Origin of the sequence: Cytobacillus sp. FSL K6-0265 (genome assembly GCF_038003465.1) — a bacterium.
Lineage (GTDB): Bacteria > Bacillota > Bacilli > Bacillales > Cytobacillaceae > Cytobacillus > Cytobacillus stercorigallinarum.
The window spans coordinates 3,802,392-3,860,062 of record NZ_JBBOPE010000001.1; the positions used below are offsets into that span (position 1 = coordinate 3,802,392).

General features: G+C 38.1%; 55 protein-coding genes (2 of these 55 cut by a window edge). 5 read left to right on the forward strand and 50 right to left on the reverse strand.

Features of this window, described 5'->3' with window-relative positions; translation table 11 throughout:
• Positions 1 to 717 carry the 5' portion of an SDR family oxidoreductase gene (locus MHH73_RS19335; RefSeq protein ID WP_341068785.1) on the reverse strand. It extends 66 nt beyond the left edge of the window, so 717 of the gene's 783 nt are visible here — the first part of the coding sequence; the start codon lies at positions 715 to 717; the stop codon falls past the left edge of the window.
• Positions 718 to 874: 157 nt separating this feature from the next.
• On the opposite strand from MHH73_RS19335, the gene MHH73_RS19340 reads away from it, so the two are divergent.
• The gene (locus MHH73_RS19340) at positions 875 to 1,498 is read left to right on the forward strand and encodes a TetR/AcrR family transcriptional regulator (RefSeq protein ID WP_341068787.1); all 624 of its coding nucleotides are present in this window, start codon (positions 875 to 877) and stop codon (positions 1,496 to 1,498) included.
• Positions 1,499 to 1,517: 19 nt separating this feature from the next.
• On the opposite strand, the gene MHH73_RS19345 is transcribed toward MHH73_RS19340, so the two are convergent.
• From MHH73_RS19345 to uvrB, 5 genes are all read right to left on the reverse strand, one after another.
• On the reverse strand, positions 1,518 to 1,862 hold the full coding sequence (locus MHH73_RS19345) for a phage holin family protein (protein ID WP_191812911.1): 345 nt from the start codon (positions 1,860 to 1,862) through the stop codon (positions 1,518 to 1,520).
• Positions 1,863 to 1,880: 18 nt separating this feature from the next.
• Entirely contained in the window at positions 1,881 to 2,990 is a 1,110-nt protein-coding gene (locus MHH73_RS19350) for a DUF4097 family beta strand repeat-containing protein (protein ID WP_191812913.1), read from the reverse strand.
• A 442-nt stretch (positions 2,991 to 3,432) separates the two neighbouring features.
• Positions 3,433 to 3,777 carry a hypothetical protein gene (locus tag MHH73_RS19355; RefSeq protein WP_095371868.1) on the reverse strand — a complete coding sequence of 115 codons (345 nt, stop codon included), beginning with the start codon at positions 3,775 to 3,777 and terminating at the stop codon, positions 3,433 to 3,435.
• Positions 3,778 to 3,923: 146 nt separating this feature from the next.
• Positions 3,924 to 6,803: an excinuclease ABC subunit UvrA gene (uvrA, locus tag MHH73_RS19360; protein WP_341068790.1), complete on the reverse strand. Its 2,880-nt coding sequence runs from the start codon at positions 6,801 to 6,803 to the stop codon at positions 3,924 to 3,926.
• Between the two features lie 9 nt (positions 6,804 to 6,812).
• Positions 6,813 to 8,792 (reverse strand): excinuclease ABC subunit UvrB, encoded by a 1,980-nt coding sequence (gene uvrB / locus MHH73_RS19365; protein WP_341068792.1) that lies wholly within the window; start codon positions 8,790 to 8,792, stop codon positions 6,813 to 6,815.
• Positions 8,793 to 9,056: 264 nt separating this feature from the next.
• On the opposite strand from uvrB, the gene MHH73_RS19370 reads away from it, so the two are divergent.
• Positions 9,057 to 9,461 (forward strand): hypothetical protein, encoded by a 405-nt coding sequence (locus MHH73_RS19370; protein WP_191812919.1) that lies wholly within the window; start codon positions 9,057 to 9,059, stop codon positions 9,459 to 9,461.
• A 273-nt stretch (positions 9,462 to 9,734) separates the two neighbouring features.
• Here MHH73_RS19370 and MHH73_RS19375 read toward each other — a convergent pair whose 3' ends face one another.
• From MHH73_RS19375 to MHH73_RS19460, 18 genes are all read right to left on the reverse strand, one after another.
• Positions 9,735 to 10,859 (reverse strand): AI-2E family transporter, encoded by a 1,125-nt coding sequence (locus MHH73_RS19375; RefSeq protein ID WP_341068793.1) that lies wholly within the window; start codon positions 10,857 to 10,859, stop codon positions 9,735 to 9,737.
• A 771-nt stretch (positions 10,860 to 11,630) separates the two neighbouring features.
• Positions 11,631 to 12,239, reverse strand: coding sequence for an NAD(P)H:quinone oxidoreductase (wrbA, locus tag MHH73_RS19380; RefSeq protein WP_191812923.1), 609 nt, complete (start codon positions 12,237 to 12,239; stop codon positions 11,631 to 11,633).
• A 73-nt stretch (positions 12,240 to 12,312) separates the two neighbouring features.
• Positions 12,313 to 12,915 carry an NADPH-dependent FMN reductase gene (locus MHH73_RS19385; RefSeq protein ID WP_191812926.1) on the reverse strand — a complete coding sequence of 201 codons (603 nt, stop codon included), beginning with the start codon at positions 12,913 to 12,915 and terminating at the stop codon, positions 12,313 to 12,315.
• Between the two features lie 18 nt (positions 12,916 to 12,933).
• On the reverse strand, positions 12,934 to 13,539 hold the full coding sequence (locus MHH73_RS19390) for an alpha/beta hydrolase (RefSeq protein ID WP_341068795.1): 606 nt from the start codon (positions 13,537 to 13,539) through the stop codon (positions 12,934 to 12,936).
• A gap of 14 nt (positions 13,540 to 13,553) precedes the next feature.
• Entirely contained in the window at positions 13,554 to 14,150 is a 597-nt protein-coding gene (locus MHH73_RS19395; RefSeq protein WP_341068797.1) for a flavin reductase family protein, read from the reverse strand.
• 21 nt (positions 14,151 to 14,171) lie between these two features.
• Entirely contained in the window at positions 14,172 to 15,113 is a 942-nt protein-coding gene (locus tag MHH73_RS19400) for a ring-cleaving dioxygenase (RefSeq protein ID WP_341068799.1), read from the reverse strand.
• 42 nt (positions 15,114 to 15,155) lie between these two features.
• Complete coding sequence (locus MHH73_RS19405; RefSeq protein ID WP_341068800.1) at positions 15,156 to 15,590, reverse strand: MarR family winged helix-turn-helix transcriptional regulator; 435 nt, start codon at positions 15,588 to 15,590, stop codon at positions 15,156 to 15,158.
• Positions 15,591 to 15,876: 286 nt separating this feature from the next.
• Positions 15,877 to 16,848, reverse strand: a complete 972-nt coding sequence (locus MHH73_RS19410; protein ID WP_341068801.1) for a hypothetical protein — start codon at positions 16,846 to 16,848, stop codon at positions 15,877 to 15,879.
• Positions 16,849 to 17,116: 268 nt separating this feature from the next.
• Positions 17,117 to 18,319, reverse strand: a complete 1,203-nt coding sequence (locus MHH73_RS19415; protein ID WP_404826082.1) for a PDZ domain-containing protein — start codon at positions 18,317 to 18,319, stop codon at positions 17,117 to 17,119.
• A 448-nt stretch (positions 18,320 to 18,767) separates the two neighbouring features.
• Entirely contained in the window at positions 18,768 to 20,204 is a 1,437-nt protein-coding gene (locus MHH73_RS19420) for a S41 family peptidase (RefSeq protein ID WP_191812940.1), read from the reverse strand.
• A gap of 262 nt (positions 20,205 to 20,466) precedes the next feature.
• Entirely contained in the window at positions 20,467 to 21,852 is a 1,386-nt protein-coding gene (locus MHH73_RS19425) for a murein hydrolase activator EnvC family protein (protein WP_191812942.1), read from the reverse strand.
• Between the two features lie 89 nt (positions 21,853 to 21,941).
• Positions 21,942 to 22,835: a permease-like cell division protein FtsX gene (gene ftsX / locus MHH73_RS19430; protein ID WP_191812944.1), complete on the reverse strand. Its 894-nt coding sequence runs from the start codon at positions 22,833 to 22,835 to the stop codon at positions 21,942 to 21,944.
• A complete protein-coding gene (ftsE, locus tag MHH73_RS19435; protein WP_191812946.1) occupies positions 22,825 to 23,511 on the reverse strand; it encodes a cell division ATP-binding protein FtsE in 687 nt (228 codons plus the stop codon). The genes ftsX and ftsE overlap by 11 nt, the downstream gene beginning before the upstream one ends.
• A gap of 523 nt (positions 23,512 to 24,034) precedes the next feature.
• Positions 24,035 to 24,388, reverse strand: coding sequence for a cytochrome c551 (gene cccB, locus MHH73_RS19440; protein ID WP_191812948.1), 354 nt, complete (start codon positions 24,386 to 24,388; stop codon positions 24,035 to 24,037).
• Between the two features lie 56 nt (positions 24,389 to 24,444).
• On the reverse strand, positions 24,445 to 25,320 hold the full coding sequence (locus MHH73_RS19445; protein ID WP_191812950.1) for a YitT family protein: 876 nt from the start codon (positions 25,318 to 25,320) through the stop codon (positions 24,445 to 24,447).
• Positions 25,321 to 25,860: 540 nt separating this feature from the next.
• Positions 25,861 to 26,971, reverse strand: a protein-coding gene (gene prfB / locus MHH73_RS19450) for a peptide chain release factor 2 (RefSeq protein ID WP_191812952.1) whose coding sequence is annotated in 2 segments (ribosomal slippage) — positions 25,861 to 26,898 and positions 26,900 to 26,971 — 1,110 coding nt in all. Because the reading frame shifts where the segments join, the coding sequence is not laid out codon by codon here.
• A gap of 130 nt (positions 26,972 to 27,101) precedes the next feature.
• Positions 27,102 to 29,627, reverse strand: coding sequence for a preprotein translocase subunit SecA (secA, locus tag MHH73_RS19455; protein WP_191812954.1), 2,526 nt, complete (start codon positions 29,625 to 29,627; stop codon positions 27,102 to 27,104).
• A 409-nt stretch (positions 29,628 to 30,036) separates the two neighbouring features.
• Positions 30,037 to 31,104, reverse strand: coding sequence for a YecA family protein (locus MHH73_RS19460; RefSeq protein WP_191812956.1), 1,068 nt, complete (start codon positions 31,102 to 31,104; stop codon positions 30,037 to 30,039).
• A gap of 341 nt (positions 31,105 to 31,445) precedes the next feature.
• Here MHH73_RS19460 and MHH73_RS19465 point away from each other — a divergent pair, with 341 nt between their 5' ends.
• Positions 31,446 to 31,751, forward strand: a complete 306-nt coding sequence (locus tag MHH73_RS19465; RefSeq protein ID WP_191812958.1) for a YkvA family protein — start codon at positions 31,446 to 31,448, stop codon at positions 31,749 to 31,751.
• 427 nt (positions 31,752 to 32,178) lie between these two features.
• Entirely contained in the window at positions 32,179 to 32,604 is a 426-nt protein-coding gene (locus MHH73_RS19470) for a VOC family protein (RefSeq protein ID WP_191812960.1), read from the forward strand.
• Positions 32,605 to 32,819: 215 nt separating this feature from the next.
• Here the strand turns inward: MHH73_RS19470 and MHH73_RS19475 are convergent, their stop codons facing one another.
• Genes MHH73_RS19475 through MHH73_RS19505 form a run of 7 tightly spaced genes read right to left on the reverse strand, consistent with a single transcriptional unit; the run spans position 32,820 to position 39,669 of the window.
• Positions 32,820 to 33,887, reverse strand: coding sequence for an ABC transporter ATP-binding protein (locus tag MHH73_RS19475; protein WP_341068811.1), 1,068 nt, complete (start codon positions 33,885 to 33,887; stop codon positions 32,820 to 32,822).
• A 20-nt stretch (positions 33,888 to 33,907) separates the two neighbouring features.
• Positions 33,908 to 34,723 (reverse strand): carbohydrate ABC transporter permease, encoded by an 816-nt coding sequence (locus MHH73_RS19480; RefSeq protein WP_341068813.1) that lies wholly within the window; start codon positions 34,721 to 34,723, stop codon positions 33,908 to 33,910.
• Between the two features lie 13 nt (positions 34,724 to 34,736).
• Entirely contained in the window at positions 34,737 to 35,699 is a 963-nt protein-coding gene (locus MHH73_RS19485; RefSeq protein WP_341068816.1) for a carbohydrate ABC transporter permease, read from the reverse strand.
• Positions 35,700 to 35,723: 24 nt separating this feature from the next.
• Positions 35,724 to 37,049 carry an ABC transporter substrate-binding protein gene (locus MHH73_RS19490; RefSeq protein WP_191812969.1) on the reverse strand — a complete coding sequence of 442 codons (1,326 nt, stop codon included), beginning with the start codon at positions 37,047 to 37,049 and terminating at the stop codon, positions 35,724 to 35,726.
• Positions 37,050 to 37,065: 16 nt separating this feature from the next.
• On the reverse strand, positions 37,066 to 37,890 hold the full coding sequence (locus MHH73_RS19495) for a metallophosphoesterase family protein (RefSeq protein ID WP_191812971.1): 825 nt from the start codon (positions 37,888 to 37,890) through the stop codon (positions 37,066 to 37,068).
• A gap of 22 nt (positions 37,891 to 37,912) precedes the next feature.
• Positions 37,913 to 38,698: a tyrosine-protein phosphatase gene (locus tag MHH73_RS19500; RefSeq protein ID WP_341068821.1), complete on the reverse strand. Its 786-nt coding sequence runs from the start codon at positions 38,696 to 38,698 to the stop codon at positions 37,913 to 37,915.
• Complete coding sequence (locus MHH73_RS19505; RefSeq protein ID WP_191812986.1) at positions 38,695 to 39,669, reverse strand: metallophosphoesterase family protein; 975 nt, start codon at positions 39,667 to 39,669, stop codon at positions 38,695 to 38,697. The genes MHH73_RS19500 and MHH73_RS19505 overlap by 4 nt, the downstream gene beginning before the upstream one ends.
• A 214-nt stretch (positions 39,670 to 39,883) precedes the next feature.
• Between MHH73_RS19505 and MHH73_RS19510 the strand changes: the two genes are divergently transcribed.
• Positions 39,884 to 40,531, forward strand: coding sequence for a GntR family transcriptional regulator (locus MHH73_RS19510; RefSeq protein WP_191812988.1), 648 nt, complete (start codon positions 39,884 to 39,886; stop codon positions 40,529 to 40,531).
• Between the two features lie 104 nt (positions 40,532 to 40,635).
• On the opposite strand, the gene hpf is transcribed toward MHH73_RS19510, so the two are convergent.
• From hpf to MHH73_RS19605, 19 genes are all read right to left on the reverse strand, one after another.
• Complete coding sequence (hpf, locus tag MHH73_RS19515) at positions 40,636 to 41,184, reverse strand: ribosome hibernation-promoting factor, HPF/YfiA family (protein ID WP_191812990.1); 549 nt, start codon at positions 41,182 to 41,184, stop codon at positions 40,636 to 40,638.
• Positions 41,185 to 41,324: 140 nt separating this feature from the next.
• Positions 41,325 to 41,702 (reverse strand): hypothetical protein, encoded by a 378-nt coding sequence (locus tag MHH73_RS19520; RefSeq protein WP_341068827.1) that lies wholly within the window; start codon positions 41,700 to 41,702, stop codon positions 41,325 to 41,327.
• A 9-nt stretch (positions 41,703 to 41,711) separates the two neighbouring features.
• The gene (locus MHH73_RS19525) at positions 41,712 to 42,065 is read right to left on the reverse strand and encodes a hypothetical protein (protein ID WP_191812994.1); all 354 of its coding nucleotides are present in this window, start codon (positions 42,063 to 42,065) and stop codon (positions 41,712 to 41,714) included.
• Positions 42,062 to 42,460: a flagellar export chaperone FliS gene (gene fliS / locus MHH73_RS19530; protein ID WP_191812996.1), complete on the reverse strand. Its 399-nt coding sequence runs from the start codon at positions 42,458 to 42,460 to the stop codon at positions 42,062 to 42,064. The genes MHH73_RS19525 and fliS overlap by 4 nt, the downstream gene beginning before the upstream one ends.
• Before the next feature lie 11 nt (positions 42,461 to 42,471).
• A complete protein-coding gene (gene fliD / locus MHH73_RS19535; protein WP_341068830.1) occupies positions 42,472 to 44,577 on the reverse strand; it encodes a flagellar filament capping protein FliD in 2,106 nt (701 codons plus the stop codon).
• Positions 44,578 to 44,702: 125 nt separating this feature from the next.
• On the reverse strand, positions 44,703 to 45,053 hold the full coding sequence (flaG, locus tag MHH73_RS19540; protein WP_225230516.1) for a flagellar protein FlaG: 351 nt from the start codon (positions 45,051 to 45,053) through the stop codon (positions 44,703 to 44,705).
• Between the two features lie 206 nt (positions 45,054 to 45,259).
• Positions 45,260 to 46,204 (reverse strand): flagellin Hag, encoded by a 945-nt coding sequence (gene hag, locus MHH73_RS19545; RefSeq protein WP_191813001.1) that lies wholly within the window; start codon positions 46,202 to 46,204, stop codon positions 45,260 to 45,262.
• A gap of 194 nt (positions 46,205 to 46,398) precedes the next feature.
• Positions 46,399 to 46,626: a carbon storage regulator CsrA gene (gene csrA / locus MHH73_RS19550; protein WP_191813003.1), complete on the reverse strand. Its 228-nt coding sequence runs from the start codon at positions 46,624 to 46,626 to the stop codon at positions 46,399 to 46,401.
• On the reverse strand, positions 46,614 to 47,066 hold the full coding sequence (gene fliW, locus MHH73_RS19555) for a flagellar assembly protein FliW (RefSeq protein WP_191813005.1): 453 nt from the start codon (positions 47,064 to 47,066) through the stop codon (positions 46,614 to 46,616). Before fliW ends, csrA begins: the two co-directional genes overlap by 13 nt.
• 12 nt (positions 47,067 to 47,078) lie before the next feature.
• Complete coding sequence (locus MHH73_RS19560; protein ID WP_191813007.1) at positions 47,079 to 47,657, reverse strand: DUF6470 family protein; 579 nt, start codon at positions 47,655 to 47,657, stop codon at positions 47,079 to 47,081.
• Between the two features lie 64 nt (positions 47,658 to 47,721).
• Positions 47,722 to 48,774: a flagellar hook-associated protein FlgL gene (flgL, locus tag MHH73_RS19565; RefSeq protein ID WP_191813009.1), complete on the reverse strand. Its 1,053-nt coding sequence runs from the start codon at positions 48,772 to 48,774 to the stop codon at positions 47,722 to 47,724.
• A 14-nt stretch (positions 48,775 to 48,788) separates the two neighbouring features.
• Positions 48,789 to 50,648, reverse strand: a complete 1,860-nt coding sequence (flgK, locus tag MHH73_RS19570; protein WP_341068836.1) for a flagellar hook-associated protein FlgK — start codon at positions 50,646 to 50,648, stop codon at positions 48,789 to 48,791.
• A 24-nt stretch (positions 50,649 to 50,672) separates the two neighbouring features.
• Complete coding sequence (locus MHH73_RS19575) at positions 50,673 to 51,155, reverse strand: flagellar protein FlgN (protein WP_341068838.1); 483 nt, start codon at positions 51,153 to 51,155, stop codon at positions 50,673 to 50,675.
• A 12-nt stretch (positions 51,156 to 51,167) separates the two neighbouring features.
• Positions 51,168 to 51,443, reverse strand: coding sequence for a flagellar biosynthesis anti-sigma factor FlgM (flgM, locus tag MHH73_RS19580; RefSeq protein ID WP_095371825.1), 276 nt, complete (start codon positions 51,441 to 51,443; stop codon positions 51,168 to 51,170).
• A 144-nt stretch (positions 51,444 to 51,587) separates the two neighbouring features.
• A complete protein-coding gene (locus MHH73_RS19585) occupies positions 51,588 to 51,995 on the reverse strand; it encodes a TIGR03826 family flagellar region protein (RefSeq protein ID WP_341068839.1) in 408 nt (135 codons plus the stop codon).
• Between the two features lie 58 nt (positions 51,996 to 52,053).
• Positions 52,054 to 52,737 carry a ComF family protein gene (locus tag MHH73_RS19590; protein WP_341068842.1) on the reverse strand — a complete coding sequence of 228 codons (684 nt, stop codon included), beginning with the start codon at positions 52,735 to 52,737 and terminating at the stop codon, positions 52,054 to 52,056.
• Complete coding sequence (locus MHH73_RS19595; RefSeq protein ID WP_341068845.1) at positions 52,730 to 54,217, reverse strand: DEAD/DEAH box helicase; 1,488 nt, start codon at positions 54,215 to 54,217, stop codon at positions 52,730 to 52,732. Before MHH73_RS19595 ends, MHH73_RS19590 begins: the two co-directional genes overlap by 8 nt.
• A gap of 83 nt (positions 54,218 to 54,300) precedes the next feature.
• Positions 54,301 to 55,140, reverse strand: a complete 840-nt coding sequence (locus tag MHH73_RS19600; RefSeq protein ID WP_341068847.1) for a DegV family protein — start codon at positions 55,138 to 55,140, stop codon at positions 54,301 to 54,303.
• 1,892 nt (positions 55,141 to 57,032) lie between these two features.
• Positions 57,033 to 57,671, reverse strand: the 3' portion of a protein-coding gene (locus MHH73_RS19605) for a response regulator (protein WP_191813164.1). It continues 45 nt past the right edge of the window; only the last 639 of its 684 coding nucleotides appear in the window; its start codon lies off the right edge, out of view — the gene reads right to left on this strand; it ends in the stop codon at positions 57,033 to 57,035.

Sequence of the window (57,671 nt, forward strand, 5' to 3'; positions counted from 1 at the left end):
TGATAATAAGAATGCGACAAGGTATCCGACTTCCTCTGGTTTACCAAAGCGTTTCATTGGATTGACGCTAACAAATTCTTTTCCAGCTTCTTCCCAATTATCTCCGCCCATTTGTTTTAATGATCCTTCAACCATTGGCGTCAAAATCGCACCAGGAGCGATCGCTTTAATACTAACACCAAATTGGCCATATTCGATTCCAGAGTTTCTTGTTAAGCCTACTACACCATGTTTACTTGCAGCATATCCTGATTGATTACCAACTCCACGGATTCCCCCAACAGATGCGGTATTAACAATTGAACCTTGACCTTGTTCTTTCATTACTTTTAACACATGCTTCATACCATAGAATACACCGTTTAAGTTAATATCAACTACACGTTGGAATTCTTCGATACCGAAGTCTTCTGTTAAGTTTTGTTTCCCTTCGATACCTGCATTATTAAAGAAGCCATCGATTTTACCGAATTTCTCAACAGTAAACGCCACGTATTTTTTTACATCTTCTTCATTCGCTACGTTCGCTTCGATTGTTTCTATTTCTGCTTGAGGTGCAACTTCAAGTAATTCTTGTTTACTTTCCTCTAAGCCTTTTGCATTTAGATCCACTAAAACAAGTTTACCGCCTTCTACCGCTACTTGTTTTGCTGCCGCTCTACCAAGTCCAGATCCCCCACCTGTAATAATAACGACTTTATCTTCAAAACGATTCATATAAAACTACCCCTTTCACATGCGTTGTGGTACTATTTTCACAACTTCTCTTTTAGTGTAAACGGATTCATATTTAGCAACAATCAGTAATTCTTTTGAATCTGTCGATAGAATCTACACATTACTATAATGTGTTTATTTTAGGAGGAAAAATACATTGGTTGAGTATAAAAATATTATTTCTAAGCAAAGTGAGCGCACTAAACTATCTTTCAAAAAAGCTTTCATTGACCTTATCCATGAAAAAGGTTATAGCCATGTAACAGTGACGGACATTATTAAACGCGCCGATTATAATCGCACGACGTTTTATCTTCATTTTCAAGATAAGCAATGCCTAGCGCAAGAATTACAAAGGGAAATGTTCGAACAAGTAAAAGAAAAAAGCATGAATAAATATGAAAAAGGCAAAGCCATCAGTATTACCGAGATGGACCCAAAATCATTTGAACTAACACACTTCATATACTCAGAGCAAGCTTATTTCAATCTCTTATTAAAAAACGATACCATCCCTGGATTGCACCGAGATCTACCGAAAGCAATTTATGAAGTATTGGAAGAGAGCTTTATCTTATCAGCAATTAATCAACTAGATATTAACTACTCAGTCCATAAACTCTATATGGCTCACGGTACGGCTGGACTAATTGTCAATTGGATTGAAAATGGTTATGATGTCAGCCCTGATGACATGAGTCTACGCTTGATTCAAATATTACATTCATTTGCTAAAGAGTTTTCAATTGCAACTAAAAGTAAAAACACACCTCCCATTTAAAAAGGTGGTGTGTTTTTGCTTAATCCCAGAGAACCTTTTGTATAATCAAATTTGCTACAGACATAATAATTGCCACCAGAATAGCTGTGCCAAAGCCGGCAATCTCAAATGTATCTCCCATTAATCCACTCGTAATCATCAAGGTTACTGCATTGATAACAAATAAGAATAACCCTAACGAAATGACCGTAATTGGCAATGTCAGTAAAATAAATATCGGTCTAACAATTATATTGAGAATGGATAGAATAAAACTAGCTAATAATGCAGAGCCAAAACCTGATAAATAAAAAGAATCTCCTATAAAGCCTGATAAAGCAATAAATAATACAGCATTAATGACAATACCAATTAACCATTTCATACATAAGACACCTTTCCATTACAAAACTGAGCTAGATTTTTTTACTGTGACAGACCCTGTTTTTGTATCCGCATTTAATCTTAGACCGCCTTGAGGCTCTTTGATTGAGCGGAAACGAAGAACCTTCTGAATCACATCACTTTTTTCCTCTAATATCTCAATTCCCTCAATATGAATATCAAAACTTCCTAAATTCGTTTTTAGTTCTCCACTTACTTCTAATGGTGGAAGCGTTACTTCTACATTTCCTGTTGTTGCTTTTGCTTCAATCGATTCGCAACGTGAACCCTCAACAGCGCAAGCCACATTCCCATTAAATGAGTGTGCATTCACTCTCTCATAATCTCCATCTACATGAACAGCACCGTTTATCGTCTCTGCTTCAATTATATCCACCGTGCCATTTTCAACATGAATTTTCCCATGAACGGTTTCTAACTCTGCATGCTTACCATGTAATTGTTTTGCTGTAATTTTACCGTTTGCCGTTTTCGCCTTAAAGTTTTTCGCATGTAGCTTTTCACTTTCAATCGGTCCATTGAAGGTACGAAGTTTTAATTTATTATACTCCTTCTCAGGTACATATAGTACCGCATCTAACTTTATCCACTTTTGTTGCGTAGAGAACTTCAGCTTATCATCTGAAATGGTAAATACAGTATCCTCCAAGAACTTTTTTCGAGCCTCATCTTGAGATTCTGCACGATACACTTTTACTTCACACTCTGCCCTTACATCAGTCTGTGACCACGGTACAACTTTGATGGCTCCGTTAGCAATATCTACTTCAATTTCATTAAAGGCACCGTCAGATTGATGGAAAATATGTGATAAACTATGTGACTGTCCGAAGTTGAAGTCTAAATCGACATCTTTAATCTTTTTAAATGCAGAGTCGACAAAATCAATGATCTTATCTTTTGCTGAATTAAATTTATAATTAAAGGGTTCTTCTTTTTTCTCTTCTTCAAATTTGACCGCTGTAGATAATTCTTTAATAATTTCTTCTTGCTTTTGCTCGGCCGTATCTTCGGCTTTTTCTAGTTTCTCTAATAAAGTTAAAGCTTCTTCAACCGATAATTTTCCATCCTCCACCATTTTTAAAATGCGTTTTCTTTCTTCCTTCATTCTATTCCCTCCATAAGGTTCATTTTGTCTATGCCCTATTATCCTTTTTATCTTAGGCTAAATAAGTATTAATATCTAATAAGTATGCTTAGGACAATCTCCAGCATGATTAGTATTGAAAAATGAAAGTTGGTTATATTTCATTTTTACCCCCAATCAGCGAAAATTACGCTTATACTTCGATTTTTCTATACTCAATTGTACGATAGTAAGGGGCAAAAGTTTCACTTAAATAAAAAAACCAGTCTCAAGTCTGACTGGGATTTATGTCATGAGGTCTAGATATGAAGGTTCGTTTCCTGAGGTATCGGTAAAATGAAGAGTTGAAGTCGTTAAGTTAATAACTCCGTATGATCATCGTTCCTAACAAATTAGCGAAATCCAAACAGGTCCTGTCTATTTATGACCTAGGACCTGCTTTAACCTATGTAACTATAATGATTTATTGATAGGCCGCCAAGTCAGTTGTGCGAGGAGATTCCTTACGCTTAACCTCATCAATCTTGTTAACAAACATTTGAAATACTTTTCTTTTTTCTTCTAAATCTTTTGCATGTTCTTTTAAATCATTATACTTCTCTTCAAACGGACGGTGATAACGTTCTCTTATACTTTCAATAATCTCATCATTGACAGTAGATTGAATGACTTGTTTAGTAATTCCATATTTATAGGAGTAAAGTTTTAGCTCAAGCTTAATTTGATCATATTCCTCATTAATTTGACTAAGCACTTCAGAGATATCTTCTTTCCATTCCTCTAATGATTTAGCTAAATAATCTTCCATAACTGTATAGTCACCCTCTCCCCATATAATACTATGATTATAACGAAGGATAGTTACATCCCTTTTGCTATAGAGTTACAAAACTTTATCTTTTTTAATAGGAAATACCACGAGCCGATAGACCCGTGGTATTTCTTATTAAAACATTAAGCATTAGTTACACTTGCTTCTTTATCCTCAATTTGCACTTTCATTCTTTTGCGATCACGTTCAAGAATCGGTTTTAAATATTTCCCTGTATAAGACTCGGCTGTTTCTGCAATCACTTCAGGGGTACCTGTAGCTAGGATTGTTCCCCCTTTGAGTCCACCTTCAGGACCTAAATCAATTAAATGGTCAGCAGCTTTAATTACATCTAAATTATGTTCAATCACGAGTACAGTATCTCCATTTTCAACAAGACGCTGTAACACATTAAGTAAACGAGCAATATCATCGACATGCAAGCCCGTTGTCGGTTCGTCTAAAATGTAAAATGATTTACCATTAGAACGACGATGTAGCTCAGAAGCAAGCTTTACCCTTTGCGCTTCCCCACCTGATAAGGTTGTCGCTGGTTGGCCCAATTTAACATAACTCAATCCGACATCATAGATTGTTTGCAACTTACGACGAATTTTAGGGATATTTTCAAAGAAAGTAAGTGCATCTTCCACGGTCATTTCTAAGATCTCTGCAATGCTCTTCCCTTTATATTTTACTTCTAACGTCTCTCGATTATATCGTTTTCCATGGCAGACTTCACATGGCACATATACATCAGGAAGAAAATGCATTTCAATTTTAATGATTCCATCTCCACGACAGGCTTCACATCGGCCACCTTTGACGTTAAAACTAAAGCGCCCTTTTTTATAGCCTCTTACTTTCGCTTCATTTGTAGAGGCATACACATCACGAATGTCATCGAATACGCCTGTATAGGTAGCTGGATTAGAACGTGGCGTTCTTCCAATAGGTGATTGATCAATATCAATAACTTTGTCTAATTGATCAATTCCTTTCACTTCCTTATGTGCACCAGGCTTACTTTTCGCTCGATGTAGTTTTTGCGCTAAGCTTTTATGGAGAATCTCATTGATTAACGTACTCTTCCCTGAGCCTGAGACACCGGTTACAGCCGTGAATGTACCAAGAGGGAACTTGACGTTCACATTCTTCAAGTTATTCTCTTTAGCTCCTTTGATCTCAATAAAACGACCGTCACCTTTTCTTCTTTCTATCGGCAGAGGGATAAATTTTTTCCCTGATAAATATTGACCGGTTAAAGAGTAATCATCTTTCATAACTTCTTCTGGTGTACCTTTGGAAACAATTTCACCACCGTGCACCCCTGCACCTGGACCCACATCAATTAAATAATCCGCTGCAAGCATCGTATCTTCATCATGCTCGACCACAATTAACGTATTACCGATATCACGCATGTTCTTTAATGTTTCGATTAAGCGGTCATTATCCCTTTGATGCAATCCAATAGAAGGTTCATCAAGAATATACAACACTCCAGTCAGCCGTGAACCAATTTGGGTGGCTAAACGAATACGTTGAGCTTCCCCACCTGAGAGAGTACCAGCAGCCCGACTGAGCGTTAAATAATCCAAGCCAACATTAATAAGAAATCCAAGACGTTCTTTAATTTCTCTCATGATCAAAGTAGCGATTTTCATTTCTTTTTCTGATAAGTGCAATTGGCCAAAAAAGTCATAAGCTTCCTCAACAGATAAATCTGTAAGTTTCCCAACATGATGACCATCAATCAAGACTGCCAAGCTTTCTTTCTTAAGACGGTAGCCTTTACAAGTAGGACATTTATGTTCCCCCATGTACTTCTCCATCTGTTCACGGATATAATCAGAGCTCGTCTCCTTATATCTTCTCTTGATATTATTCATAACACCTTCAAAGACAATATGGGATTCACGCACTTGACCATAATCATTTTCATATTTAAAATAAATTTTTTCTCTACCCGAACCATAAAGGATCTTATCTAGTTGTTCATCTGGAATAGCTGATACGGAGATATCCATATCAATGCCATAGTGCGTACATACTGCTTCCAAAAGTTGGGGGTAGTATTGTGAGCTATTCGGTTCCCAAGGTGCAATCGCATGCTGCTTCAACGTGAGATCTTTATTAGGGATTACTAAATCTGGATCTACTTCTAGCTTTACCCCTAAGCCGTCACAATCGGGACAGGCACCGAAAGGACTATTAAACGAAAACATTCTCGGCTCAAGTTCTCCAATTGAAAAACCACAAATAGGACAAGCATGGTTTTCGCTAAATAATAATTCCTCTTCCCCAATCACATCAACTATGACTTTTCCTTCGCCCATTTTCAGTGCTGTTTCGAGCGAGTCAGCTAATCTGGCTTCCACGCCCTCCTTCACGACAATTCTGTCAATGACGACTTCAATAGAATGTTTTTTATTTTTCTCAAGCTCGATTTCTTCTCCTAAATCGAGCATTTCGCCATCAACCCGAACACGAACAAACCCTTGTTTCTTTACCTCTTCCAATACCTTTACATGTGTTCCTTTTCTACCAGACACAACAGGTCCGAGTACTTGCAAGCGTGTTCTTTCCGGATATTCCATAATACGATCTACCATTTGTTCAACGGTTTGAGAAGAAATTTCAATATTATGGTTAGGGCAGGTTGGGTGTCCTACTCTCGCAAATAACAGACGCAAATAATCATAGATTTCTGTCACAGTTCCTACCGTTGATCGTGGGTTTTTACTTGTTGTCTTTTGGTCGATAGAAATCGCAGGGGATAAACCTTCAATCGTATCCACATCGGGCTTATCCATTTGTCCTAAGAACTGTCTTGCATAGGCAGAGAGGGATTCAACATAACGGCGCTGTCCTTCTGCATAAATCGTATCAAAAGCTAAGGATGATTTTCCCGATCCTGATAACCCCGTTAGAACAACAAGTTTATCCCTTGGGATTGAAACATCGATATTTTTTAAATTATGTGCCCTCGCACCTTTAACAATCAATTTCTCCATTGCCATTTCCGTTCATCATCCTTCCGCCTTCAGTTCAAGAATTAGATCACGAAGCTCTGCCGCACGTTCGAAATTTAAATCCTTCGCTGCAGTCTTCATCTCTTTCTCCATATCCGCTATTAATTTTTGACGTTCTTTTTTATTTAATTGACTTAATTTATCAGCACTATTATACTCTTCTGGCGTTTCCGCAGCTTGTGTCGCTCTAATCACATCACGAATTTCTTTTTGTATTGTCTGTGGCGTGATACCATGTTCTGTGTTGTAGTCTTCTTGGATGCTACGACGGCGTTCCGTTTCGCTTATAGCCTTTGTCATCGAGTCTGTCATTCGGTCCGCATACATGATTACTTGACCATTCGCATTACGAGCAGCCCGCCCAATCGTTTGAATCAGTGAACGCTCTGAACGTAAAAATCCTTCTTTGTCGGCATCAAGTATCGCTACGAGTGATACTTCCGGAATATCAAGCCCTTCTCGCAATAAATTAATACCTATTAACACATCATAGGTACCCATACGAAGCTCCCTAATAATCTCAATTCGCTCAAGGGTTTTTACTTCGGAATGTAGGTATTGAACCTTCATGCCAATTTCCTTTAAATAATCCGTTAAATCCTCAGACATTTTTTTCGTTAAAGTTGTTATGAGTACACGTTCATTTTTCTCAATTCTGTCATTAATTTCACCAATTAAATCATCAATTTGACCCTCTATCGGTCGGACATCAATAATCGGATCTAACAGTCCTGTAGGTCTAATGATTTGTTCAATCATTTCAGGCGTGTGTTCTAATTCATATGGGCCTGGAGTTGCAGATACATATACAATCTGGTTAATATGATCTTCAAACTCAGAAAAAGTAAGAGGACGGTTATCCATTGCCGAAGGAAGACGAAAACCATGTTCTACTAACACATTCTTACGAGCTTGGTCACCATTATACATCCCTCTTATTTGCGGCAATGTCACATGAGATTCATCAATAACAAGTAAGAAGTCCTTTGGAAAGTAGTCAAGTAAAGTATAGGGAGTCGAACCAGCCGGACGAAGAGTTAAATGGCGGGAGTAGTTTTCAATCCCTGAACAAAAACCCATCTCTCTCATCATTTCTAGATCATATCGTGTTCTTTGTTCTAAACGTTGCGCTTGTAATAAATGTCCTTCTTCATGTAAGTTAGCCAGTCTTTCTTCTAATTCTTTTTCAATATTTTCGACGGCTACACGCATTTTTTCTTCTCGCGTAACGAAGTGAGATGCCGGGAATATGGCTACATGATCACGGTCACCTAAAATTTCACCGGTCAAAGCATCAACTTCACGAATCCGATCAATTTCATCTCCAAAAAACTCCACACGTAAACAATGCTCATCTTTCGAAGCAGGGAATATCTCTACAACATCACCACGTACACGAAATGTCCCACGTATAAAGTTCATATCATTGCGCTCGTATTGTATGTCGACTAGTTTCCTTAATAATTGATTGCGCTCAATTTCCAATCCCGTTCTCAAGCTTAAAACAAGTTCTCTATATTCCTCCGGGGATCCTAAACCATAGATACAAGAAACACTAGCGATGATGATTACATCGTTTCTTTCAAATAATGAGGAGGTAGCTGAATGGCGGAGCTTATCAATTTCATCATTAATACTTGCATCTTTCTCAATAAATGTATCAGTGGATGGAACATATGCTTCCGGTTGATAATAGTCATAGTAACTAACAAAATACTCCACCGCATTATTAGGAAAGAACTCTTTAAATTCACTATATAATTGTCCTGCTAACGTCTTATTATGAGCAATCACTAAAGTGGGTTTATTCACTTCTTTAATTACATTAGAAACCGTGAACGTTTTCCCAGTTCCAGTTGCACCTAGTAATGTTTGATGCTTTTTCCCTTCTTGAATCCCATTTACAAGCTCTTTAATCGCTGCAGGTTGATCACCCTGTGGGGAATATTTTGAAACTAACTCAAATGTTTGTTCCACATCAGAAACCTCCTCTATGTAAAAAGTAAAGCATGTTTAATCATTATTACATTCCGATTTTCTATATCCTCATTCTACCACAAATTCTCTTATCTAAACCACAAAAAAGCGAACAAATATTCGATTATCGTTCGACAAAGAGATTGAAAGATGGCTAGGATGAAAATAAAAGGGTACGAAGGTAAAAAGAACTTTCATTATTTTGAAACTTTACCCTATATAAAATCGTCTTTTGTTATATGGTGAAATTGACGAGGTGATTATTTGTTTGGCTTTATTTTTATATTTGCATGGCTAACCGTTTTTATTTATGCCCTAAAAACCATTAAAGATTATATAAACAGTAATGATGAGGAAAAAGCGTATGAAAAAGACTTCGTCATTAAAATAGTTGGAGCCGTATGCCTATCAGGGCTTTTTGTTATAGCAGAGATACTTCGCCTTGCAAACTTAGGCTTCGCTGAGATGAAGTGGCTGTTTCTCTCTACATTTCTACTAGTATTGATTGTCATTTACGCCTTTTTCACCTACAGAATACTCTTTTCTAAAAACACCTTTGACCGTAACAAAGAAGATTATACATTTAGTTATAAATATCGAAAATGGCTTATCCCTATTTATTTTCTATTCCCCATTGGTGTAATTAGTATTGTAATTTGGGTTAGCTAACTGCGATTTTCTTCTACATAAACGAGCAATCATATTAGTTTTAAGTCCGTATTAAGGTGTATTTAGTAAATATGAACATATAATTTAACGAACTGTACTTATTCAAAAGTTATAAGAGCAAATCATGTCTGTCCTCTTAAACCCTCCTACTAATTCAACAACGTCCTCAACAATCAATTTATGTACCTTTCTTCTTATAAAACTAAACACTTTGCCCTAAAAAGTAAGTAGAACCCCAATACACGCTGATGGGGTTCTACTTACTTTACTTATTTATATGTCTGCTGGATGCGGACCCTTTTGAGCTTCCATCTCTTTCGCCATTTTCCTTGCTTTTATAAATTGGACACCGCTTAATACAATGGTTTTACCTACGGCATATGTTGGTACAGCAAGTAACATACCTAATATACCAGCTAAGTTTCCTGCTACCAATAAGAGAATAATGATTGTTGCTGGATGGGTATTTAATGTTTTTCCTAAAATTAAAGGAGAAATTAAATTACCTTCTAATTGTTGAGCAGCGACAATGACTAATAATGCTAAAATCGCCATCGTAGGTGATTCAAATAGACCAACAATAACCGCCGGTGCACCACCAATAAATGGTCCAACATATGGAATAATATTCGTTACTGAAATAATTAATGCCAATACAATTGCGTATGGTAGGTCAATGATTAAGAAACCGATAAAAGAGGCCGTCCCGACGAATAATGCGACAGTAATCTGACCTTGGATATAAGAAGAAAGTGTTTTACCTGTTTCTTTTAAAGTATCAATTGCTTCGGCACGATAGCTTTTTGGAACGAATTTCCCTAGTGCAGGGGGGAACTTCTCCCCGTCTTTTAGCATAAAGAACAATAGGAATGGTACGGTAATAATCGTTATGGCAATATTTGCTACTAATCCGACTAAATCGCTGAGGCCATTCGTTATCCTTTGCGGAAGTTGATTGGCGTAATCAATTAAATAACCCATTATTTCTTCTTGTGTTACATAATCTTGATTCATTAACCAGCGAAAACCCTCAGATTGCGAGAAGTTGTTAAAGAACTGCTCTGTTTGTTTAACATAAGTAGGTAGTTGATTTAATAAACCAGCCAATTGGGCTGAAATTTTCGGTACAAAAATACTAAAGACAAGTACGAGCAACCCAGCAACGATTGCAAATAATAAGATGATCGATAATATCTTAGGTATTTTTGCTTTTTGAATTAAATGCACAAATGGATTTAAAATGAAGAATAAAAACCCTGAGATAATAATAGGGAAGAACAACGTGGAAAAAAAGATTCCAATCGGTTCAAATAAAAAAGAGATTTTTGAAGCTACTAAAATGACGGACAAAATAATTAGAATTTGAAGAGACCAGTACTGGAATTTCTTCTTGTTCACATTCTCACCTTTTCCCAAAAATAAATTTTTCTCTATAGACTACACTTTCATTTGTAGTTCCCTTTTTCACAAAAAGGAAAACCACTAGAACTTTATTTGTATGTATTATTGTAATGCATCCCCCACAAAATGTCGCCTCATAAGGATATTTTCCGTGAATATTTTTCGACAAATATTTCCTTTTGGTTATTTTAACCAACATCAATCACTTATATAATCTGCCACGTGTTAAGGAAATCTCATTATCCATTCAGACCACCGCATCAGCATTAGATAGGATTATCCACGTCCTACTGGGATTATTTTCTTCTGATTAATTAGTCAATCGTTGTAACGATTCGTCCCAAAGGCTTCTTTTCGGGGGAGTTGGAGTGATTTTAGAATTAGGGTATTTAGAACCTGGCGATGGACACGCAAACTTTTTTGTTCCGCTATCTTTGCTACTTTTTCCTGTGATGCACGCGCAAACTTAATTTGCTCCGCTATCTTCTAGCTTTTTGGCTGTGTTGTATGTGCAAACCTCTTTTGCTCAGCTATCTTCCTGCTTTTTCGCTGTGTTGCACGTGCAAACTTAATTTGCTCCGCTATCTTTGTCGTTTTTTACTGTGATGCACAATCCACTTTTGCTCAGTCTATTTTGCAGGTTTCCCCCAGCACTCTACTCCTGAGTTAGACGCAAAACCGCTTGGTATTCTGTTAAGATCGATATTTTTCTCAATATCTAAAAAAGGCATTTTAGGAGTCTCCCTAAAATACCTTTGTAAATCATGGTTATTGTTGACCTTTTTGAATCCATTCAGCAACAGTTGCAGTACGTTTAGCTTGATGTTTAACTGCTGCTTCATTATCTTCAACGATCTTGCCATCTTGTCCTTGGGTTGAACTTGCGCCGTAAGGATTTCCTCCACCAGCAAAAATGCTTGGGTCAGTGAAGCCTGGTGCGGCAACAATTGCTCCCCAATGGAACATGGTTGTATAGAATGAAAGAAGGGTTGCTTCTTGACCACCGTGAGGATTAGAAGCAGAGCTCATTGCACTCACTACTTTATTCGCAAGTTTGCCTTGTGCCCAAAGTCCACCAGCAGTATCAATAAAAGCTTGCACTTGTGAAGCAATGTTACCAAAACGAGTTGGGAAACTAAAAACAATCGCGTCTGCCCATTCAAGGTCGGCAAGTGTAACTTCTGGTACATCTTTCGTAGCATCCGCATTGGCACGCCATGCAGGATTAGAATCGATGGCTGCCTCAGGCGCTGTTTCAGGAATCTTTAACAATTTCACTTCAGCGCCGGCTTCTTTTGCCCCTTGTTCTGCCCACTGTGCCATTTGGTAGTTCGTACCTGTTGAACTATAATAAATCACTGCTAATTTAATACTCATCTGAATAGAATCCTCCTTGATATCTCATATACATCTATATTGTTTCTATTCCTTCCAACACTATGCATTAAACTTATCTTAATGTTTTTAATGCACCGCTCCATGCTAGCACTTGATCAAGCATCATTTTCATATTTGCTTGGTGCAAGTCCTGAGGCTTAAATTCATTACCATTTACGAAATCAGTAAAAAGTGAAAGTGTTGGATGTGTGCGCACATCTGCGACTTGTAACTCGCCTAAAATGCCACGAAGATGTTCCGCCGCACGAGCACCACCAGTAGATCCATAACTAACAATACCCGCTGCTTTATTCGCCCATTGATCGCGAGCAAAGTCGATCGCATTTTTTAAAGCACCACTAATACTATGGTTGTATTCCTGTACAATAAACACAAAGCCATCCATACTATCTAGCTTATCTCCCCATGCTGCAATACCAGGCTCTGTGCCATCTGTTGTACCAAGGAACGGTAGTTGAAAGTCAGCAATATCAATAATTTCGTAATTTGCATCCCCACGTGCATCAGCTATTTCTTTCACCCATTGGCCTACTTGTGGGCTTACGCGACCTTCTCTTGTGCTTCCTAAAATAATACCGATATTTAATTTTTCCATTTTCATTTCCTCCTCAGGATGTTGTTTATTTTTCTTGAATAATTTATTTAAAAAGCTCATGTTGCCTCTCCCCATTTCTTAGATGCTGGCTTTATACCATTGTGCTGCTTCTTCAACTTCTTTGAATGAAAGCTGATGCCCCATATGTTCCCAATGAAGGTGGACATCGGCTCCCGCATTTTCTAATAAACGCTTTAACTCTTCGGATTCTTCTGGTGAACAAATTGGATCATTCGTCCCTGCGCCAATGAATACTTTTTTGCCTGTTAAATCAGGCAATTCTATCCCTCTTCTCGGTACCATTGGATGATGCAAGATTGCTGCTTTCACAGCGTCTTTATAATGGAACATCATGCTGGCCGCAATATTAGCACCATTTGAATATCCTAATGCAACGATCTTCTGACGGTCAAAACCATATTTTTCAGCTGCTTCATCTAAAAATTGATAAAGCTCTTTCGTACGGAAGATTAAGTCCTCCTCATCAAAAACCCCTTCTGCTAACCTTCTAAAAAAGCGTGGCATCCCATTTTCAAGAACATTACCTCGGACACTTAGCACGGATGCACCCTCGTCAATTTTGCCAGCTAACGGGAGAAGGTCAAGCTCATTTCCTCCTGTTCCATGAAGTAATAATAGGGTTTGTTTTGATGCGTCACTACCCTTTTCAAAAATATGTTTCATGTATATCCCCTCCATTATTTCGGTCGAACAATTGTAAATACTTCTCCTACTTTCGCATAATCGTTTCCAGCCAAGCGACTGATTGCCCCTAATTTTTCAGCGTTGATTTTGCCTGCTTCATAAATTTCATCATTAAAATGGAAGTAGACAACTTTACCGATAAGTAGGTCAGCATTCCCTTCAAGTTCTATATGATGAGCAAGCTGACATTCCATCCTCACTTTTGCTTTCACGATTCCTGGTACATTAACAACTGTACTCGAAGTTGTCTCTAATCCATTTAGCTCTAATTCATCCACATCTGGTGAGAGAGTAGCCGCTGTTTCATTAATTTGCGTAACATTCGACTCATCAACAAGATGGACGACAAACTCCTTCGTATCACTTACATTTTTAGCAGTATCTTTCATCTCACCTGCTCTTCTTGCTACAGAAACAGCAATCATCGGCGGATTAGAAGATACGATATTAAAGAAACTGAACGGTGCACCATTCATTACACCAGCAGTTGATTGTGAAGTGACAAAGGCAATCGGTCTCGGAATAATACTTCCGATCAATAACTTGTAATTCTCCCTCTCGGTTTGCGTGGTCGGATCAATACTTACCATTGCTTTCATCCTCCTTTTCAATCACACTTCTCTCACATCAATCGGAATTAATCTTCTCTGTAATTGTCCACGATATTTTTCATATTGCTCTGGAAGCATTAATTCTGTTCCCATCGTTTCCTGACTTTCATCATGAGCAAAGCCTGGCGGATCAGTTGCAATTTCAAAAAGAATATCGCCATATTCTCTGAAGTAAATCGCGTTAAAGTAATTTCTGTCTTGCACCGGTGTGACGCCATAACCAAAGCTTTCAATATATTTTTTCCAATCTAATTGGTCAGCATCATCTGCTGCACGCCATGCAATGTGGTGGACTGTTCCGACACCCATTCTTCCTTTTCCTGAGCTTGTTAACTTCACATCAACAATATTGCCAATATCGCTTTTTGATTGATATCTGACGAATGCTCCTTCTTCAGCCACTTTTGTTAAACCCATTGTTTCAAGTAGCTCACCTGTTTTCCCACCATTGCTAGAATAAAGAACGGCCCCGGCGAAACCTTTAATCGCCACTTCTTTAGAAATTCCATTAAATGTCCAAGTATTCTCTTCCCCAGCTTCTCTTTCAACAAGCTCTAAATGTAAGCCATGTGGGTCATCGAAGCTTAGTACTTGTTCACCAAAGCGCATTTGTTTTTCAAAAGAAATGCCTCTACTCGTTAAACGTTCCTCCCAAAAAGGAAGTGCGCCAGATGGAACAGCATAAGCAGTAATACCCACTTGCCCGTCACCAATGATGCCATGATAAGCATCTGCCCAAGGGAAGAAAGTAATAATTGTACCTGGTTTACCTCCCTCATCACCGAAATAAAGGTGATACGTTCCCGGGTCATCAAAGTTAACTGTTTTTTTAACAAGACGTAAACCTAAAATTCCAGCATAAAAATCTACATTTTCCTGTGGATGGCCGACAATCGCTGTAATGTGATGAATCCCCATTGTTTGTTTTTCCATTTTGAACATCCTTTCACGTCTCTAACCTTCAAGTATCTCGAAATTGAGATATTAGGTGTGAGTTAATTTATTTTGTGTTATTTTATGAAGAATATCAATTACTAATTGTTGTTCTTCTTGGGTTGTTTGTTGAAATAAGGTTGAAATCTCTTCTTTTAAGAATGGACTGATCACATCCATTAATTCCTTACCTGCATTTGTTATCGTTACAAAAACAACCCGTCGATCCTCTTTGCAATCACTTCTAGATAAATAACCCTTTTCTTGCAGGCGGTCAATCACATAAGTCATACTGCCGCTCGTTAACCAAACACTTTTACTAATTTGCTGTACGGATTGTCGCCCCTTTTGATGCAGGACTTGAAGTACAGAATACTCTGTTAAGGTGAGCTTATATTTGTTTAACCAGTCTTTCATCTGATCTTGCATATATCTGTTAGTTTGCATTAAGCAAGCGAATGAATCTAATGTCGTCTTATGAACCATTTTCATCGCCTCACTTTTTATCTTTAATTTAATTATCTTGAATATGAGATAATAATATCTCGAATTCAAACTAATGTCAATCCTATTTTGAACTTTTTTATTTTCTCGTTCATTTAAGGGCCGCATGTTTTTCATCACGTTCAGGGGCTTCAGTAGATTGTAACCCTTTTAATTAGAAGAGATAGAGGGTGTATTTAATTTAATGGTGGGAGTTATTTAGCTCACTTTGTGTTGCATATATTTGGCTTGTTATCTTTATTTGTATTGTTTATTTCGTTTACGTTGCTTATTTTTTGGATGTTTGCTCTGTTTGCTTCGGTTCTTTTGTTACGTTGCTCATCTTTACGAGGCTTGCTCTATTTGCTTTGCTTTCTCCATTTACGTCGCTCATCTTTCTAAGACTTGCTCTATTTGCTTTGCTTTCTTCTTTTACGTTGCTCATTTTCCCGAGGCTTGCTCTGTTTGCTTTGCTTTCTTCTTTTACGTTGCTCATTTTTACGAGGCTCGATCTGTTTGCTTTACTTTCTCCTTTTGCGTTGCTCATTTTTACGAGGCTCGATCTGTTTGCTTTGCTTTCTTCTTTTGCGTTGCTCATTTTCCCGAGGCTTGCTCTGTTTGCTTTGCTTTCTTCTTTTACGTTGCTCATCTTTCCAAGGCTTGCTCTATTTGCTTTGCTTTCTCCTTTTGCGTTGCTCATTCTTCCGAGGCTCGATCTGTTTGCTTTGCTTTCTCCTTTTACGTTGCTAATCTTTCCGATACTTGATCTATTTGCCTTGTTTTCTCTTTTTCCGTTGCTCATTTTTCCAAGGCTTGCTCTGTTTGCTTTGTTTTCTCTTGTTAAGTTGCTCATCTTTCTAAGACTTGCTCTATTTGCTTTACTTTCTCTTTTTACGTTGCTCATTTTTCCGAGGCTCGATCTGTTTGCTTTGGTTTCTTCTTTTGCATTGCTCATTTTCACGAGACTTGCTCTGTTTGCTTTGCTTTCTCTTATTACGTTGCTCATTTTCCCGAGGCTTGCTCTATTTGCTCTGCTTTCTCCTTTTACGTTGCTCATTTTTACGAGGCTTGCTCTATTTGCTTTGCTTTCTCCTTTTGCGTTGCTCATTTTTCCGAGACTTGCTCTATTTGCTTTGCTTTCTCCTTTTGCGTTGCTCATTCTTCCGAGGCTCGATCTGTTTGCTTTGCTTTCTCCTTTTACGTTGCTCACCTTTCCGAGGCTCGATCTGTTTGCTTTGCTTTCTCCTTTTACGTTGCTCACCTTTCCGAGGCTCAACCTATTTGCTTTGTTTTCTCCCTTTACCGGTCGATCATACTCAAGACGCTTGCTTTATCATCTATGATTAACTATATCTGCAATAATGGATCCACTTCAAAATTATAAACGGTCTAATTATTTCATACTCATCGCGCCCCAATATTGCCGTTCAGTAATTCAAAATTAGTCCCACTCGTACTCATGATAAAGGACATATGCTTTTCTCAACCTTAAAAAACCGATTGCCCCATAGAGACAACCGGTAAAGATGTTAAACTGCTTGGTGATTTTTCTTAAATTCGTCTTTAATAAAGAGAATTCCTAATTCATGATGATCTGTTTTATAAAGTGCTCTTTGGACAAAGCGATTTTCATTATTGATATCAATGACTTCAAGTTTGCAATGAGCTGCATTTTTTTGCAATGCTTGATAAAATCCCTTTTCATCATTCACTTGCAAACCATTCACTTTAAGAACGGTCTCTCCTACTTTTAATCCCATTTTGTCTGCTGGAGAATGAGGAACAACACCAATGATCATTAGGCCTTCATTCTTTTTAGCAAAGTAAAACGCTGCCTTTGCATCCACAGAGCGTTGGCGATAATTTAACCACTCTCTCCCTACGATTGCTAGTACCGGTATCGCTAAGCTTACTATTGGATAAACAAATGCACCACTGGCAATAAAGAGCAACAACGCACCAAAGAAAATGACTTTTTTCCCATAAGCCGCGACGGCTATAGCTGGAAATTTGCTTTGGATTTGTTGTTGAAAACCAATAGCGAAAGGAACAGCTACTAAAGCATACGATTGATCTCCAATTGAAAATAATGGCCACCATGTTGCATCCAAACTAAGGGCATCACCAGGTATTAATAAAAACAGTGGTAAAAGCCACATTCTTTTTGCTTCATGCATGCCCACAATCTGACCACGGCGACTCTTCATAAGTCTTGGTGACGTCCCTTTTGGACCATTGATTGTGATCATTATTCCTTCAGCAACTACAAGTAAGGCAATGATTATTGCGACAGCTGGCAAAAAATACACTGCGCCCTCCACTTGTGATGAGATGAAAGCAGGCAGCGGCCAGTTCTGTTCTAATGCAAAGAAAGTCAGAATAAAACCAATGCTTACCGTATAAGCAGGTGTAGCCCATCTTGCTTTTGGAGTCAGCATCAAGATGATTGTTGCAGCGGTTGCAAAAACAAGTAACTCAACAGGAACAGTTAAACCAGCTATTACGATAATTAGTGAAAGAGAAACACCGAGAATGAGTCCTAAAGGCAATAATTGCTTCAGCTCAAAATAGGCATTTTCAGCACGGACTAAAAAATGCTGTCTTTCCCTGTTGACTCGTTGTATACCGTAATAAGCAGCTGCTAGAAATACTAAATAAAAGACCGGGTTTAGAAATAACCTTCCTAACCCCTTCAATAACTCTATTGCCCAAGCCTCAGCCAAGCTTCCCACCAACCTCTACCATTAATCTAATCTATTAATCTGACTATATTCTACCAAATATCCCTCTAAAAACATAGCCAACCCATTGTCTTCTTCCTTTTTGTAACAAACCATTTCCAAAATACAAGTGAGAAAACCTCTAGTGCTTCTATTTAATTTTTTTGAAGTAGGGGGAAATTCTAAAGGCAAGGAGAAAGATTTCTCGCCTGGCATTTGGTTCTGCGTTTATTTCCGGGTTGTGATTTGAATGATGTGTAACCATTTTTGCATAGCTTCATTATCAATTTCCCTTGTGACGTGCAAAACCGTTTTTCGAAAGCGAAGATATCTTTATGGCTTTTTTTGCATTCTCCCCAACCCTCCCTTTACCCGTCGGAACATTTCGAAACAACAACCTCATATTAAAAACCGAACAAACATTGAGTTTGTCCGGTTTTGATTTCAATCAAACCAATCGTTATTGGTTTGCCATAATACGCAAGCCTGTTTGTAATTGCATATCATTGTCCTGATCATTTCTTTGCTTAATGACTTCTTTTTCAAGAGATTCGGCTGTTTTTTCATCAATTTGTCCGTTTGCTTTTAGGCCCGCTGCATGTTGAAACGCTCTAACTGCTGTTGCCGTAGCGGCACTAAAATAGCCATCCTCTCGGCCAGGTTCATAACCTAAGGTTTTTAAAATAAATTGCGCATTCTTCACTTGATCATTATTCATGTCCGTTTTTAACGTTTTCTCGACTTGGATGGGGTGAGTCTCATACAGTTCAGATTGTTTTACTTCATAGGTAGGTTCCACCCCTTTTTTATGAATCCAATTCCCATCAGGTGTAAGCCATTTATATAAGGTCAATTTAATATTACTTCCATCCCCCATTGGAACAGGTTGCTGAACGGTTCCTTTACCAAATGTTTGGGTACCAATTAGCGGATAATCGCCTGCTTCTTTCAGGCCTGCTGCTAAAATTTCTGATGCTGAAGCACTGCCCTTATCAATAAGGACGCCGATTGGATACGACTTCTTCTCTTCTAATGGAGAAAAACTCATGATTCTTTCACCATTTCTTTGTTCTATCTGCACATATGGTTTCTCCTTCGTAACCAACTCTTCCAATATTTCGTCAACTACTTTTAGTAGTCCACCAGGGTTATTTCGTACATCAATTAACAAACTATCCATTTCCTTTTCTTCTAGATCCTTGAGAGCAATCTTAAACTCCTTAGCTGTATCCGTAGCAAAAGAAGTAATTTCAACATAGCCAACTTTTTCATTGTCATGCGTTAACAGCTCTGAATTGACTGTAATATGAGGTATTTCCGCACGGACAATTTCTATTTCTAACGGGTTTTGCATGCCTTCTCTCTTAATGGTCAGTTTGACTTTTGTGCCTTTTTTTCCTTTTATCTTTAATGTCGCTTGCAATAAATTAAACCCTTCAACACTTTCATCATCAATTTTGATGATTTGGTCATTTGGTTTTAAACCAGCTTGCTCTGCTGGTGAATTTTTGACTGGAGAGACAATAATGATCTTACCATCTACTAAACTAACTTCGGCCCCAATCCCTTCAAATGAGGAATCGAGTGTTTCACTAAATTGTTTTGCTGTACTTTCATCCATATAAACGGAATAATCATCGTTTAATGTGGATAGCATCCCTTGAATCGCGCCTTCTGTTAACTTATGTGCATCTACTTCTTCAACATAATTTTTGTAAATGAGCTGATAGGCAGCGTTCATTTTCTCCAAATCAGATGCTAGCTGTTGACTACCTTCTTCTTCTTCTAACTGTTTTGTTTGCGATATATTGAACTTTAATTGAAAGCCTGCATAGGAACCTATCACGCCTACAAGTAATGATATGACCATTAATATAACTACTTTCTTTTTGCCCACTTAACCGCCGTCCCTTCTTTATGTAACTGTGGCTCTTTAACCAATATATGAATGAATAGGACGAGTTATGATTAGGAAATTGTTTCACTACAAAGGTCTTTCCTGTTCTTAAAAAAGCAACAAGAGTCTTCAAATATCCAAAATAGTGAAAAATGACTCTTTTCTACCTCGATAAAGGTATCAAAAGAGTCATTTTATGTTAAAATTGTTTTATATATCGTACAATGGGTAAAAAAAAAGAGAAGCTTTAAAAGCTCCTCTCTTACAATGGTACAACGCCAACCGGGTTAATTGCATTAGATTTCGATTGGTTCCAACCACCTTTATGCAGTTCAAAGTGTAAATGTTGTCCTGTTGATTGTCCTGTGTTACCCATTAGGCCAATTTGTTGACCTTGTGAAACTGTTTGGCCATTACTTACAGATCTTGAGCCACTTCTCATATGTGCATAAACCGTTGTATACGTTTGCCCATTAATAGAATGTGCAATAAATACGACTTCACCATAGCTTGATGAATGGTAAGATTGAATGACAACACCATCAGCCGCGGCATAAATAGGTACTGTTCCTGCTGCTGCTAAATCAATTCCAGCATGGTAAGAGCCCCATCGTTGTCCTAAACCTGAAGTTAATACACCTGCTGAAGGACGAATCCAATCTCCACTTGACGGAGGTGGTGTTTGTACTTGTTCTTGTCCACCACTTGATTCTGAAGAACTATCGGAACCACTGTTGCCTGAACTATTAGTCGCTCCAGTTTCTTGTTTTGCTGATTTGGCTGGCGCTTCAGCTGCTTTTTTCGCTTCTGCCTGTCTTGCGAGTTCAGCTTGTTTCGCTTCTTCAGCTTTTCGTGCTTCTTCAGCTTGGCGGTCTTTCTCTGCTTGTATCGCTTTTTCAATCGCTTTCTCTTGAGCGGCTAATAATTCTTTTTCTTCTTCACCACTTATTTTCTCAGCATGATGATGATCTTCTTCTTCTTTTAAGATTGTAATAAGATTAGCCTTCTCTTTTTTCTGGTTATCCAGATTTGCTTTCATTTTTTCTAATTCTTTACGCATACCTTCAAGCGAAGCTAAATCTTCTTTTACTTTTGCTTGTTTTTGTTCTAAAGATTTCTTATCTTCTTCTTGCTGTCTTACAATCTCTTGGTCAGCTTCAACAATTGTCGCAACTGCTCCAACTCGTCCAATAAAATCACTGAAACTTTGTGCGCCAAGTAATACGTCTATGTAATTAACAGTTCCACCTGATTCTTGCATCGAACGGGCTCGGTCTTTTAAAAGTTCGTTTCTTTGTTTAATACGTTCTTTTAAATCTTCAATTTCTTGTTCTAGCTTTTTAATTTCTGCTTTCTTAGCTTCAATCTCTTTGTTTTTCTCATCTATTTGCGCTTCTGCATCAGAGATTTCTTTCGTTAATCTTTCAACAGCTGCTTTAGCATCCTCTTGCTCGCCTACTAATCTCTCAATCTCTTTTTGAGACTTATTAATTTGCGAATCAATATTAGATTTCTCCTTCTTAAGCTCTTCACTTTGACTTTCTAAATCCCCAAGCTTATCGGCGAAAACATTCGTTGGCATTGTTGCCGTAACCGTTCCAACACTCATCATTGCGGCTAAAGATAATGTAACAATCTTTTTCTTCAATTTTATTTCCCCTCTCGTATGTTTCTCCCCGTGGCAAATATGTATAAAGAGCTAAGTCAGCATGTCATGCCAACCCAGCTCAAGCATCCTTATATTTTCAAAAACTTACGAACAGACATTAAACTTCCCCAAACGCCAATAATTGCACCTAATATAATAAGGATCGCGCCCACTTGGTAAATAAATGGTGTCACCTCTAGCAATTGAATAAAATGACCTTGAAGTTTTGGTGATACGTAATCATAAAAGTAATAATACGCTGTACCTACAGATATGACTGGAATAACTGATCCGAGCAACCCTAGCCATAGACCTTCTAAGAAGAATGGCCAGCGTATAAAGGAATTTGTTGCCCCAACTAATCTCATAATCTCAATTTCGCGACGTCTTGAAACGATAGTAATTTTAATCGTGTTTGAGATTAAGAACATAGCAGTAAATAATAAGCCCACAATTAAAATAATCCCTATATTACGGCCAAAATTAATGGTAGAAAATAAATTCTCAACCGTTCCTTGTCCATAATTCACGTTAGCAGTAAATTCCATTTCATCGATTTCCTCAGCTAATGGAATTGTATCACTTGGTGTTTTTGCTTGCACAACGTAAACATCATTTAAAGGGTTGTCCTGTTGGAAAAGCTTAAAAGCTTCTCCCTCTTCACCTAAGCTACTAATTAAGCTATCTAGTTCTTCATCTTTCCCAGAGAATGTAACAGAATCAACTTTTGGAAGTGCAGCAATTTTCTCTTCTAATGCTGTCGCATCTTCTTCTGAAGCAGTACGGTCAATGTAGACTCTTATTTCAACATCACTTTCAATGCTGCTTGCCATATGGTTGAGGTTCATCATAATGGCAAAGAATACACCAACAAGAATCAATGTAACTGTCACTGCACTTGCAGAAGCAAATGTCATCCATCCGTTACGACCTAAGCTCTTAAAACTTTCTCTCACATGTCTTAAAAAAGTATTAGATTTCATATCCGTAATCACCTCTTTGCTCATCACGGACAATTCTGCCACTTTCAATCGCAATGACACGATGCTTCATCGTGTTAACGATCGTTTTATTGTGGGTAGCCATGATAACCGTTGTACCTCTCGTGTTGATTTCTTCAAAGATATTCATGATTTCCCAAGATGTATCAGGGTCTAAGTTTCCTGTTGGTTCATCGGCAATGACCAACTTTGGCTGATTGACGATCGAGCGAGCTATAGAAACACGCTGCTGTTCTCCTCCTGAAAGCTCATCAGGAAACATACGTACCTTATGTTTTAAACCAACTAAATCTAGTGTATCCATTACTTTCTTCTTTATATTTTTCGGATTCTCTTCAATAACTTCAAGTGTATAAGCTACATTTTCATAAACATTCAACTTCGGTAGCAACTTAAAGTCCTGGAAGACTACCCCGATATTACGCCTAATGAGTGGCACTTTGCTATTTTTTAATGAGCCCATATCTATTCCATTTAGCGTGATTGTACCGCTTGTTGGCTTTTCTTCTCGATACATCATTTTTATAAATGTAGATTTACCTGCACCACTTGGACCAACGATATAGACAAACTCACCTTGGTCGATCTTTACGTCAATGCCATTTGTTGCAGTAACACCATTTTTATATTTTTTATATACATTTTTCATTTCTAACATGTAGATCACCTTATATCCGGAGTTTATTTTTAGTTAAAAATTGCGCAAGCCTAACCCCAATTATTTTTTTATAAAATAATCATCAGTTAAAGTGGGTTTCTTTTTACTTAGGCGGGGCAATTGCGGTGTGTGAATGATAAAGATGCATTTAATCGACAAAAACTGACATCTTCTTCTAAAAACCATTGACTCGAGGGATCAAACAACATTTCTTAAGTTTACTTCACTCATTATAACATCATATATTGTCAAAATAACGAATAAAATTATTACATTTTCTTTTCAAGACGGTAATATTTTAGGTGAATATGTCTATTTTTAAGGAATTATAATAGTATTATTTTCCAATATTAGATAATTAGACCTTTCTTTTGTCGCAATTTTCCGTTTAAAGTCATGTAAGTAGCTCAATATTTGAAAGGATAGGCTAGTGTCATTGTTTACTGACGAGATCACGTGATATTTGTCGATTTTTCTTTATTTTTCTCAAAGAAAAAACGCGCTCTGAGCGCGTTTCCTTTAATTATTTCTTTGCAGCAAGCCATTCGGCAACGGTATTCGCTTCTTCTTCATTTAAGAGACCACCAGGCATAGCACCTTTACCATTGATAATAATATCGTGAATTTCTTCAGCAGAGTAATTAGAACCGATTTTATCTAGCGCAGGTCCAGCACCCCCTGAAAGGTCTCCTCCATGACAACTCATACAGTTATTGTCATAAAGCTTTTGTGCATCTCCTGCATCCGCTGTTGACTCTTCACCACTCGTATTATCATCTGTTGCTGTGTCTTCGCCTGCTTCATCATTACCGCCACATGCAGCGAGTGAAAAAACAAGAGCTGAGCCGAAAAGAATTGATAAAAGCTTTTTCTTCATTACAATTACCTCCCCTTATAGGAAAATTTACAGATTACAGTGAAATTATACCAATCTTACGCCCGTTTAAAACCCTCTCCAAGTACCTCAGAAGCATCGCTAACAATGATAAAAGCAGATGGGTCAATTGATTGAACAAGTTGTTTCAATTTCGTGAACTCTGTCTGATCAACCACACACATTAAAACAGGACGTTCATGATCTGTATATCCACCGTATGCTGATAGTTTTGTCACACCTCTATCAATTTTATTCAAAATTCCATCACGAACTTCATCTTGACGGTTCGTAATAATGAGTGCCATTTTTTTTCTACCAAGACCAACCTGAACGATATCAATGGTTTTACTCGTTACATACAGACCGATTAATGCATATAAACCTTTTTCAATATCAAACACAACTGCCGCTGCGATTACGATCAATCCATCAATAAGTGCCACACATATACCTAGAGATAAACCGGTATATTTATGAATAATCTGGGCTGCTAAATCCGTCCCACCTGTAGATGCCTTTCCGCGGAAGGTAATTCCTAGACCCAAACCAACACCGATACAACCGAACAAAGAGGCAAGTAGCGGATCCATCGTCCAAGGCTCCAAGTCTTTTGTTAAGAAAACAACGAAAGGTAGGAATATGGTTCCAACTAATGTCTTAATACCGAATGATCCACCTAATAATATGACACCAGCAATAAATAAGGGAATATTTAGCGCCCACTGCACATAAGCTGGTTCCCACCCTGTAACTGCCTTCAAGATCGTACTAATCCCACTTACTCCCCCTGAGGCCACCTCATTTGGTAGTAAAAATAAGTTAAAACTAATAGCGACAAGTGCCGATCCAATCAATACAAATAAGTATTCCACTAACTTTGAGTTCTCTGTTACTGTCTTTCGCTTCTTTTTATTTTCCTTTTGACCATTCATTTACGTAAAATGCCTCCTTAGTGCCAGTCTAAAATGATAGTTATTTGCTAAGAGACACGAGGCAATAAGAAATCGTCTCAATTAAGAGTCAATGCGCATAATTCAATCTATTCATCACCTTTGTCTTTTCCGAGAGTGAGTATAGCATGCCTTTTATCCTATGTAAATGACATTAAACTACTGTGTTAAAGGGGTAAATAAACAAAGATATAAAGTTTATTATGAGTTGTGGTGGGTGGGATTATGCGAGGAGACTCTCCGTTCTCCCTTTTACATTTTTAAAAATCGGGCGCTGCACATAGTGGTGCAAGCAGAAGACCATTTTGAGGGTAGCTACTTGGTTTCACCAGTTTGTTCTATTGTGGCAAGGATGTTTTTTGCTCAACTTTCAATGTGAGAATTTCCGTGCTAGCTGTGCTTACATCGCGAGTTTCCTTCTGAGTGACTTGCGATTCCCTTTTGTACGCTCACCCTCACTTTCAGATTCAAATGTCGCTCATAAAATAACAGCGCCCACTATTGCGGGCGCTGCTTTACTCCTTATTCACCTAAGCTCAATTTAGAACGAAGGTAAGCATTGATGAAGATGTCTAGGTCCCCGTCCATAACGCCTTGTACATTGCCTGATTCGGTGCTTGTACGGTGGTCTTTTACCATAGAGTATGGATGGAAGACGTATGAACGAATTTGGCTTCCCCAACCAATTTCTTTTTGTTCTCCACGAATTTCTAGTAATTCTTGCTCTTGTTCTTCGATTTTCTTTTGGTAAAGTTTCGCTTTCAGCATTTTCATTGCTTGTTCGCGGTTTTTAATTTGGGAACGTTCTGATTGGCATGTAACAACGACATTTGTTGGTAAATGCGTAATCCTTACCGCTGAATCAGTTGTATTGATATGCTGTCCACCTGCTCCACTTGCCCGGTACGTATCGATTTTTAAATCCTCGGTACGGATATCAATTTCAATCTCATCGTTAAATTCTGGCATTACTTCACAAGATACAAAGGAAGTATGGCGACGGCCAGAAGAATCAAATGGTGAAATACGTACAAGTCGATGAACGCCTTTTTCCGCTTTTAAATAGCCATAAGCATTATGTCCTTTAATAGACAATGTTACGCTTTTAATTCCCGCTTCGTCACCTGGGAGGTAATCTAATGTTTCTACTTTAAATCCTTTTTTCTCTGCCCATCGTGTGTACATACGTAATAACATGGAACCCCAGTCCTGAGACTCTGTACCACCAGCACCTGGATGAAGTTCTAAAATCGCGTTGTTTTTATCGTATTCTTCACTTAGAAGCAATTGCAACTCAAAATCAGCTAAACGCTTTGATAAAGCAATGATTTCCGTTTCAAGCTCTTCTTGCAGTTCAACATCTGCTTCTTCTTTTACTAATTCATATGTTAATTCGAGATTCTCGAACGTCTCATTTAAATCATTGAACTCATTGACTTGTTCTTTTAATGCATTGGACTCATTAATTACTACTTGTGCTGCTTGTTGATCATCCCAAAAACTAGGATGAAGCATCTCGTTATCAAGTTCTGCAATACGTGCCTCTTTGTTTTCTAAGTCAAAGAGACCCCCTAAAGTCCGCTAAAATCTTAGCTGTTTTTTCTAACTCATGACGAATCTCTGCTAATTCCATCTTGGTCACCTCTACACATATTTTTAACCTTTATATTATATAACTTCTCCAGACAAAGTGAAACACTTCGTGTAAAAAGCCGGCAGCGACCGTTATAAACAGGTTTTTGCCGGCTCTTATTGAGATACTGTTAACCTTTTGTACCACAGCAGTTTTTATATTTTTTCCCACTGCCGCAAATACATGGATCATTACGCCCAACATCCATTTGTTTGACAACAGGTTTTTTCTTCTTCTGTTTGCCGCCTTCACTTTCTTTCGGGTTGACAGCTTGGCCTTTTGCTACTTCCTGACGTTGAAGATTGTCACGAATTTCTGCTTTCATCACATACTTCGCTACATCTTCTTCAATAGCAGCAATCATCATTTCAAACATGTGGAAACCTTCTTTTTGATATTCGCGTAGTGGATCAATTTGTCCATACGCACGCAGGTGAATCCCTTGGCGAAGCTGATCCATGGCATCAATATGATCAATCCATTTTGTATCAACGGCACGAAGCATAATCACTTTTTCGAATTCACGCATTTGTTCAGTTTGCATTTTTTCTTCTTTTTCATTATAGAAGGCAATGATTTTATCCCAAATATGATCGATTACTTCATCCGCTTCTTTTCTGCGAATATCGTCCACAGTAACCGTTCCTTCTGGAAGAAGATTTCCCTTAACGTAATCAACTAATCCTTCATAGTTCCATTCATCGTCACCATCTTCTTCTGTTTGTGAAGAAAAAGCATGAACGTTCCGTGTTAAGACACTATGAACCATACGCTCAACAATTTCTCTTAAGTTCTCTGAATCAAGCACTTCATTTCTTTGTGTATAAATGATCTCACGTTGCTGACGCAAAACATCATCATAAGAAAGTAACTGTTTACGCGCGTCGAAGTTATTTCCTTCTACACGTTTTTGTGCGGATTCAACTGCACGGGAAACCATTTTACTTTGAATCGGTTGCGAATCATCCATGCCGAGCTTCGACATCATGTTTTTCATATTATCCGAACCAAAGCGACGCATTAATTCATCTTCCATTGATAAATAGAACTGTGTCACCCCAGGGTCACCTTGACGACCAGAACGACCACGGAGCTGGTTATCAATTCGACGACTTTCATGTCGCTCTGTACCGATAACAGCTAAGCCGCCGACTTCTTTGACACCTTCACCAAGTTTGATATCAGTACCACGACCAGCCATATTAGTGGCAATCGTAACGGCGCCAGACTTACCAGCATCTAAAATGATATCTGCTTCACGGCCATGGTTTTTCGCATTCAAGACATTATGCGGAATTCCTTTTTTCGTTAAATATTTTGAGATAATTTCAGACGTTTCAATGGCTACTGTACCAACAAGGACTGGTTGCCCATTTTTATGACGTTCTGCTATGTCTTCCACTAAAGCACGATATTTTCCATCAACCGTTGCATAAATTAAATCCGAACGATCATCACGGGCAACAGGACGGTTTGTCGGAATCGCAATGACATTCATATTGTAAATATTGCGGAATTCCTCTTCTTCTGTTTTAGCTGTCCCTGTCATACCTGATAATTTTTCATACATACGGAAATAGTTCTGGAATGTAATGGAAGCAAGGGTCATACTTTCATTTTGAATTTCTAAACCTTCCTTCGCTTCAATCGATTGATGAAGACCATCACTATAACGACGGCCCTTCATGAGGCGGCCAGTGAATTGGTCGACAATCACTATTTCGCCTTCTTGTACAACATAGTCCACATCTTTATGCATACTTGTATGTGCCTTTAACGCTTGCGTAATATGGTGATTTAACGAAACATGAGAGACATCAAATAAATTTTCAATACCAAAAGCTTTCTCGGCCTTTGTCATCCCTTCTTCCGTTAATTGCACACCTTTTGTTTTTTCATCGTAAGTGAAGTCTTCCTCTACCTTTAAGCGACTAACAAATGCATTCGCTTGTAAATAAAGTTTCGTTGATTTTTGGGCGGACCCTGAAATAATCAATGGTGTACGCGCTTCATCAATTAAAATTGAGTCAACCTCATCAATGACTGCAAAATTTAATGGGCGTTGCACTTTTTGCTCTTTGTATAACACCATATTGTCTCGTAAATAATCAAATCCTAATTCATTGTTTGTGCTATAAGTAATATCAGCTGCATAGGCTGCTTGTTTTTCTTCTTTAGACATACCATTTAAGTTCAAACCAACAGTAAGTCCAAGATAATCATATAGTTGTCCCATTTCAGTAGCATCACGTGTCACTAAGTATTCATTGACTGTTACAACATGTACACCTTTTCCTGAAATCGCATTTAAATAAACCGGCATCGTGGAAGTTAAAGTTTTACCTTCACCGGTTTTCATTTCAGATATATTACCATCATGAAGTGCTGCCCCACCCATTAACTGTACAGAATAAGGGTATAAGCCAAATACACGTCTTGACGCTTCTCTAACCACAGCAAATGCTTCCACTAATAAATCATCAAGGGATTCACCTTTTTGATGACGCTCTTTGAACTCATCCGTTTTCGCTTTTAACTGTTCATCACTAAGTGCTTCCATTTTCGAAGCTAATGCTTCTATTTGTTCAGCCGTTTTCGTTAGGCGTTTTAATTCACGTTTATTCACATCAAAAACCTTATTTAAAATCCCAAGCATACAAACGCTCCTTTATCTATTGGAGATGTCTATTTTAAGAGTCTTCCTGAAACAATGATATATGGTATTAATGATACCACTTCGCATGGGTAGAGACAACTTTTGTCAGGTGTGAAGGAATATTTTTTGTCATTTAGGGTTGCGAAAGAATAAGAGGCTGAACATGATTTGCAAAAAAAAGTTCGTTCCATTGCGCTCACGTACACTCACTTTCCGCGGGGAGGGGCTGAGCGCCTGTGGGTCTCCGCTTTCCCTCTATTTCCCGAAGGAGTCTAGTGTCTTCTGCTCCATTTCACTCTTCTTTACATAATAAGGGTTCAAACCACATAAAAAAAACCGAATGATTAGATAGATACGCCTAATCATTCGGATAAATTGTTAGTTAGAATACTTATGTTCCAACCTCTATTTAAGCCTCTTGCTTTGTTTTATTAAAAATATCGTCAATAAATGCAGCTACTTGGCTTTGAATATCTCTATAGTAAGTAGATACTCGGCCAGCTGTTAGCCCGTATTTTTCGCCAAGTTCTTTTTGTGTCATACTTGATTCGACACTTGACTGTTCATAAACAAAATAACGTAGTGCAGCAATATAATTTTCTGCTTTTTGAATACGTTTATTCGTTTGTTTAATGTATTCTACCCACACACCTACACCGAAGTTAATGACCCATTGTGGTTCGCCTGCTGCATTCATATCTTTTTCAAATTGCTCTGCCACTTGTTTAGCCCCTTCAGTTGGCCATTCGTAAGCATCCATATCTACACTTGCAGCTGCTTCTGGAAGGCGATGCATGAGCTCCAAGAAGTGATCTTCAAGATATTGGATAGCATTATTATTTCCGATTGCTACGAAATCATCTTTCAGATAACCTTCATAATCGGCTGCTTTTCCTTCTGATACTTCGAATAAGCAAGGGAAAGCCGTATATTTGTCCTCATATGGGAATAATACACCGAAAGCAAACCAACCTTCAGAAAAATCATTCATCGCTTCATCTAATACGACTGTATACGATTCATTTGTCAGTGTATCTACAAAATGTAGGTCTCTATCATCAAGTCCAGTCACTTTCCCAGCTACTGGGATCGCCACTTTCCAAGATTGTAGAATTTCTTGTAATCTTGGTCTTAAGACAGCTGATTCTTTATGTTCAATAAACTTATGTAGAATCGTTTCACCGTCTTCAACCGTTTTAAACGGAATATACCAAAAAGGCATCATAAATTCGAAAAATTCTGCGTCATCTTTATCGGTATCTTCCAGTTTGTCCATTAATTGTTGATACTCACTTCTAATGGCATTACCATATCTTTGATACGCAAAAATACGTAATTCTTTTTGTAATTCGCTCACTTCATTATCAATGAGTTCTGTAATGGTAATTGTTTCTTTTTTTGCACAGCATTTCTTGTATTTTTTACCACTGCCACAAGGACAAGGGTCATTTCGATTAATTTTCACAGCTGTTTGCATATTTCATTCTCCTCTCATCACCTAGGAACAGCTTGTTCTATTATATACGATTAGTTATCTACTTTCGTTGATCACGGATATTCCAACTCAACTAAAAGCCGACTCACAATAAGTGCCCCCGGCTAACCTACAAAATTATCGCTATTCTATACTAACATTAATCTAGGGCCAAGGTCATTTAATAGAAAATTAGAAACTATCCAATGATTCAGTTTCATTCTTTTGGTCGAGTAAAAGACAATGAGGGACTAAACAATAAAAACAGCCTTTAGTTTGTCAATAACCGTCTTAACAGGTATGATGAGGGAAATAACAGACAACAATCGGAAAGGAAGAGGAAGATGAAAAAATTCTTTAAACGTGTTGGCTTCGTCCTAACATTCTGGAGATTCATTCCTTTTTTCTTTGAATACTTAGCAGCTAGAGATATTCCTTTATGGAAGAAACTACTCCCTGTAGGTGTTTCGATTGCCTATATCTTTATACCTGTTGATTTAATCCCTGATTTTCTATATATCATCGGTATCACAGATGATGTCCTCTTCACAACCTTTATCCTACAAAGCATGGTGAAATATGCACCAGACCGGTTGAAACTGAAGTACTCGAAGCTCTTGGATGACAACCAGAAACCCGTGAAGAAATAAATGTTATATGTGGATGGTCCTCTGTTCTTGTTGAGGGCTTTTTTTGCGTTTAATTAAGACAATGAATCAATGTTGGTTATGTTACTCTTTGGAAGCTATTGAAGCAATGATTTTTATTTACTCAAGGCTAAGGTGACTTTCCAAGAATATTCCTTGCGTAATCTCCCAGTTTGTAAACCAGATATGAAGGGGAATCTAAAGAAACGTATGCCTGTTGATTTTTCCCAGGCAGGTTAAGGCTATGGTAGAGGGTACTTATTAACACTATTTTCGGATTATCTAAAAAATGAAGTTATTAAATGCTTCTCTTTTTTTGACGAAATAAGAAGGTGTAAATCTGTTTTAGTAGAAATATAGAAATAAAGTTTATACAAGATATACAAATAAATATTCTGTGGTCAAAAAATGAGACGATGAGGTGCTAAAAATGATTGTAGCAGTGAATCCTTATGTAGTAACAAATGGAAATGGAAAAGAAGCAGTGCAATTTTACGTTGATGTTTTTAACGCAGAGCTTATTTCGTTGCAAACATTTGGAGAGATGCCAGAGGATCCGGATCACCCACTTCCAAGTGAAGCACAGGACCGTGTATTGAATGCTCAATTTAAAGTAGGGAATACCACTATGATGCTTTCCGATAATTTTCCTGGGGCTCCTTATACGATTGGAAATCAAGTAACCATTGCGATTCAAATCGATTCAGTGGATTCATCAAAACAAATATTTGAGAAATTGGCTAAAGAGGGGAAAGTGACAATGCCTCTACAAGAAACGTTTTGGAGCCCATCATATGGACAAGTAACTGATAAATATGGAGTAGAGTGGCAAGTTTCAGCTCTTCCGCAAGATTAATGAAAGTTTTAAATCAGCCCTTTCTTCTACTTTAGAAGGGGCTTTTGCTAATGATTTTTCTATTTGCTTCTCCGCTCAGATAAGACTGTGTGGGGCACAAATAAAAGAAGCACCAGAAAAAATCGATTCCAAGGACTCGGCAAATGAATGATTCCCGGTGACCCCTACCAAACTTAAAAAAAGCGCAATCTCCTAACTGGAATTGCGCTTACCTGCTATAAAACTACTGCTTCTCCTCTATGATTACTTACCTGCATTTCTGCTAACAGATTTTCTATCAAATCAACATCTCTTACTCTTTCCCCCTTCTTGTCAAATACCAAGACATCTTTTTTTGAAAATGCGATCTGTGACTCTTTATTAGGTGTTTGCCATGTGGATTCACCTTTTACAAAAACTTTCCCCCAATCCGTTGTAAGACAATAGATAGATTCTCCACCTAAATGTTCAGTAGAAACAACGGCACCTGTTAATATATAATCAGCATTCACATTATGGCCATCTTCTTTCATACTCATATTTTCTGGTCGGATACCAATGGAATAATCACCATAAGACAATATATTTGTTGGGGGTGAACCGATAAATTGCGCTACGAATAGATTGGCTGGATTTGTATAGATCTCCTTCGGTGTGCCTTTTTGCATGATATGGCCATTGTTCATAATAATGATGTATGATCCCATCGACATCGCTTCAATTTGGTCATGAGTGACATAAAGAAAGGTAGTTTGTAATTCTTTTTGTAATTCAATCAGTTCTTGTCTCATTTGATTTCTTAATTTTGCATCCAAGTTGGACAAAGGCTCATCCATTAGAAACGCGTGCGGCCTTTTAACAATAGCCCTTGCCAACGCCACTCGTTGCCTCTGCCCCCCTGATAACTCACCTGGACGCTTATTGGCATGCTCTGTTAACTCCACCATCTCAATCACTTTATTTACCATGTTAAGCCGTTTGCTTTTGTCTATTTTCTTTATTTTCAACCCGTATTCAATGTTCTTAAATACTGTCATATGTGGGTACAATGCATAATTTTGAAAAACCATGCCGATATCACGATCTTTAGGTTCGCTATAGGTAATATCTTGGTCATTAATAAAAATAGACCCACTTGTCGGTTCTTCTAAACCTGCTATCATACGCAACAGCGTTGACTTTCCGCATCCTGATGGACCTAGTAAAATGGCAAAGGAGCCATCTGGTATATCAACATCGATTCCTTTTAGTATCTCTTTTTGACCGAAAGATTTCTTTATTTGTTCAACTTTGATACTCCCCATATTTTACGCCCCCAGCTTATTTATTTGATGCCAAATCGAACAAAAGAGTCAACGATATGTTTCTGTAAAAATAAGTAGATAAGTAGTATCGGTATACATGAGATAGTTGTAGCTGCCATTAGTGATCCCCACATATTCACATCCGAATTGACAAATGACTTCAAGCCAATTTGAATAGGTGCATTTTCCATTTCCTTCGTTACTAACATTGGCCATAAATACTCATTCCAAGCATTAATGAACAGAATGATGCCCAATGAAACTACCGTTGAACGGATATTGGGTAGGATAATTCTGAATAAAATACCGAGATCAGACTCGCCATCTAACCTTGCCGCATCAATTAATGCAGTAGGAAAGGACTTAAAACTTTGATAGATTGATAAAATGGCAAAGGTCGATGCAGCGAATGGTAAGACAATGCCTAATGGATTTTCATTTAAGCCGATTTGATTAATCAATACATAGTTTGGAATCATTACCGCTTGGAAAGGAATCAACCAAGTTAAGCTAAGTAATGTAAAAATTAAAAGTTTCCCTTTAAAATTCCATCTCACTAATGCATAACCGGCTAATAAACTGGTTGCCAACTGAAAAATTGTCATTAAAGTTGCCACTACAAATGAGTTGAATAACATTTGTATAATTGGCATTTCTGCGAATGCATATAGATAATTTTGCCATGTTGGTGCCTGTGGTATAAAAGAACTTGTAAAGATTTCAGATTCATTTTTAAATGAAGAGATAATCATCCAATAAAGTGGGAAAATAGCGATGATACTCATCATTATTAATAAAAAATGCTGAAGGACTGTTATTGATTTTATCCGTTTCATCACTTTTACTCCCTTAATTATCATAGAATGCAAATTTTTTTGTTAATAAGTTTAGACCAATCGCAATGATCGCAAATACAATAAAAAATAACGTCGCTGCTGCAGAACTTAATCCTGCATTCAAGTTACTGAATCCATATTTATACATCTCATAATAAATATTCGTTGACGAACCGAACGGCCCACCTGCCGTTAAAATATCAATATAAGCGAAAGTAAATTGACTGGAAAATAGAATACTCATTGTGAGCATAAATAATATTGTTGGTGACAATAAAGGAATAGTGATCGTTAGTAATTGCTTCCATTTCGTTGCACCATCTAAAGCCGCTGCTTCAAAATAATCTCGATTAATATTGGTCAATGCGGCAGAGAAAATAATCGTACTAAATCCAATCAGTCCCCATCCTGTCATAAAAAGAATCAGCCATTTCGCATATACAGGATCAGTAAAGAAAGAGATGTTTCCATCGGTGATTCCAAGTTTTTGTAATGTAAGATTGACTAATCCATTGGCAGGATGAAAGAGCCATCTCCAAATTGCCCCTACAGTTACTGGTGCCAATATCATTGGGATAAAAAACATTGCCCTGTACACATTTTTCACTCTGCCATTTAATCCATTTGTTGCCACCGCTAAAAGCATTGGAATAATGATCGAGAACGGCAGTATACCTATCGTATAAAAAATTGTATTTTCGATTGAATGAATGAAGTCCTTAGTTTGGAACAAACGAATAAAATTATCTAATCCCACGGTAATAGGTTCTGTCCCTGGGACCATACTCCACTTTTGAAAGGCTAAAACAAAAGTAGATAATAACGGTTTATACATCCAAACACCTAATAAAAGGATAGCCGGTAGTAAAAATAAATAAGGTTTCCATTTAATAAGTGAACGAGCAGCACGTCTGCTTTTCTGCTCGGTCACTTTTTTTTCTTGCTCTGATACGATTATTCTTTTTACCTCACTCATAAGATTCCCTTCTCTCATGAACACCTATTGGATTAATTGGTTAATTTCTTCTTCAGCTGCTTGTAAAGTTTTTTCTACATCTGCATCCGTTGAAACCGATTGAACAATCGCATCTCTAAATATATCGGACATCTCCGTTGCATATTCCGCTGGCCAAATTACTGCTGGTTGGATGTTGTTCAATTGCTCCAAGTTGATTTTATATAATGGATTTTCTTCAATAAATCCTTTTAAATAGTTAGGATCATCAGCTAACTCTGTTCTGAGAGGTAAATAACCTACCTCAGAAGTGATGATTGTATAACCTTCATTACCAGTAACATATTTAATAAACTCCCAAATCGCTGCCTTTTTCACATCATTATCTGGTCTAACAGCTAATACACTTCCCGAGTTCACTGGAACAGACGGATTGTTTCCAAATGAGGGTAAACCAGCGCCATAAAGTTCCCAGCCACCCGCTTCGGATGCGTTTTTAAATCCGCTATGCATTGCAGTAGAAGTAATGTACATTCCTAAATTACCAGCCATGAATTGCTCGGGTAATTCCGTGTCACTCCCAACTGCATGGGCACCGTTTTGATAGAGATCCTTCCACATTTCAATCGCTTCAATACTTTCTTGATTAGCAAATTGCGCTTCCTTACGATCATCAGAAAGTACTTTGCCTCCATTACTTAATATCACACCTTCAGTTGTCCAACCATTATCCGGTGCTAACGCAAAGCCATCTTTGCCTGTCGCTTCGTTTATTTTGAGTGAATATTCTTTAATTTCTTCCCATGTCTGTGGTGGCTTGGTTGGATCTAAACCCGCTTCTTCGAATAATTGTCCATTCATAAAAACAATAGGTGTGCTAAATGTAAACGCTAAACCATATGTCTTTCCATCAATTTTTCCTAAACTCAATGCATTGTCTGAAATGCCATTGAGATGATTGTTTAACTCTTCTGCTGGAAACACATCTTCATAGGCTTGGAAGCCGAGCGTTTCTCTTGAGTTATCTAGTGTGGAAAAAGTATGCTGGACAATATCAACCGCTTTTCCAGCCGCAATATCTGCCTTAAACTGTTGATAAGAGGCATCCGCAACCCCTTCAACAATGACACCTTTTTCTTTTCCAATTGTGTCATTGAACTCATTAATTAGGTGTTCCATCCCCTCTTTCATTGTTGGAGCAGCTAAACTATAAGAATAAAAAGTTACCTTTGTAGGGTTCTCAGGGTCTAATTCTCCCATTTCTTGTGAGACGGTTGTGGCATTAGAAGAACTACATGCACTTAACACTAGAGTCATACCTAACAACAGAATGAACATAATCGAGAGCCTCTTACTTTTCAGTTTAACCATCTTCTCTCCCCCACAATTAAGAATGCTGAAGCATCTGCTTCAAATCTACTGATAAAAACGTATCAAACTTGTCTGGGTACCTAACATGTTCTACGCTCGCTCCATTTTCATCTAACGTACAAATGCTATAGCCCGTACGATTATTAAATGAAGCTAACTCTTGGCCAATTTCCATACTAAACGAAGTCCCTCCCGCAGTAGATAATAGAATATTTTCATAGGTAGTTACTTTATTCTGGTGAGTATGACCACTCAGAACTAGTTTGACATCCGTATTTTTTATGATTGCCAACACCTCTGCTGAGTTTGATAAGCTATGACCATCAACTACATGTCCTGCTTCTAATGGATGATGGACAACAACAATCGACCCATTAGGAGTTGGCTGAGCTAATGTCTTCTTTAACCAATGTAATTGCTCTTCACTCACTACACCTTTTCCACTATGATCATAGCTAGAATCTAGCACGATTAGGCGATAGTTTTGAATGATTGTTTCGTAAAATAATTCCTGTTTCTTTTTTTCTACTTTCCCCAGACCTTCCCAGTAAGCTTCTGTCACGTCATGATTCCCTAAAGCTAAATAATAAGGAATATCTGTGATATGCTCTTCTAATAACTTATTTAAAAAAACATAATCTTCAACTGTCCCTTCGTGAACAAGATCTCCACTAATTAAAATGAAATCTAGCGCCTTCTCATCTTGTGTGATTGCCTGTAATATTTTTTTCAATGTTTCAGTTGGATTATTGTCAACACCTGTTAATGTTTCAATTAAACTGCCTTTGTATTCTCTTAAAATATGTGTATCAGATAAATGAGCAAACCTTAATTTCTCCATGTTCATTTCTCCTTTTAGAAGATTACTCTTGCAAGCAGAAATCTTTTATTTTATTTCTTATTTCATTTGTTATTCCAAACTCTAACAACAAATAAGTGTCAAAATCGCCGTATATTTCCTCTATGGCAGATTTAGTTGCAAGTAAATATTCTTCTTGTAATAAAAAAGCTGATTTTAATTGCAATACCTCCTCTTCCACAAGTGCTGCTTCTGCTTGCAGAAACATTTGCTCATGAAATGTGGCTAAAGCAACGTTAGAATAAAGGTAATCTTCCATCACAGTTGAAAATGGCACACCGAGTGTAAGTAATATAATCATGGCACCTATACCTGTGCGATCTCTTCCTCCAGCACAATGATGGATTAGCGGCAAGTTTTTTTCTGGTTCTTTTAATAAATTCATCAAAGCTTGGTAAGAAGCATTTCGAACCGGAAAAGTGGAATAGAGTGTTATAAACATTTCCTTAGTATAGTGTTTGAATCCATCATCTTTTTCCGATACTTTTGACACTTGCTCAGCTATATTATCCTCAGCGATTACCGGTACTCGTAAAAGTTTGGCACTACCAATTTGCGGATCAGGTTTTTCATTTGCTTCATCATCTCTACGATAGTCAAATATATATTTGATTTTTTGTTTTGTTAGTTGAGAAATATCATCATCCGTTAATCCACTTAAATCACCTGCTCGATATAGGATGCCTTTTCGTACTGTTCGTCCATCTACAGTAACGAGACCACCCATATCACGAAAGTTCAAGGCCCCTTTTAGCGGAACGGTTCGGGAGTAAAGTCCATTTGGTGTCATGTATTCACCTTATACTTTTCCAAATCACTGACACCATCTAGTTCAATAACTTGAAAACCAACTTCGCCATTTTTTACTGTTACTAAAAGGATATGATCGATCGAACCAACACTATCACCGTGCCAACATGCACCCGTTCGCCCCATTTGAATATAATTTCTATTGTTCTTCTTCGTTACTTCCAATTGATGAAGATGTCCTGCAAACATCGTATACGGTCTTGATTCAAGCATATTCTCGAATTGGCTGAACTTAAGGTCCTTCGTTTTCCATGCTGGCTTATGCATAAATACAAAAGTATGTTGAACATCATGATTCTCATGTAATACATCTGCAAAAAACTGTAATTGCTCATCTGAAATATGGGGTAAGTTGCCCTTCTCAATATCTTCCTCCGAAGCCCCTTCAGTCATTTGTCCGAAGAATTCTTCAATGTACCCTCTTGCTTTAGTTGGATTTTCAACTACTTGATTGGTAATCTCCCTAAAACTCTTTACAAATGCTTCAGGCATACCTATCGGATTTTCCTCTGTATTCATCACTAAAAATAAATAATCATTTAATCGAAAAGCGTAATACTCAAAACCTTTTCGCTCACGCCAAACTTTAACCATTGTGTCATTTCCATAGTCATGGTTGCCGACCGTTAAATAAAATGGAATGTCTACATCTTTAATTAACTGATCAATATAGTCCCACTCTCCATGGGCCGCTTCTTCTTGATCCCAATAACCTTCAATAAAATCACCAACCGAAAGGACAAAATCAGGATTAAGGCCTTTCACTACTTGCAAACCTTTCTCAAAAATGCCTGGTGTTGTAATCCCACAGCGATCACCAACAACTGCAAACGAAAAATCATTTTCAAGGTTAGTGGACATGTTTCCAAACCAAGGTCTCTTACCATTCTCAGAAAAATCCTCTTTAAAATAATGTTGCGGGCCAACCTTTTTTTGATCTATTACATGCATCCCATTGTCCCTCCTTTTTTTAAATACAACTGAAGTATACAACTAGCATGTTAATCAGATGTTAATCTAACATGAATCATTTTATGAGTTTAATGAAATTTTTAAATTTAGTGTAAATAAGAAGGTTACAAGATGTTTTCTTAGGAAATCATCGCTATAATTGTATAATCATAGGATGTTAATTAATGGATTTAGATAGAGAGGAATTAGAACAATGACAAAATCTTTAATAGATACCGCTTATCACACCATTCGAACGAAAATTCTTACTTGTGAATACCTACCGGGAAGCTTACTATCCATATATAAATTATCAGAGGAATTAGCTATGAGTCGCACACCTATCTCAAATGCGGTTGCTAAACTTGAACTAGAAGGGTTAGTGATCTCCTTAAAGAATAGAGGTGTTATGGTAAAAGAGGTATCATCAAAAGAGATACTAGATATGTTCGAAGTCATCTTCACCCACCAAATGTATGCGCTTGAAAAAGTAGAAACAAATCCGCTTTATTCATTTAACTTATCACTTTTAAATGAACATCTAGAGCAACAACTACTAGATAAAGAAAACGATCGTTATTTCTCTTATGCGACGCACTCACTACAATTCATAAGACAAATCATCGCTGCCGGCCAAAACCAAATCATGCTTCAAATTATGGATCAGCATATGGACAAAATCATCATCGGTTCTGTATCCAATTACTTACTTTACCCAGAAAAACGGATTTTCTCTGGTGCTCATTACAATGAAGCACTTTACCAATCCATTGAAGCAAAGGAGTACGAACAAACAAAAGAACTATTAAAAGAATGGCGAGCACAAATTAGAGAACGCATCTTAATAATGGGAGCTATATAAGGCATACATATTCATGCCCTGCTCCTATTTATCTCCTGTAGCATCAACTTATCGCACATGAAAAAAGCAGGCGGTGCCATAGCACCTACCTGCTTGCTTTTATATTATTGCGCTTCGATGAGTCCGTAGCGCCCATCTTTTCGTTTGTATACGACATTCGTTAAGCTTGTGGCTGCGTTGGTAAAGACGAAGAAGCTATGGCCGAGCATGTTCATTTGTAAAATGGCCTCTTCACTGTCCATTGGCTTAAGGTCAAAATGCTTTTGGCGAACGACCTCTAAGTCATTGTCTTCTTCTGGATGTTCATCTGGCTCTTCAAAGCTAGTGAATAATTCGTTAATCCCGCCTTTTTCACGGAATTTACGATTGACTTTTGTTTTATGTTTACGAATCTGTCTTTCCAACTTGTCGTTGATTAAGTCGATGGCAGCATACATATCAGCATGAGCCTCTTCTGCTCGAAGTACAAGATTCGTCATCGGAATCGTTACTTCAACTTTTGACGTTTTATCATTATTGGTTTTCAGGTTTACGTTTACATTTACGTTAGGAGTTTCAGAAAAATATCTTTCCAACTTCATAATTTTCTTTTCGACGTAGTCTCTGATTGCTGGAGTTACCTCAATGTTTTCACCCCGAATGTTAAAATTCATAAGTGAACTCCTCCTTCTCTTTATAAGAGTCATAAGGATGAAGCCTGTCCTTCAATCCTTATCAGCTAGTCTTAAATAAGACTATACTCTATATTTCTATATTACCCGTAAAAAGTCCTGCTAAAACCTTTTTAACGAAATTAAGAAATTAAATAAGGTTGCAATTCATAGTCTATCATTCGGTGCCAAGCTGCAAACAAAGGGAAAAATTGCTCACGTAATATTTCTTGTTTTTCTGGGGCATTACCGATGATTTGCTCCAGTCGATCAGCTTGTTCCTGTACCTTTTCAAACACATGCATAATATGAACCATTTCACTGTTTTCCTTAAACAAATGCAGTAATTGCTCATTCACTGCTTTTATTTGTGGAAAAGAATCAATGACCTCAAATAGGAGCTCATCGCCATCATCTTTATCTAAATCTGTGAAGCTATCTACAATATAGGTAAAGCTTTCTTCTAGTGTATTTAACACAGAACAATACTCTCTGAGGAGAATATACTGTTCCTCCTTCAACATCATCACCTAATTTCGTTTATCATAAAAAACACCATCGCTCATCCCAACGGCTTCATACGGATTCGCATATTGCTTACTCTTTACTTTCTGCACCTTCAATCTTTTCATATCATCCTTAATGATTTGCTGGTGCTGAGCTAATAATTGTTTAATCGCGCGATCCTGCTTCAGCAAAACGTCTTTCATCTTCTGAGCTTCTACCGATTGAAAATCTACTTGTCTCATTAAAGTAAAGCGTTGATCAAGCAGATCATCCGTCTTCTTTATGTAAGCTTCCCGATCATTTTCAGGTAATCCTTGGTTTAGATGAAGCAATAACTCACGCGTACAAACGATCAAATCAGTTGTCGTCGCTGTCATGATTGTTCACTGCCAACCATTTGCGGTTTTTTCTGCTCTAACATCATTTCTTTCCATGTGTTGCGAAGATCCATGATAATTGATTCCGCTTCTTTTAAGGCTGTGAGATCATTGCGTGTATTAGCGTCAACTAAGGTTCTCCACACATAATCATAGATTCGTAGCAAATCACTAGATAATTCGACCTCTTGATTGAGTGTTACCATAAATTCTTGAATGATATTTTGCGCCTTTTGCATATTTTCATTGCGCTTCGCAACTTCACCTTGCTCTATTGCTTGCTTGGCAATACTGATAAACTTCAAACAACCATTGTAAAGCATCATTGTTAGTTCTGCCGGTGTTGCTGTATTAATAGAAGTTTGTTGATATTTTTGGTACGGATTGGTTGCCATCTTTTCACTCCTTATTGCGAGCTATAGCCGAATTGTGTGAGCATATAATTCATTTGCTCATTCATTTTTTGCATTTGTGTCTCCATCGCTGCAAATTGTGACCAATACCTTTGCTCTTTATCTGCTAACTTCGATTCTAGTTCAGTTATACGTTTATTGATATCATCCAAATTTTTTCCAATAGAAAATTGACTATTCGTCTTCATGCCATTACCAGCTTTTAACGTAATCGCATCGATTGATTGTGTAACAGTATCTCGCAATCGTCTAGAAATTCCTTGCTCACCAAGTGTATCGCCGTCCGCTGCGAACAAATTAAATACACCTTCTGCGTCATTTTCCAATGCTTCCTTCAGCTTATCTTCATTGATTTCGAGCTTACCACCCTCTAAATAATTTTTCGTTGTGGTAATACCAATAGCTGACAGCTGGTTATATTCACTCGTAGCACCTTCTAGCGGTGTATAAAAGTTCATACGCATATTACTTAGTAAACTACTCAATTGTTGATCTGAACGGAGTAAACCGCTCTTGGCTTTTTCCTCCCAGAGCTCAATATCCTTTTCAGACATCGCCGCCCGTTGATCCTTAGTTAACGGCGCATAATCACGGTATTTCTCTTCAGATAACTGTCCTTGTATATTATCTATTAATTCATTGTATTTTTCTACGAATTCTTTGATATTTTCTATAGCTTTATCGGTATCATTATTGATTGAAATCGTAACAGGTGAATCACCATTCACAGCATCAAAGGTATCCTTCAAAGTAAAAGAAACACCGTTTACTGTAAACGTATTAGAAGTTCTCTCCGTTTCTAAACCATTTAAGGTAAATTTCGCATTTTCTCCACCTTTTTCATTATTGCTATCAAGTTTTAAAACATTAGTTAAAAACGGACTCCCATTAAATGAGATCTCTTTCCCATCACCACTTTGATTAAAATCACCTGTTGACGTTCGGGCAATCGTTACTTTATCAGAATGTTGGTCATAAAACATATTGACACCTAATGAAGATTTATTCACTTTATCAATAACTGTCGTTAAAGAATCACGGGCATCGAAAGTAAATGTTTGGTTCACTTCTCCCGTTTCATTGTATGTAGACATGTTAAATTCAAAGTATTGGTGGTCATAGCTCACTTCCGCTTTTGCACCTGCTTGTAGGTCAGAGCCGAAAGTGATTTTGCCTGTTTCTTTATCTAAATAAAATTGGTTTTCTGTTAAATTATTCACATCCGTACCAGCAGTAAATGTTTTCGTTTCTTTTATTGGGTCCCCATTCTCGTCTTTTATAACGTTACCATCTGTATCCTTTTTGTCCCATGTAAAAGTAATGCTTTCCTCAAATTCTGTGATTCCTATTTGTGAAAGTTGCACTTCTTTTGTTGAAGAGCCAACAGAGATCGTATCTTTTTGCACCATCTCATATTCCACTCCAATTTTACTGTCCGCGGGAATTTGTTGGCTGAAAGTCATTTTTCCTGTTTTCTCATCTACAAACACTTGCTTTTGATTCGCATCTAAGTCATCTAGGCTCGTTACCACTTGATAATTATCTGCACCAACAGTCACACTACCCATTTTTTCTAAACTATGCTTGCCTAGCTTTTGTAAAGAGAACTCTTTGCCTGCTTTCTTTACTAAAATCTCTTCGTTCATACCATCTGCAGTATCTTTAAATATTTCCTCCTCATCTAGCCCAACAAATTGACTGATTTGGCTATAAATACTTTTCGTTGTATCAACCTTTTGTCCATTGGCGGAAATTCCCGCTGTACTCGCATTCGTAGCAGAAGTCGCCAATCGACTCACGGCAGACAATGTATAAGACCCGCTCCCTGCTGTGGAATCAGCCGTTGCTGTGACTTTGTTGCTATTAGAAGAAGTTGTGACTTTTGATAAAAATGAAGATTGCAAGCGCATATTTAATGTCATATCGCGGAAAGATGCTAGTTTTAAATTAATATCTCTATAAGAATCGCGCTGCCATTCGAGCGTTTGTTTCTTTTGTGACAATTTATCAATCGGTACTCTTTGTACTCTCATTAAATCATTAATTAAGGATTCTGTATCTAAACCAGATGCTAAACCACCTATTCGAAAATTCGCCATGACCATCCGTCCCCTTTTCTCTCAATCTATTTATTATATCGACTATAGTCCTATCGTTTACAGTAAAAATATGACTAATTGCCACTGTTCACGAATAAAAAGCCACTAGCATCAGCCAGTAGCTTCTAGACTTTTTGATCCACCATAAGCCCTTGAAATTCTGTCATTTCTGCAATCATATCGAGGAAATCCTTCGGTGGGATTTCACGAACGACTTCTTTGGTATCCGCATCGACGACTTCTACATAATAACGATCGAGCTTTTCATGTAATTGAAACTGTACCGAAGTATAATGCGTCTGCAAATGATTATTCGCCTGCTCCACCTTTGATTGCAAGAAGTCCTTTTGTACTTCAGAAGCCGACACCTTTTCTTTATCTTGTATTATACTATTTCTCTCAGATTGACTTTTTTCTTTCTGCTGAATAACAAAAGGTGAGTCCACCATCATTCCCCTATTCGACTCTACTCTCATCCCTATTCGCCCCTTACCGAATCACCTATTTTCTCTTTATATCGGAAATAACCATAAGGCTCTCTATCAACCAAAAGTTCGGTTTTTGTTAGAGAGAAAACAACGACCTTTTTCTTATGAAGTAGGTCGTTTTACCTAAAAAAAAACAAAAAGAAGCCCCAGACAAAGCTGAGACTTCTTAGATGAAAATACCAGTAAGCGGTGAATTAACCTAATAATTGTAGAACCGCTTGTGGTTTTTGATTTGCTTGTGCAAGCATTGCTTGAGAAGCTTGAGAAAGAATGTTCGTACGTGTCATTTCCATTACTTCTTTCGCCATATCAACGTCACGGATACGTGATTCAGCTGCTTGAAGGTTTTCGGAAGAGTTGTTTAAGTTAGAGATTGTGTGCTCTAGGCGGTTTTGATATGCACCAAGGTTTGAACGTTCTGCAGAAACTGTTTCAATAGCATTGTTAATTACTTTAATTGCAGCTGATGCAGACTCATGTGAAGAAACATCAAGTGCCATTTCTTCAGCAGTATTAGTACTACCATTAGTTACAACATTAGTTGCAGTGAAGGCAGCTCCATCAACGTCTCCATCATATGCAGCAGTACCTGAAATACCTAAAGCTGCTGAACGCATATCATTAATATCTATTGTCATAGATTGACCTTGGTTTGCACCAATTTGGAATGCAGCTGAGAATCCAGTTCCAGGTGTAATTGTGCCATCATCTGCTTTAGTTTCTCCACCATTTAGTAGACTTTGTTGGTTAAATTCTGTAGTATTACCAATTCTATTAATTTCAGAAGTTAGAGCATTAATTTCTTTTTGGATTTCTCCACGGTCAACGCCTACATTAGTATCATTGGCAGCTTGTGTAGCTAGCTCACGCATACGTTGTAGGATATTTTGTGTTTCTTGAAGGGCACCTTCAGCCGTTTGGATCATTGAGATACCATCTTGAGAGTTACGGCTAGCTTGGTCTAAACCACGAACTTGAGCGCGCATTTTTTCAGAGATTGCTAGACCTGCCGCATCGTCACCAGCACGGTTGATACGAAGACCAGAAGATAATTTTTCCATTGCTTTTGCACCAGCAGCGTTGTTAACACCAAGCTGACGATAAGTATTTAATGCTGAAATATTATTGTTGATAATCATATGAATTCCTCCATGAGTTTTATTTTTCCACATCCTTGTGGAGTGAAGTAAAGCTTGTTGCTTTCTTCTTATTTATTATCGGAGTGCTCTAAAGTTTGTTTAATACTTTTTATAAATTAAATGAATAATTTTAAAAATCACTTGTTGCGTATGCTTATACTTAGAAAAAAATAAACCGATGTCTCCCAACCGGCTTATTTCAGAGGGTTATCTTTTAATAATGTCATTAAGTCCACAGGGTTTTGCGCAGCTTCGTTGTTTTCTGTCTGAATCTGTAGGTAGACTTCTTTTCTGTAGATGTCGATGTCTTTTGGTGCTTGGATGCCAAGCTTGATTTGGTCTCCTTCAACGGCGACGATAGTGATTTCGATGTTTTCATTAATGATAATCGATTCGTTTTTGCGACGGGTTAGTACGAGCATGTGGCATCCTCCTCCTTCGCTTGGAATAATGGATGCTTTGTTTTATAGCGGGCATCATTTAATACGAGCTGTTTCCCCATTCTTTTTTTCATATTCATCACTAAAGGACCTTGCAAATTCGCGGTTGAAGACTTAAATGGTTCCTTCAATGTAAGAATGACGAAGGTAGCTACGTCTTGCGCTTGTTCAATTTGCAGCGCATGTTGGGATGCTTCATTGAGCTGATATTCGTAATCAGCAAAAAAGGCATACGGATCGACGACGACAAACGCTAACTCGACTGTATTGATTGATTGTAAAATGAAATAAGGGAGTTCTTCTAAAAAAGGAAGGAGCACATATTGTTGCTCTTCTGGAAATCCTGGCAAGCCTGCAGGAAAATGAAATTGTTGCTCTGCTGACACTTCAACTGTCCCTTGATATTTTGTCTCAATTTTCATCGTAACACTTCCTTATATAAGCTGATCCACTTGAAAATCTCTTAGTTCAAAGTTAATCGCTTCTTTTTGCTGTAAATAAATTTGTGCTTGCCAGTTTTCATGAGCGATTTGTGGGCGATTGATACTTACATCAATGACTGGCTTTTGCGGGGTTACGTTCACATCGACGCTCCCTGGATCATAATCGATTTGTACCCGGAAATGGGTTTTCGGTAAATAGCCGATCCCTGGTGTCTTTTGGTTAGGCTCACTATTTTGTTTCGCAATTTGTGAGATGGCACCTGCTCCGTTTTCAATTTTCATCATCGCATCACCTTCACGGACTCGTCTAGAGATCCCTGTTATTGCCGTCATCTTTGCTTGTTCTGCCGCCTCCGCGACTCGCCGGCCTGCCCCTTTATTATCCAGATCAGCTCGTGCCTCTGATTGATCAATAAAAAGCTGGGATGCTTCATGACTAATTGTAAGCTTTGCTGGTGGCTGATGCATCGAAACATCGGCTTGCGACTGTTTGATTTTCATCACAGGTTGAAAATAATCTATACCAAGATGCGCTTGTTTTGTTGTTATTTCTAAATAAGGGGTATGCATAGAGTTCACCACTCTTTATAGAACGAGCGGCCCATCTATAAAGATGAACCGTCGTCAACGTTTTTTATCGTAAAAAGTCCATTAAGGTTGGTTGAATAATGCTTGCTCCAACTGCTAAAGAAGCACGGTGGAGGGCTTCTTGGGATGTTAACTCAATAATGACCTTCTCTGCATCGATATCTTCATTATTAGACATCATGGTTTTGGCAAGTATCTCTTGATTGCCTAAACGACTTTCAACCATTTCTACCCGATTAGATTTAGCCCCGATTTCTGCCATTTCCGAGATCACATTATTATGATGATGATCAATAATATCCAGCTCTCCAGATAAATCAGCCGCTGTTGTATCAGGTGATTTTAACTTATCAATTAAGTTGCCAATATCTTTAAATAAATCTAATGAAAAGACATTTTGCGGCTTACTATTCACATCGAGGTGAATACCTGCAGAAACTTCAATTTTCACGCCTTCAGTATTACTAGCAACCGCACCTTTTTCTTTCGCGACGAAAGAATCTGGTAACGGGAATCCGATTTCAGTGCCATCTTGAGCTTTAAATGCATTCGAAGCTTCATTCCAAACAAGCTGACTACCTTTATCATCGAAAAGTACATAATTCTTGGCATTATTCGCATCAATTGTAGTGATATCGACATTTTGATCAATCTTCTTTAAATCGACTGGCTTATTCGTTGTATCTGAGCCGTTAAAAATATACTTATTATTCACTTTTGTATTGGCAATCGATTCTAATTGATTTCGCAGCTGCTCAATTTCACTAGCCACGTTCTTACGTTGACCCGCATCATATGAATCATTGGAAGCCTGTACCGTAAGATCGCGGATACGCTGGATAATTTTATTCGTTTCATCTAGTGCCGATTCCGTATTATCCATCCAGTTATATACCTCGCCTAGATTGCGTTGATATTGGGATACAGCCGTTACTTGGGAACGGTAATTGACCCCTTTCATCGCTGCTACAGGATCATCAGACGGACGATTCACTTTTTTGCCTGTATATAGTTGTTCTTCTAATTTACCAAGCTTTTGATAGTTGTTTTGAATATGTTTTAGTGAATTTTGTGAAAGCATGGATTGTGTTACGCGCATCAGTCATTACCTCCTTATCTTCCGACTCTGCCCATACCATTAATAATGGTATCAAGCATTTCGTCTATTGCAGTAATTTGTCTAGCCGCTGCACTATAAGCATGCTGAAACATAATCATATTGGACATTTCTTCATCAAGAGAGACCGAACTAACAGAAGAACGATTAAATTGAACCGTGTCGGCTAGCGTAGCAGCATTTTCCGTCATTCGATTTGCTTCTTGTGTCGTGACTCCTAATTCACCAATCATCCCTTGGTAAAAGCTCATCATATTTGTATCTGATCCATTAAAATCGAGCATCATGTCTTTTACATTTGCGAGAGCAACCGCATTAGAACCGTCACCAACAAAGCTTTCGCTTGAAGGATTTTGTCCAATACCTGTTAACTCAAATGACCAAGTAGAACCAGATTGTAAATTAGAGATTGTTCTAGCATCTATTTTAAGGCCAAAGAGATTCATATTTTCTTTCACTGCTTGATTTTGATGGTCGGCTATTGGGTTGCCGTCTAAATCATAAGCGGAGTATTTCCATGAACCATTATCATAAGTCAACTCAATTTTTGCCTCACTAATCGTGATCGGCGGGGTATCATATGTTTGAATACCACTGAACGCACCTAGAATCGTTGGGTAACCAGTCGATGGGTTGTCCGCATGTTTCGTAATAGAACCCGTAAATAACTCACCACTTGAGGAAGCGGCAATATGATTTAAATTATTCATAATTGAATCAGACACTTTTATATTGGCTGCAGCCCCGGCTGCATTATCGCCTATTTCAAAGAAGTCCACACCGTTCTTTACGCCGCTCTCAATTTCAGATAAACTCCAACCACTTTGATGGACAGCATTAAAGGCCGTGGCAAAGCGGAAAGCCATTAAGTCCAGATTCGCAAGCATATCAGAATAAACGCCTGTTTCCTTCCCAGTGGCATCTATTTTGCCGTACATATCTATATTCGCAAGCAAACTCCCTTTCGAAGTGAAATCAGATGCAGTCAATGATTTATTACCGATTTGCAAACTAGCAATGGCTTGTGTTTCAGGGTCTTTTTTCACACTCAATGATTGGACGATATCATTTTTCCCATCGAGTAAAGTACCGACACTTTTACCATTCGCATCGACTAATTCAATCGAATATTTCCCTGCAGCTTGACTGCTAGCATTTCCACCACTAGGAGTAGCACTCACTTTAATGTTGACTAAGCCGGAGAGTTGGTCAACAAGTACGTCCCTTTTATCATATAAATCATTCGGCAAATAGCCATGTGGTTCAATGCTGGAAATTTGTTCATTGATCTGGTTAATTTGTGTGAGGATTGAATTGATTGTTTGCACATTCATATCAATTTGCTCACCGACATCAGCTTTCTGAGCACTCAGTTGGCCAGCTAAATAATTAAAAGTGTCACTGACGGCAATCCCACGCTGGCGAACAACCGAACGAGCACCTGAATCTTCAGGGTTAGTTGATAAGTCTTGCAAAGCATTCCAAAACTGATCTAATGTATTCGCAAGGCCAGTATCTGACGGCTCATTCATGACACTTTCAATTCGTGAAAGCTCACTGCTTCTCGTATTCCAATAACCGAATTTATTGTACTCATTACGATACTGTACATCCAAATAGTCTTCGCGTATGCGTTGAACCGAGCCTGCCTGAACACCCGTTCCAATTTGCCCTGGCATGTATGGCGCATTCATTCCAACAGACGGAAAAGCATTTGTTTGTGTAAAGTTCACCCGTTGTCTCGTATAGCCTACAGTATTCGCATTGGCGATATTATGCCCGGTTGTATAGAGTGCACTTTGTTGTGTATGTATGGCTCTCTTCGCCGTTTCTAACCCCATAAAAGTAGATTTCATAACGTTTCCTCTCTTTTCTCTATCCTACACTTTAGACTGGAACATTCCTGTTGCTGCCTGAGATTTCGCTTTTTGCGGATGAATATAATTCATATTTTGCGCAGCTGCTTTCGGATTGACGAGATTCATAGATAAATTCACATATTGCAAGGAGTGATAAATCAGTTGTTGGTTCAATTGATTTTTTTCTTTTAGTTTGGCAATAACGGATGCTAACTGCTCTCGTTTTTCAAGTAATGCTTGTTGGTCATGTTGTTCCAGTCCTTGAATACAGTCTGCTATCGTTGGCTTTTCTATACTAGGTACAAGAGTTGCTGCGATCTGGATACGCGCTTGTTCAAGCTTCTTAATTGTTGCGACATGGGTTTGTTCATCTTTTAGCATCTGATCTAATGCTGCCATATCGCCCTTTTTAATCATATCTGTCTTCTTGCCTGCAAGCTCATAAAGGCTTTGATGATAAGATATTAGTCGTTCCATCACAGTGAGAAGTGCTTCAGCAGACATATCCCATCCTCCTTAAGAGCGTTTTTGTTGAAAATGTTGAACGAGACTTTTCGCCAATTCATTCGCATCAACATGATACGTACCATTTTCCACTTGCATTTTTAATTGCTCCACCTTTGCTTGGCGAGCAGGATCTGATTGTGATGTTTTTTGCATTTCTAATGCTTTTGAAGAAATTTCAAGTTTATCTGCTTGATTCGTTTTCGCTTGCTCTACTTGTTTTGTCATATTCGCTTGGCGTTGGTAGGGATTAACCTGATTTGCCGCGTTAAAATGATTAACCTTCATTATAAATCCCCCGCTTTCTTCGTCTTTTATTACTCCTATTATCGGTATAAATAGAATGAGTTTAAAGTGATATTACACTTTTAGTAAAATTTACATACATACGATGGTTCCGAAAGAAATCATTAGTCCTTTAGACTTCCTTCTTTAAGACTGTTTACCTTTAAAAGAATAGTAGGTTCTCTCTCTTTCCTTTATCCGATCCTGTTCTCGTTCAAATTGCTCTAATTCTTTTTGAAATGCTTTGCGACAATTCTCACAAATTCTTCCTTCTTGAATAAATGAGCCACACTGATCGCAAGGATAGCCTAGCTGGGGAAATTGCGTCACCTTTAGTCGACCTGATCGAACAAACTTATACAGGAGCCACTCCTCTACGCCTGTTACTTCTGTTATTCTTTGCATTGTAGCGGCACGATTTTCTCTTTTTCTTAGAAAGGCATATACGACTTCGTACGCTTCTTCTTCTTTTTTAAAACATGCTTGGCAAATGGTGTTGATTTGATTTTTCATAAATAAAGCATTACATCTAGGGCAGTTTGCGATCTCCGTCATTCTTTTCACCTCTACTGATTGCTTCTATTCTATATATCGTCAGGTTCAACTAACTTTTTTAACTTCTTGCTATCGTCAATGACCGAACCTCACTTGCTCCGGCCTCTTTTAGCACTTTAGCTGCATGATAAAGAGTTGTACCTGTCGTATATATATCGTCGACTATTAACACTTTCTTCCCACTCATTTCTTGTTGTCCCGTGAAACGAAAAACTTGTGGTGTCTCTAATCTTTCCTTTCTTGTTTTCTTCGATTGTTTTTCTGTATGCATACGGGTGAGGAGAATGGTGGGCTTTTTTCCTAATGCTGTGATTAATGCTTCTGACTGATTGAATCCTCTTTCATAGTGTCTTTCTTCACTCAGCGGAATCGGGGTAATCAGGTCAAAGCTTATCTGTTTTAATTTCGACTTTAGCAAATCTGCAATAGCATATGCGAGAATATAATCGCCACGATACTTATATTGAGCGAGTACTTGCTGACAGAATGAGTTGTATGCTAACACGGAAATATTCTCGTCTAGACTACCTTTATATGTTGAGTCCGCTTGCCACTTCTTACAATCGAGACAGAATTCAGTCGTTTCCATCCCTCGATGACATGTAGGGCAAGTGGGACCTTTGATGAATGCCCATTTCGATAGGCAGTCTTCACACCAAAATGACTGCGCAGCTTTTTGAAACAATGCTTGCCATCCACCAGGAAGTTGCATTTCTTTCTGACAAAAGAGACAGCTATTCATAAAGAAAACCCCTTATTTTTGCTTCTTTATTCATTTGCAGTATTTGTTTTTTAGCCCTTACCATTGCAGTTGTTTTACCATAATGGAAAAAAATAATATCTCCTGTTGGTGCGTCAACACTTCTCCCAACCCTTCCAGCTATTTGAACAAGGGCACTTTCTGTGAAAATACGATCTTCTGCTCCTAATACCGCGACATCTATATGAGGAAAAGTGACCCCTCTTTCTAAAATCGTTGTTGTCAATAAAATGAGCGTTTCTTTCTTTCTCATTTTCTGGACTTTTTCTTTTCTTAAAGGATCTTCCGCATGCACCGCGTCCACTTTAGGATGAAGTTTTTGCACGAGGGGGAGAATTTCATCTATTAGCTTAATTTTCGGGATAAACAGCAAAACCTGTTTCTCTTTTTCAATACGATACTGCAACCATTTTTTTAATACGAAAGGGAGACGGGCTTTTTTCAGGGGGATTGTCCATTGTCCAATCCATTTAAATTGGGGAATCGGTAAAGGAAAGCGATGGAAGCGAGCCGGGATGGTTATATACGCTCTTTTATTTTGCCGACACTCTTTTTGCCACTTTCTTGAAGGAGTAGCTGTTAAATAAATCGTCGCAGCTGTAGCCTTTTTCGCTTGTTGGACAGCATACTGAAGTGTGGCATCCATCGTGTAAGGAAAGGCATCCACTTCATCAACAATGACTGTATCAAAGGCATGATAAAAGCGAAACAACTGATGTGTTGTGCTGATGACTAGATTGGCAAAAAGTTGCCGGTCTTCACTTCCACCATACAATGCAGCAATCGTGGTATGGGGAAACACTTTTTTTAGACGGGGTGCGAGTTCTAAGACAACATCTGTTCTTGGAGTAGCAAGGCAAACACGCTGACCCTGCTTTAGTGCATGAGCGATTCCTGCAAAAAGCACCTCGGTTTTACCTGCGCCACATACCGCCCAAACAAGGTACTCCTTTTTGTTTTCGATGGCTTCGACTACTGCTGTGGATGCTTGTTGCTGTCCAGTAGAAAGCGTCCCATCCCATTTTAACGGTTGTTCGACTATTAGAGTGCTCGGGCTTGGTCCACTCCAATGAAAAAGTGGTGTACAAGCAGACACTCTTCCCATCATCAAGCAGTTGCGACAATAATGGCACTGCTCATTTCCACAACGAGCACAAGGATATGTCGCTATATGATCACTACTGCCACAGCGAGCACATTTGATTTTTCTGCCGTCTTTTATAAAGGGTCGTCGAAGCGTAATATAACCTGCGTTCACATGGGTGAATAATTCTTCTACAGGGTGAGGGATTTCATCTAGCAGTAATTGTTTGCCGAATAGGAATGTCTGGATTTGTGGATTAAAAGGGAATGTAGGGTTGGGATTGTGATGAGGAATGTTCGGAAGTTCTGTAATCGTGTGAGAAGCTGAGTCGTGGTGAAATGCGGGGGTGAGTAGGTGACCTTTCATGAGTATTCGCATATGGACTCCTTTCTTTGCTACAAAAAGGAGTTATTTCAGCAGGGTTTGGTTTTGTCTGCGATAATAACTCCTTAGTAGATGTATTATTTTTTTACCCAGCCAAGACCCATGGAGCCTTCGCCGAGATGTGTACCAATAACTGCCCCAAAATAGCTAATACCAAAGGTGACATTCGGGAATTGTGCTTCTAATTCTTCCTTCCATTTCTGCGCTTCTTCATAACGGTTTGCATGAATAATAGAGGCTTCATAAGCTTCTCCATCCGCCGCATCTTCCGCTAGCAAGTCAACGATCCGTTTCATTGCTTTTTTACGGGTACGGATTTTTTCAAATGGCACGATGAGCTTATTTTCAAAATGAAGCAATGGCTTCACTTGGAGAAGGCTACCTAAAATTGCTTGTGCACTTGATAAGCGGCCACCTCTTTGTAGATGTGACAGATCATCAACCATGAAATATGCACGAATGGATTGTTTCATTTCATTCAGTTTGTCCATAATTTCTGCTGGTGACTTCCCATCAGCTGCCATTTCAGCTGCTTTGACGACATAGAAACCTTGTACTCGTGCGCTAATCTCAGAGTCAAAAGGGTATACGGTAATGCCTTCAACCATATTACCGGCAGAGACTGCCCCTTGATAGGTGCCACTAATCCCGCTTGATAAGTGGATGGAGATGATGGCATCATAGTCTTGTTTTAACGTTTCAAACAATGTAACAAAATCACCTACAGATGGCTGCGATGTTTTCGGCAAATCCTTATGTTTGACTTCTTCATAAAAACTTTCTGCTGTGATTTCAATTTCTTCTTTATATGATTCATTGCCAAATATCACACTCAGCGGGATCATGCGTATATTCAGCTTTTCTCTCAATTCTTGTGGGATATAAGATGTACTATCCGTTACTACGGCCGTTTTCATAAATAGAGTAACTCCTTCTCTTTTTTCTCTACTATATGTTCTGTTACCATTCTATATGAAAGTAAAAAAAAATGCATTAAGTTTAGAGAGGTTTAAGGGGAAATCTTTTTCTTTCGTGGGCTTGGGGCTGTGCTCGCTTTTTTGTGGAACGGGATAGAGATGGGTGGACGTTCGTTTGCGGAGTTTGGTTTTGTGAGGGTCTCAGGGTGTGGTTTTAATTTTTGTTATAATGGGCTGGATAGGGGTTTTACTCGAGGGCTGGGGTTTTCACTTTTACGACGGTATCAGATCGTGTACTTTGGTTGAGGCTGGTTATTTTTTTCTTTTGCGGTTTTCTGAGCTGGGGATTTTTTTGAGACTGGCGATTTTTTTTGCGGTGTTCTTTGCTCGATTCCTTTTCTTTCTTCAGAGAAATCACTTTTTACAACGTCTCGGGCTCAAGAGTGATCTAAGAAACCTTTGAGTTTGTTTCTAGTTCGGCTAATCAACTAGATTTTAAAAAATTTAGTAGTTCTTATCAAAAGGGACCACTATTTATCTATGTTTTTTTGCGTTGCTCATAACTTCTTCTCTTCTTTTATTTGCTTTGTTTTCTGCTCTTGCGTTGCTTATATTTTCTTTCCTTCTTCTATTTGCTTTGTTTTCTACTTTTGCGTTGCTTATATCTCCCTCTCTTCTTCTATTTGCTTCGATTTACGCTTTTGCGTTGCTTATATCTTACTCTCTTCTTCTATTTGCTTTGTTTTCCGCTTTTGCGTTGCTCATATCTTACCCTCTCCTTCCATTTGCTTTGTTTTCCGCTTTTGCGTTGCTTATATCTTACTCTCTTCTTCTATTTGCTTCGATTTACGCTTTTGCGTTGCTCATATCTTACCCTCTCCTTCTATTTGCTTCGATTTACGCTTTTGCGTTGCTCATATCTTACCCTCTCCTTCTATTTGCTTCGATTTACGCTTTTGCGTTGCTCATATCTTACTCTCTTCTTCTATTTGCTTTGTTTTCCGCTTTTGCGTTGCTCATATCTTACTCTCTTCTTCTATTTGCTTTGTTTTCCGCTTTTGCGTTGCTCATATCCTACTCCCTTCTTCTATTTGCTTCGATTTACGCTTTTACGTTGCTTATATCTCCCTCTCTTCTTCCATTTGCTTCGATTTACGCTTTTGCGTTGCTCATATCTTACCCTCTCCTTCCATTTGCTTCGATTTACGCTTTTGCGTTGCTCATATCTTACTCTCTTCTTCTATTTGCTTTGTTTTTCGCTTTTGCGTTGCTCATATCTTACTCTCTTCTTCTATTTGCTTCGATTTCTACTTTTGCGTTGCTCATATCCTACTCTCTTCTTCTATTTGCTTCGATTTACGCTTTTGCGTTGCTTATATCTCCCTCTCTTCTTCTATTTGCTTCGATTTCTGCTTTTGCGTTGCTCATATCTTACTCTCTTCTTTTATTTGCTTCGATTTCTGCTTTTGCGTTGCTTATATCTTCCCCTCTTCTTCTATTTGCTTCGATTTCCGCTTTTGCGTTGCTCATATCTTACTCTCTTCTTCCATTTGCTTCGATTTCCACTTTTGCGTTGCTTATATCTTCCCCTCTTCTTCTATTTACTTCGATTTCTGCTTTTGCGTTGCTCATATCTTACTCTCTTCCTCTATTTGCTTCGATTTACGCTTTTACGTTGCTCATATCCCCCTCTCTTCTTCCATTTGCTTCGATTTTGCTTTTACATCACTTATACCCCTCCTCCTCCATTCAAATAATCCATTACAACCTTTTTTCTATATTCACTTGAGAACTTAACCAAACTAAAAACCCCCTAAGTGGACTCTTTAGTCCAACTTAAGGGGGTCACTTCACATGTGGAGTGTTTCTTTCATATGTATCAACAGCTGGGATTAGCGAACTTCTACCCAACCGTTTTTGATGGCTACGACAACCGCTTGTGTACGGTCATTGACGTTCATTTTTTGTAGAATGTTACTTACATGGTTTTTGACTGTTTTTTCACTAATATATAGTGCTTCACCGATGCCACGGTTACTTTTTCCGTCTGCAAGGAGTTGTAGTACTTCACATTCGCGACGTGTAAGTAAATGGAGCGGACGACGGATTTCAATTTGTCCGTAAGCGCCTGTTGTACCAGTTCCTTCTGAAGCAAGGCGACGGTATTCGTTAACAAGGTTGTGCGTTACTTTCGGATGAAGGTAAGAACCACCTTCTGCAACTACTTTTACAGCCTCAACTAATGCATCTGCATCCATTTCTTTCAGCAGGTAACCACTTGCTCCCGTTTTTAAAGCGTGCGTTACATAGTTTTCATCATCATGGATTGAAAGAATGATTACTTTAGAATCTGGATATTTCTCTACTAATTGACGCGTTGCTTCAACACCATTAATATTCGGCATGTTAATATCCATGATAATTACGTCTGGTTGATATTCTTCAACGAGTCTGATCGCTTCGTCGCCATCGTCACCTTCTGCTACCACGTTAAATGTTTTTTCAAAATCAAGAATACGTTTTACGCCCTC

What these genes read in the sequence shown, in the direction of transcription:
- MHH73_RS19345 (WP_191812911.1), bottom strand. Translation starts at nt 1,862, where the DNA reads ATGAAATGGTTAATTGGTATTGTCATTAATGCTGTATTATTTATTGCT.
- MHH73_RS19350 (WP_191812913.1), bottom strand. Translation starts at nt 2,990, where the DNA reads ATGAAGGAAGAAAGAAAACGCATTTTAAAAATGGTGGAGGATGGAAAA.
- MHH73_RS19355 (WP_095371868.1), bottom strand. Translation starts at nt 3,777, where the DNA reads ATGGAAGATTATTTAGCTAAATCATTAGAGGAATGGAAAGAAGATATC.
- uvrA (WP_341068790.1), bottom strand. Translation starts at nt 6,803, where the DNA reads ATGGCAATGGAGAAATTGATTGTTAAAGGTGCGAGGGCACATAATTTA.
- wrbA (WP_191812923.1), bottom strand. Translation starts at nt 12,239, where the DNA reads ATGAGTATTAAATTAGCAGTGATTTATTATAGTTCAACAGGTACGAAC.
- MHH73_RS19385 (WP_191812926.1), bottom strand. Translation starts at nt 12,915, where the DNA reads ATGAGCTTTTTAAATAAATTATTCAAGAAAAATAAACAACATCCTGAG.
- MHH73_RS19390 (WP_341068795.1), bottom strand. Translation starts at nt 13,539, where the DNA reads ATGAAACATATTTTTGAAAAGGGTAGTGACGCATCAAAACAAACCCTA.
- MHH73_RS19395 (WP_341068797.1), bottom strand. Translation starts at nt 14,150, where the DNA reads ATGGTAAGTATTGATCCGACCACGCAAACCGAGAGGGAGAATTACAAG.
- MHH73_RS19400 (WP_341068799.1), bottom strand. Translation starts at nt 15,113, where the DNA reads ATGTTCAAAATGGAAAAACAAACAATGGGGATTCATCACATTACAGCG.
- MHH73_RS19405 (WP_341068800.1), bottom strand. Translation starts at nt 15,590, where the DNA reads ATGGTTCATAAGACGACATTAGATTCATTCGCTTGCTTAATGCAAACT.
- ftsX (WP_191812944.1), bottom strand. Translation starts at nt 22,835, where the DNA reads ATGAAATCTAATACTTTTTTAAGACATGTGAGAGAAAGTTTTAAGAGC.
- ftsE (WP_191812946.1), bottom strand. Translation starts at nt 23,511, where the DNA reads ATGTTAGAAATGAAAAATGTATATAAAAAATATAAAAATGGTGTTACT.
- cccB (WP_191812948.1), bottom strand. Translation starts at nt 24,388, where the DNA reads ATGAAGAAAAAGCTTTTATCAATTCTTTTCGGCTCAGCTCTTGTTTTT.
- MHH73_RS19445 (WP_191812950.1), bottom strand. Translation starts at nt 25,320, where the DNA reads ATGAATGGTCAAAAGGAAAATAAAAAGAAGCGAAAGACAGTAACAGAG.
- secA (WP_191812954.1), bottom strand. Translation starts at nt 29,627, where the DNA reads ATGCTTGGGATTTTAAATAAGGTTTTTGATGTGAATAAACGTGAATTA.
- MHH73_RS19460 (WP_191812956.1), bottom strand. Translation starts at nt 31,104, where the DNA reads ATGCAAACAGCTGTGAAAATTAATCGAAATGACCCTTGTCCTTGTGGC.
- MHH73_RS19465 (WP_191812958.1), top strand. Translation starts at nt 31,446, where the DNA reads ATGAAAAAATTCTTTAAACGTGTTGGCTTCGTCCTAACATTCTGGAGA.
- MHH73_RS19470 (WP_191812960.1), top strand. Translation starts at nt 32,179, where the DNA reads ATGATTGTAGCAGTGAATCCTTATGTAGTAACAAATGGAAATGGAAAA.
- MHH73_RS19475 (WP_341068811.1), bottom strand. Translation starts at nt 33,887, where the DNA reads ATGGGGAGTATCAAAGTTGAACAAATAAAGAAATCTTTCGGTCAAAAA.
- MHH73_RS19480 (WP_341068813.1), bottom strand. Translation starts at nt 34,723, where the DNA reads ATGAAACGGATAAAATCAATAACAGTCCTTCAGCATTTTTTATTAATA.
- MHH73_RS19485 (WP_341068816.1), bottom strand. Translation starts at nt 35,699, where the DNA reads ATGAGTGAGGTAAAAAGAATAATCGTATCAGAGCAAGAAAAAAAAGTG.
- MHH73_RS19490 (WP_191812969.1), bottom strand. Translation starts at nt 37,049, where the DNA reads ATGGTTAAACTGAAAAGTAAGAGGCTCTCGATTATGTTCATTCTGTTG.
- MHH73_RS19495 (WP_191812971.1), bottom strand. Translation starts at nt 37,890, where the DNA reads ATGGAGAAATTAAGGTTTGCTCATTTATCTGATACACATATTTTAAGA.
- MHH73_RS19500 (WP_341068821.1), bottom strand. Translation starts at nt 38,698, where the DNA reads ATGACACCAAATGGACTTTACTCCCGAACCGTTCCGCTAAAAGGGGCC.
- MHH73_RS19505 (WP_191812986.1), bottom strand. Translation starts at nt 39,669, where the DNA reads ATGCATGTAATAGATCAAAAAAAGGTTGGCCCGCAACATTATTTTAAA.
- MHH73_RS19510 (WP_191812988.1), top strand. Translation starts at nt 39,884, where the DNA reads ATGACAAAATCTTTAATAGATACCGCTTATCACACCATTCGAACGAAA.
- hpf (WP_191812990.1), bottom strand. Translation starts at nt 41,184, where the DNA reads ATGAATTTTAACATTCGGGGTGAAAACATTGAGGTAACTCCAGCAATC.
- MHH73_RS19525 (WP_191812994.1), bottom strand. Translation starts at nt 42,065, where the DNA reads ATGACAGCGACGACAACTGATTTGATCGTTTGTACGCGTGAGTTATTG.
- fliS (WP_191812996.1), bottom strand. Translation starts at nt 42,460, where the DNA reads ATGGCAACCAATCCGTACCAAAAATATCAACAAACTTCTATTAATACA.
- fliD (WP_341068830.1), bottom strand. Translation starts at nt 44,577, where the DNA reads ATGGCGAATTTTCGAATAGGTGGTTTAGCATCTGGTTTAGATACAGAA.
- flaG (WP_225230516.1), bottom strand. Translation starts at nt 45,053, where the DNA reads ATGAGAGTAGAGTCGAATAGGGGAATGATGGTGGACTCACCTTTTGTT.
- hag (WP_191813001.1), bottom strand. Translation starts at nt 46,204, where the DNA reads ATGATTATCAACAATAATATTTCAGCATTAAATACTTATCGTCAGCTT.
- csrA (WP_191813003.1), bottom strand. Translation starts at nt 46,626, where the DNA reads ATGCTCGTACTAACCCGTCGCAAAAACGAATCGATTATCATTAATGAA.
- fliW (WP_191813005.1), bottom strand. Translation starts at nt 47,066, where the DNA reads ATGAAAATTGAGACAAAATATCAAGGGACAGTTGAAGTGTCAGCAGAG.
- MHH73_RS19560 (WP_191813007.1), bottom strand. Translation starts at nt 47,657, where the DNA reads ATGCATACCCCTTATTTAGAAATAACAACAAAACAAGCGCATCTTGGT.
- flgL (WP_191813009.1), bottom strand. Translation starts at nt 48,774, where the DNA reads ATGCGCGTAACACAATCCATGCTTTCACAAAATTCACTAAAACATATT.
- flgK (WP_341068836.1), bottom strand. Translation starts at nt 50,648, where the DNA reads ATGAAATCTACTTTTATGGGGTTAGAAACGGCGAAGAGAGCCATACAT.
- MHH73_RS19575 (WP_341068838.1), bottom strand. Translation starts at nt 51,155, where the DNA reads ATGTCTGCTGAAGCACTTCTCACTGTGATGGAACGACTAATATCTTAT.
- flgM (WP_095371825.1), bottom strand. Translation starts at nt 51,443, where the DNA reads ATGAAGGTTAATCATTTTAACGCGGCAAATCAGGTTAATCCCTACCAA.
- MHH73_RS19585 (WP_341068839.1), bottom strand. Translation starts at nt 51,995, where the DNA reads ATGACGGAGATCGCAAACTGCCCTAGATGTAATGCTTTATTTATGAAA.
- MHH73_RS19590 (WP_341068842.1), bottom strand. Translation starts at nt 52,737, where the DNA reads ATGAATAGCTGTCTCTTTTGTCAGAAAGAAATGCAACTTCCTGGTGGA.
- MHH73_RS19595 (WP_341068845.1), bottom strand. Translation starts at nt 54,217, where the DNA reads ATGCGAATACTCATGAAAGGTCACCTACTCACCCCCGCATTTCACCAC.
- MHH73_RS19600 (WP_341068847.1), bottom strand. Translation starts at nt 55,140, where the DNA reads ATGAAAACGGCCGTAGTAACGGATAGTACATCTTATATCCCACAAGAA.